This is a genomic window from Negativicoccus succinicivorans (genome assembly GCF_018373335.1).
Lineage (GTDB): Bacteria > Bacillota > Negativicutes > Veillonellales > Negativicoccaceae > Negativicoccus > Negativicoccus succinicivorans_A.
Genome location: NZ_JAHAHH010000001.1, coordinates 1 through 57671 on the forward strand (window position 1 = coordinate 1; position 57671 = coordinate 57671).

Below are 57671 nucleotides of genomic sequence, written 5' to 3' on the forward strand. Positions count from 1 at the left end.
GTAATCGCATCCGCGATCATGTACATCGCATCGTAAGCGAGCGCCGCGTACGCATCCGGTTTCACACCGTAGGCTTTTTCATAGGCCGCCACAAAATCCATCGCCTTTTTATTGTTTTCATCCACGGCATAGTGGTTGCTGAAATACGTATTATTCAGGTTTTGCGCGCCGGCGATTTCCGCCAACTTCGCGCTGTCCCAACCGTCCGAACCCAAAATCGGTTTCGTGTAACCCATTTCACGCGCCTGCTTAATGATCAGGCCGACTTCCTGGTAGTACGCCGGTACAAAAATCGCATCCGGATCGCTGGCGATGATTTTCGTCAGCGTCGCTTTGAAATCGGTATCTTTCTGCAGGAAACCTTCGGTACCGGTAACCGTGCCGCCGGCCGCCGTGAACGCTTCCTCGAAGAATTTGGCCAATCCCTTGGAGTAATCGCTCGAGTTATCGACAAGGATCGCTACTTTTTGTGCGTTCAGCTGTTTCAACGCAAAGCTCGTCATAACTTTGCCCTGGAACGAATCGACAAAGGTGGAGCGGAACATGAAATCGCGCACTTTATTCGCTTTGTCATCCCAGGTCACACGCGGATTCGAACCCGTCGGGCTGATCCCGAGAACTTTCGCGGAGGAATTGATCGCGGACGCCGCAATCGCGTTCGAGCTGGTATCCGGAGCAATCGTGGCGATCGCGCCGTCATCAATCAATTTTTGCATCTGCGTCGTGGCTTCAGCCGCTTCCGAGCGGTTGTCGCCGACTTGCAGACTGACCTGCTTACCCATGAGGCCGCCTTTTTTGTTGATTTCATCTACCGCCAGCTTAATCGCGTTCGCGGAGCTTTGACCGAAGGACGCCTGGTTACCGGTCATTTCCAAGTTCGCGCCGATTTTAATCGTATCGGCCGCCGCTTTTTTGTCACCGCCGCCGCAACCCGCGAGCAATCCGATCGTCGCCATTGCCATCGCCGCTGCCGCTACTTTCTTTTGCCATTGTTTCATGTTCTTACCCCCTTGTTTTTATACTTTTACTATTAACTCAACTGAATACGTTTCAGGAAACGTCGTTCGCCGTTTACCAGCTGAATGACCACACCGCTCGAAACGGTATTGTGATCGGCGTCGATGGAAATCTTACCGCTGATGGCTTTGAAATCCTGCATCTTCGTCAGTTCCTGTTGAATCTTATGCGGATCAGTCGACTGCGCCCGCCGGATGGCTTCGAGCAAGAGTCGTGTCGCATCGTACCCGAGCACCGCGTAGGAATCCGGTTTGTATCCGAAACGACGTTCATACCGTGTGATAAACTGTTGCAACACCGGATCCGTATCATTTGGCGAGTAATGGTTGGTGTAGTAGGTATGGTTCAGATTTTTAGCGCCCGCAATTTCCACGAGTTTATCCGAATCCCAACCGTCACCACCGACGATCGGCACATTCCAGCCAATCTCACGTGCCTGCCGAACAATCATGCCCACTTCCTGGTAGTAGCCCGGCACGAACAAAACGTCCGGGTGTTGTGCTTTCAACTTCGTCAACGTGACTTTAAAATCCACATCTTTTTGCAGGTACGCTTCTTTGGCGATGACCGAGCCGCCGGCGGCCGTAAAGCTCTTGGTAAAGAAATTCGCCAAGCCGATCGCATATTCACTCGCATTATCGACCAGAATTGCCGCTTTTCGCGCTCCCAAGTCGCCGTAAGCGAACTCGGCGGCGATGCGTCCCTGGTAGGAGTCAATGAAAGTCGCTCGGAACACATAATCCCGCACCTTGCCGGTCGCCGGATCGATCGTAACCGCCGGATGCGTCGCCTTCGGACTGATCAGCGGAATTTTATTTTCCGCTACCATCGGCGCCACCGCAATCACGTTCGAACTGGTATCCGGACCGATGATGCCGACCACACCCGCGTCCACCAGCTTAAACATCGCATCACTCGAGCCGGCGACATCGCTGCGGTTATCGAGCGCGATCAGCTGAATTTGCTTGCCGAGAATTCCGTCCGCGCTGTTCACTTCGTCGATCGCCATTTGCATGGCATTGACCGTCGATGTGCCGAAGCTGGCGTTCGAGCCGGTCATTTCCAGATTGCTGCCGATCGTCAGTAAATGAGTATTATTCGGACTGCGATTCGGCTGACAGCCGGTCATACCGACCAACGCAATCGTACCGACGAGCGCGCTGATAATCAGCGCCCGCCACTTTGTTTGCATGGACATCCCCCTACCTTTCCTTATCATGATAAAAAGGTATACTTCTTATGCGATTTATTATATTATCCGTAAATATCTCGGTCAACACCTAATTTACAAGCATTTTGCAGGGTTTCAGTATTTTGTATACACAAAAACAATGCCGCTTTTTGTCGTCTTTTGCAAAACTCCCGCCCGTAGGGAAATCATGACCTCTTCCCCAAAAACGATGTAAAAAAGAAATACAAAAACGACTTGCTCTCATCGCAATATCGTGTATACGATTTTAAAATTAGCATAGCCTATTGGATTTTTCGTGTACGCTTTTTCCGGCATCAATGCCATCTCGAAAAAAACGCTCTCCTTTTTGCCGCCACTTCTTTCAGCGATATACGGTTTCACATCGCTGCCGTAAAATGCGCAAAATTTGTACCAATTTGCCTTTTTTGTCTATTTTGTATCTTCTGCTATTCAATTTTTATTTTCTTTCCTTATTTTGCCTTTCGTTTTTGCAGTCATTTGTCATTTCACGGAAATTTTGAATCGTTCATTTTGCGCGTGCTATAAAATTTTTATTTTTCTCAAAGTCTAACGGCTTTTAATAAAATTTACACGGATACCATTTCAAAAAAATTTTGCCGACCGGAAATAAAAACGGAAAAATTTTCCCACCGTATTTTGAGCAATAAAAAAGACCGCAAAGCGGTCTTTACTTTTTTGTCGGTAAAAACAACATCGGATCAACCGGCACGCCGTTAACACGTACTTCGTAATGAACGTGACTGCCGGTGCTGCGCCCGGTACTTCCCATGAAGGATATGACGGTGCCCGTTTGCACCTTATCGCCGACTTCGGCGATAATCAGCGAGTTATGCCCGTAACGCGTGACGATGCCGCCCGGATGCGTAACTTCCACCATATAACCGTAGCCGCCGGCCCAACCCGCCGCGGTGACGGTCCCGTTCGCGGTGGCCTGTATCGGAGAGCCGTAATCGCCGGCGATATCTACCCCTTCATGAAATCCGATGCCGTCACCGAAGGGATCGTTTCGCCAGCCGAAACTGCTGGAAACATATCCCCGCGCCGGCCAGATCGAGGGCGTATCGCCGGTCGCGCCGTCGTTCAATACGGGCTGATATGCCGGCGTAAGATCAATTCCTTCCGCCAACGATTGCCGCAACAGCACAAGCGAGTTCAGACGTTGGTCGGCGCGCGTGGAAAGCGCGGTGATACGTTCCAACAGCGCTCCCGGCGTTAACGCCTGCACCACTGCCGGCTCGCGCGCTACGGTGCCGCCACCACCTTGCGGCGCGGCTCCCGACTGCGAGCCTTGAATCATCTGCCGCACTTCCGCATCCAGCGCATCCAGACGCTGCATTTTGGTTTGCAGCTCCGTCAGTTTTTGGTTCGCGATTTCCACCTGCCGCTGATGCAACTGATTTTCCTCGCGCAAACGATCCACTTCCCAATGTTGGTAATAGCCCCAACCGATCATCGTTAACGCGGCAAGCAACACAATGATTTCCACTGCTACCAAAGTGTAAAACCATTTTTTGCGCATGGTCAACGTGACGGTGTCGGACGTTTGGAATGACTTCATGCCGTTCCTTTCTCCGGACCGCCGCCCTGTTCAAGCGCACGTGCCAAGCTGTCTTCTTCTTCTCTGCTGGGACGGGATAAATAGCGTCCGGCGCGAACTTCCTTCGCATATACTCGCGTTTCTTCCGAGCCGCTGATCGCGGACACCGTGACCCCGTTACCCCGGCCGTCAAGCATGGTCAGTGAAAAGCTGTCCTGCTGACCGTTGGCGGCAAAAGCATTGTACTGAACAAAACCGATTTGTTGTAATGCGGCATGTTGCACCCGAGAAAGATTTTCCTGCGCCGCGCCCATCGCGCTGATGGATGCGCCCAGTTCACGCAATTCGCGCACTTCGGTCGCAAGTTTACGTTCCAGAGTGTTACCGTCTTCGCCGCGCATGAAAAGATTATATTTTTGTCGTAATTGACGCATTTGCGTATATAAAACGAGTACATAAGCTAATACTATAACGAGCAGAGCAATTAATACGCCGAGCATAATCGTACCCGTCGTCTCCGTCAACCAAGCCATACTTCCTCCTGTTTCACGTGAAACATTATTTCAGTAACGCCAAAAGCCGCTCCAGTTCATCCCAATTCGCATACGGAATGCGAATTTCACCATGCGTCTTGCTGCCGCTGCCCTGCGCGGTAATAGTTACTTTCGTTCCGAGCAATAAGGTCAGCTCCTCACTTTCCGCATGGAGATAAGCCTCGACGTTTGCATCCGATTTTTTCGTTTTTTTCTGCTTCAGCGATTTCCGAGCCGGCGTTTTGGTTTCGGCAAGCAACGCTTCTACCCGGCGCGCACTTAAACCTTCCGCGACAATTTTTTGCGCCCAACGCACCTGCGCATCCGGATCTTCTACCGTCAGTAAAGGTCGCACCTGCCCGACGGTGAGATCGCGACGCGCCAACAGTTCCCGTACAAAATCCGGCAATTGGAGAAGCCGCATCATATTGGTAATATACGGGCGGCTGCGGCCGACTTTAGTCGCAATCTGCGCCTGCGTCAGAGAAAATTCATCACGCAAACGATAGTACGCCGCCGCTTCTTCAATCGGATTTAAGTCTTCCCGTTGCAAGTTTTCGATTAACGCGACCGCGGCCAGCGCGGCATCGTCGTAATCACGAATGACTACCGGCACGGTGCTAAGCTTGGCAATTTTAGCGGCGCGCAAACGCCGTTCCCCCGCGACCAATTGGTAGCCGTCATCGACCTTCATCACAATGAGCGGCTGAATAATGCCGTACTCTTTGATCGACGCGGCCAAGTCATTCAGTTCATTTTCGGCAAACTCCTGCCGAGGCTGCTGCGGATTAGGAGCAATGTCCGTCAGAGGAACTTCCTGCACCGCCGATTCGCTACTAGGAAGCAACGAATCCAGACCGCGGCCCGGATTCATGCCTTTTTTAGCCACGCCGTAACACCTCCTGCGCCAATTCGCGATACACTTCCGCGCCTTTGGATTTATCGTCATAAAGAATAATCGGCTCGCCGTAGCTCGGCGCTTCGCTTAATCGCACATTGCGCGGAATCAGCGTGCGGTAGACTTTTTCGCCGAAATGTTTTTTGACTTCATCGGCCACCTGCAAAGACAAATTAGTGCGGCCGTCAAACATCGTCAACACAACGCCTTCCAAATGCAGGCCCGGGTTCCAGTTGCCCGAAACCGAACGGATCGTCTGCAAAAGCTGCGCCACTCCTTCCAATGCGTAGTATTCGCACTGAACGGGCACCAACACCGATCCCGCCGCGACCAACGCGTTCACCGTTAAAAGGCCCAAGGATGGCGGGCAGTCGATTAAGATATAGTCGAATTTCTTTTTTAATTTACCTAAGGCGTCACGCAATTTTGTTTCACGTGAAACCATGTTGACCAATTCGACTTCCGCACCCGCCAACGCAATCGTCGCGGGCAAAACGGATAAACCCTCCACGGCGGTTTTCACGCATGCTTTTTTGGCGGATGCTCCTTCGATCAGCACTTCATAACCGGAACTCTCGATTCGGTCTTTGTCGATCCCCAGACCGCTGGTCGCATTTCCCTGCGCGTCCATATCCACTAACAGTACGGCTTGACCCGCTTCCGCCAGGCAGGCCGCCAGGTTTACGGCGGTCGTCGTTTTGCCTACGCCGCCTTTCTGATTCATGATGGCAATAATTTTACCCACCGTGGCACCTCCATTTCTATTCGTACTTTATAGTATATCACACTGATCGACAGCGCTTTGTCAAAAGTCGATTTGTTTTTTCTTCCGCCCGCATAAAAAGAGACCGTCCGCAGACGGTCTCTTTTTATCCGAATAAATCTTCCAAGGTCATGTTTTTGTCTTTCGCCAGGACTTTTTGCCAGTGCTCCAAATGTTCCTTTTCCGCTCCGGATAGTGCCGGAAATTGCGGATCCAATTGTTTCAACAGCTGCAAGGTCGCCTGCGCCGCCAAGTAACGCGTGTACCATTTTTTATCCGCCGGCAGTATATACCAGGGAGCGTACTTCGTCGACGTAGCCTGAATCATGTCCGCGTACACATGCTGGTAATTGTTCCAATACTTGCGTTCATTGATATCGGCCATGGAAAACTTCCAGTTCTTTTCCGGTCGTTTGATCCGATCAATCAGCCGCTCCGCCTGCTCGTCTTTAGAAACGTGCAAGAAAAATTTCAGCATAAAGTAGCCGTTTTCATGCAAGTAGCGCTCCCAATCATTGATTTGGCGGAAGCGTTCCTGCCAAAATTCCTTGTCGATTTCGACATCGTTGCCCGGAAAGTTCTGATCTTTCAATAAATTATGCACGCGCGTAACGATGACGTCTTCATAATGAGAGCGGTTGAAAATGCCGATTTCGCCACGCCGCGGCAAGGCCCGATTGACGCGCCAGAGGTAGTCGCGATCCAACTCTTCACTCGACGGTTGCTTAAAGGTGGCGACACGTACGCCTTGCGGATTGAGAACGGTGTAGACATGCTTGATGAGACCGTCTTTACCCGCCGCATCCATCGCTTGCAAAACGACGACAATGCCATGCTTATTTTCGGCATAAAGTCGTTCCTGATAAACCTTCAGCTCTTCCAGAACTTCCGGAAACAATTCTTCTTTCACCGTCTGTTTATCCGCTTCTTTCGGTGGGGCTGTCGGAATATTTTTAAAATCCAACTTGTCTTTGTGATGCACGAGATACCGTTTGGCGTCCATGGGTCTTCCTCCTCACTCTGATCGCAATCATTGTCACTTACATTATAAAGGTTGTTTCACCGCTTTGCCTGGCGCGCGCGGAAAACGCTTCGGCGTCGCCTGCACTTTTTGAATAATGCAGAGCACCCGCTCATCAAACCATTCGCCGCGATGCAATTTGCGCACTTCGCACAACTGACCCCCGAGTTCCCGAATAGCGCGTTGCGCAGCGCTCGCTTCCTCCGCGCCCTTCGGTCCTTTCCAGGCCAGAAAATAACCGCCTCGAGCGACAAAAGGCAACGCCCACTCGCAGAGCACGCGCAAATCGGCTACCGCGCGCGATGTCACCACCGCAAACTGTTCGCGATATTCCTTCGCCTGCCCGGCAAATTCGGCGCGCTCATGGAGAATCTGTACATTCGTAAGGCCGATTGTTTGCGCGGCGTCAGCGACAAAACGTAATTTTTTACCGACGGAGTCGAGCAATGTCCATTCGACATTCGGTGTAAGAATCGCCAGCGGGATACCGGGAAAACCGCCGCCCGTACCGAGATCAAGCGCGCGCGAACGCGCCGGAAAATACGCGGGATCATAGCCCAGCCACGAATCAATATAATGCTTCGCCAAAAATTCCTGCGGCTCGGTGATCGATGTCAAATTCATCACCCGATTTTGCTCGATTACCGCAGTATAATACGCCGCATACGCCTGACTTTGCTCCGGCGTCAATGCGATCCCCAGCGACGTTGCCGCCGCTGTTATTTGTTCCGGGCTGAGCGTTGTCGTTTCAGGCATCATGATCGACTCCCTGTCGCCGTTTTTGCTCCAAATAAATCATCAATACGGTAATATCCGCCGGCGAAACGCCGGAAACGCGCGAGGCCTGACCTAATGTGGCCGGTTTAATCTGCTGCAACTTTTGCCGCGCTTCGATCGAAATGCCGCGCAACGTATCATACGGCAAATCATCCGCGAGTTGCGTTGTTTCCATTTTCTGTTGGCGGCGAATGCGTTCCTGTTGCTTCGTAATATACCCTTCGTACTTGGTCGAAACCGACAATTCTTCCCGCACATCGATGCCCGGATCGTCCCAGCCGAGTAAACGCGCGATATCCATATACGAAAGCTCGGGTCGCCGCAATAGTTGCGCGGCGGTTGTGCCGGTTTTCAACGCGGCGCTTCCCAAGCTCGTGAGATAGGCATTCGTTTCCGGCGTCGGCGTGAGCATCGTCGCCTGCAATTTTTGATGCCCTTCTTCCACCGCGGCGCGTTTCGCTTCATACCGCGCCCAACGCGCGTCACTTACTAAACCGAGTGTACGCCCGAACGGCGTCAAACGCAAATCCGCATTGTCCTGACGCAATAGCAGACGATATTCACTGCGGCTCGTCATCATGCGATACGGTTCATTCGTGCCTTTCGTCACCAAGTCGTCAATCAGCGTGCCGATGTAGGCTTGCGCGCGCGTCAGCGTAAACGGTTCTTTACCGAGCACGTAATGCGCCGCGTTAACGCCGGCGATGAAACCCTGCGCCGCGGCTTCTTCATAACCCGAGGTTCCGTTCGCCTGTCCGGCGGAAAAAAGTCCGTCGCATTTTTTATAACGCAAACCCGCCGTCAGCTGCAACGGGTCCAGACATTCATATTCAATCGCGTACGCCGGACGCATGATTTCGACATGCTCCAAGCCGGGGATCGTGCGCAAAAAAGCATACTGCACGTCCATCGGCAAGGATGTCGACATGCCCTGGACATACATTTCGTTGGTTTCCAAACCTTCCGGCTCGATGAAGAGTTGGTGCCGCTCTTTATCCGCGAAGCGCACCACTTTATCTTCAATCGAAGGACAATAGCGCGCGCCGACGCCGTGCACCAGCCCCGCGTATAAAGGAGCTCGATCTAAGTTGGCGCGAATGATCGCATGCGTTTCCGCGTTGGTATAGGTCAGCCAACAACAAGTCGCGTTGCGGTCTTTGCGTTCGGATAAAAAGGAAAATGTATGGAAATCCTTGTCGCCGTCCTGCCGTTCCATGCGCTCAAGCGACAGCGTGCGCAAATCGACGCGACTCGGTGTGCCCGTTTTGAAACGACGCAGTTCGACGCCATGCGCCCGCAATGAATCGGCAAGCTTCAAACTCGCGCGGTAGCCGTTCGGACCGCCGCTGTACTTATGCGTACCGATCAGAATTTCACCTTGTAAATACGTTCCTGTCGCCAATACAACCGCTTTTGCGCGATACGCTTCATCCAACTCCGTTTTAATGCCGGTTACGCGACCGTCCTCTACCAAAAGATCGGTTACCATCAATTGCTTGACGTCCAGGCGCGGTTCGTTTTCAACGATCTGTTTCATGCGGCGATGGTATGCGTTTTTATCATTTTGCGCGCGCAATGCGTGGACGGCCGGACCTTTGCCGCGATTCAGCATGCGCATCTGAATCGCCGTTTCATCGGCGACAATCCCCATTTGTCCGCCCAACGCGTCCAATTCCCGCACGAGCTGGCTCTTGCCCGGACCGCCGATCGCCGGATTGCACGGCATCATTGCGATATTTTCCAAACTGATCGTGCACAGCAAAGTACGCGCTCCCAGACGCGCCGCGGCGAGTCCCGCCTCACAGCCCGCATGGCCCGCGCCGATCACGATCACATCGTAACTTGCTACTTCGTACATGCTCTTCCCCTTACTTACCGACGCAAAAACGTCGGAAAATCTCATCGGTAATACTTGCCTCGGGATTTCGCCCGACAATCGCGCCCAACGCGTCCCAAGCCGCCCGTAAATCTTCCGTAATCAGATCTTCCATCAAGCCTTCATGCAAACCCTGCTGCGCGGAACGCAATGCGTCGAGCGCTCGACGCGCCAAATCCTCCTGACGTACATTCGTCAAAAGAACGCTGTCCGCGCCGGCTTGCAGCCGGTGTTGCTCGACATAGGTCGCCAACGCGTTGCCAAGTTCGTCCATACCGGTGCCCGTGCGCGCCGCGATCGCTACCTGCGGGATGCCGCCGGTGAGCGTCTCCACCTCGGCAAGATCCGCCTGCAAGGGCAAATCCGTTTTGTTCAACAGTAAAATCGCCGCTTTATTTTGCAAGGTCGCAAGCCACGCGCGCGTTTCCGCCGTCAGTGGCTGCGATGCATCCAGCACGGCGAGAATCAAATCCGCCTGCGCGAGTTCGCGGTGCGTGCGCGCAATTCCCATTTGCTCGATTTGATCGCTCGCTTCACGAATACCCGCGGTGTCCACAAGCACCAGCGGAATACCGTGAATCAGCGCCGATTCCGTAATCGTGTCGCGTGTCGTCCCGGGAATATCCGTTACAATCGCGCGCTCTTCCGCCAGCAATTGATTCAAAAGGCTCGATTTGCCCGCATTGGGCAAGCCCGCGATAACGGTTTTTAAGCCCTCTTTCCAAACTTTTCCCGCCGCCGCGCGGGCGATCATCGTTTCCAATTCGGTAATGATCGCGGTCAGCTTCGTATCGATTTCCGCCGGCGTCAGCTCCGCCAAATCCTCTTCGGGATAATCGATCACCGCTTCCAGTGAGGCCACGAGCTCTGTCACCGCCGCGCCCGTCGCTTCCACCCAGCGGGAAAGCTTACCCGTCAGTTGACCGACCGCCACGCCTAAGCCGACTTCGCTTTTCGCGGTAATAATATCATCCACCGCTTCCGCCTGCGTCAAATCAATACGCCCGTTCAAAAAGGCGCGTTCGGTAAATTCACCGCGCTCCGCCAAGCGCGCGCCCGCTTGGAGACAGAGCTGCAAGCTGCGCTGCAACACCAGCATCCCGCCGTGCAGTTGCAATTCCACGACATCTTCACCCGTATACGAACGCGGCGCGCGCATGACGAGCAAAATGCCTTCGTCCATCGTTTGCCCGTTCGCTACAATGTGACCGTAATGCGCCCGAAACCCGCGCGCCTGACTCCAGTCGAGCGGCGTGTACGGCCGAAAAACGCGCGCGGCGAGCGCGAGCGCATCCGGCCCGCTGATTCGGATAATACCGATTCCGCCCGTGCCGAACGGCGTTGCGATCGCGGCAATGGTATCTTCGTTATACATAATTCTCCTCAGAAAAAGAAAGACCGGGATCGCCCCGGTCTGTAATGCGTTTACTGCTTGTAGTGAATCACCAAGTGGCGATTGTCCAGTTCGCCTTCACTCTTCGTGTAGACGTCCGGATCGTCCTGCAATGTCAGATGAATAATTTTGCGTTCGTACGCATTCATCGGCTCCAACACCAAGGGGCGTTGGCTGCGTTTGACGCGATTCGCCAGGCGGATCGCCAGCGATTCCAGCGTCGCTTGCCGACGTTCGCGGTAATCTTCTACGTCGAGCATGACGAAATACCGACCGCGACCGCTCTGATTGGCCGCTAAATTGGTCAGGTACTGCAACGAGTCCAACGTCTTGCCGTGCTTACCGATCAAAACGCCTAACCCGCGACCGTGTAATTGCAATAAAATGCGTTCCGCAGTCATTCGCTTTTCAATCATCACATCGAGTCCCATCGCATCGGTGACGGATTGCAAAAAGGCTTTAGCGCGCTGCGCCGTTTCCGCCTGTTCTTCCGCCGAAAATGCGCTTTGGGAACGAGTATTCGCCACCGCGTCGTTATCCGCTACATGCGCCGTGGCTGCCGCTTCCGCCTCCGGACGCAGCGTTTCTTCCGCCGCTTGGGTCTCCTGTTCAACAACGGTCGCCGGTGTTTCGATGACCGGCTCTTCGTTTTGCACTTCGATACCGGTGGCGTTTTCAAGACCTGCGGACATTTTGGCCTGGCGCTTCGAAGCTTCCGTCAATTCTTCGCGCGGCACAATATAATCCGCTTTCGCGGTCTCTTCATCGACTTCCGATTCCGTCAGACTACCATACAATTTGGTGACCAGAATCCGCGCATCTTTCGCGCCGATACCGAAGATACCCTTTGACCCTTCCGACAGAACGTCTACATTTACTTCACCGCGCGTGACTTTCAGCTCTGCTAATGCTTTCGCGGTAGCGTCTTCCACGGTTTTGCCCGTAAATTCGATTGGATGGCTCATTTGGCACCTGCTCCCTTCGGCTTTTCACGAAACATGATAAACTGTTGCGCCATCTGGAATAAGTTGGAAACTACCCAATAAATAACCAGACCGCTCGGAAAACTTAAGCTGATGTAGCCGATGAAAAGCGGCATAAAGACCAGCATGATTTTTTGCTGCTGCGCCGCCATAGAACCCGCCGGATTGTTGCTGCTCATCGTTTGCTTTTGCATGATGAACGTCGACAGCGCGGACAAAACAGGTAAAATATAGAACGGATCGGTCGCGCCCAGGCTCGGCAGCCATAAGAAGCTGATATATTCGGGATCGTATTGGTAACTGCGCAACGCGTAGAAAATCGAAATCAGAAACGGCATCTGAATCAGCATCGGCAAGCAGCCCGACAGCGGATTGACACCCATCTCCTGATACATCTTCGTCATTTCCATTTGAATCCGTTGCGGATCCCCTTTATATTTCTTTTGAATCTCCTGAAGGCGCGGCTGCATTTCCTGCATGCTCTTCATCGAGCGGATCTGCTTAATCGCCAGCGGCAAAAGCAACACGCGAATCAGAATCGTCATTACAATAATTGCGATCCCGTAACTCGGGAATCCCGCCATCTGCGTCAATTGGTAGCAAAACGACAAGAAATGCTGCATGATTGACGCTAAAAAATCAATGGCATCACTGAATATACTCACTCGGTTCCTCCTTTAAGGATGCGCGGGCAGGCGGTACAGGATCATAGCCCCCCGAATGCAAGGGATGACACTTCAGCAGGCGTCGCAACGCCAGCCAACTTCCCTGCAGGGGTCCGAAGCGTATAATCGCTTCGCGGGCATAACTGCTGCACGTCGGATAAAAACGACATGTCGGCGGTTTCAACGGTGAAAGAAAGCGACGGTAAAAGTCGATCATACCGATTAAAATACGCGTCAGCATTGCAAAAGTTTCGCCCTTCTGAGCACATATAATAAATCCCGCTCCGCTTCCGCATATGACGCTTGCGCCAACCGCTTACGTCCCACCAGAACCAGGTGATAGCCCGGTTTCAGCTGCGGCCGATGCAGGCGATACGCTTCGCGAAGCAAACGGCGCGCACGATTTCGCGCGACCGCATTTCCTACCTTTTTGCCGGTGACAAAGCCGACCCGTGTGGGTTCGCCCTGTCGCGGCAGCACATACAGTACCAGACGATTGGCAATCACGGCACGACCGTGTTGGTAGACACGCCGGTACTCATGGCCCTGCGTAATTCGATCCCCTTTTTTCAATTCGTGCATGACAACCGTCCCTTATGTACACAAAGAACTTGGCCGAGGCCAAGTTCTTTGTATCGCCTCTCGCTTAGGCGGATAATTTTTTTCTGCCTTTCAATCTTCTTCTTTTCAAGACCATGCGGCCGCCTTTAGTTTTCATGCGTTCCCGAAAACCGTGGGTACGTTTGCGCCAAAGCACACTCGGTTGATACGTCCGTTTCATGTCTGCACCTCCTTCTAGCATTAGGTGAATCAGTTCATACCATAACAAAGTAATTATATTGAAAAAGTTTGTCGCTGTCAATCAAAAGGCTTGTCATTGCGCAAAGAATTATTCGGTACTTAATATATATGAAAAATTTTTGCCAAAATTTTCATTTTTTACTTGAAGTGTTGTCCGCCTGTGCTATAATTAGTGAAATATCTATTAAGGGGTGATGAAAATGCGAGGACAGACCATTTCTCGCTCTGCCTATGTATCCATAGGCCTCATGTTATTTGCATTATTTTTCGGAGCGGGAAACTTGATTTTCCCGGCCTCTCTGGGACAACATGCCGGCTTGAATTTTCCGGAAGCGATTCTGGGCTTTTTAGTCACCGGCGTCGGTCTGCCTTTGTTGGGCGTTATGGCCATCGGCTACTCCGGCAGTCGCGACCTGCAGGATCTCGCATCGCGTGTCCATCCCGTCTTCGGTCTTTTATTTACCATTTTATTGTACCTGACAATCGGACCGTTTTTCGCCATCCCGCGTACGGGAACGGTGTCGTATGAAATCGGCATCAAACCGTTTTTGGGCGCCGGCGCCGGCAACTTGGAGTTATCGATTTTTCTCGCCGTGTTCTTCGGCCTTTCGTGGTGGTTTTCCATTTCGCCGGCCAAGCTCGTTTCGCGTATCGGTAAAGTATTGACGCCGCTCTTACTTTTATTTCTCGGCATACTGATCGTAAAATCCCTTCTCTCACCGATCGGACCGATGCAAGCTCCGACGCCGACATACGCTACTTCCGGTCTGGCGTTTGCGCAGGGCTTCCTGGACGGTTACAACACGATGGATGCGTTGGCGTCCTTGGTCTTCGGCATCATCATCGTCAAATCCGTCAAACAGTACGGCGCGGAATTTGAGCGTGATATCGCGGCGGCTACGTTTAAATCCGGCTTGATTGCCGCGATCTGCCTGGGCGTTGTCTATGTCTTTATCGGCAACATCGGCGCGACCAGCGTCACCGGCATCGGCATGCAGGAAACGGGCGCGCCGGTTCTCTCGCTTTCGACGCAGTTTTACTTTGGCGATCCGGGCGCATTCATTTTGGCCGTCATTGTCGTCCTGGCGTGTTTGACGACAAGCATCGGTTTGATTACCTCCTGCTCCACCTACTTCAACGAATTGGTTCCGGCGCTTTCTTATCGCGCGTGGGTATGCATCTTCTCCTTATTTTCCGCGGTAATCGGCATGTTCGGTTTGTCGACGATCATTTCCGCCGCGATTCCGGTGCTGATGTTCCTGTATCCCTTGACGATGGTGATGATGGCGCTGACGTTTTTGGCACCGCTTTTTGACAATCGCCAGGCGGGTTACCTCATTACGCAACTCTTTACATTGGTTCCCGCGCTCTATGACGGATTGCGCACCGCAGGTTTTGAAATGCCGGCTCTCACGAACTGGATGGCAACGAATTTACCGTTATTCGGTTACGGTTTGGGCTGGGTATCTTTTGCGGTCGTCGGTTTCATTCTGGCGCTCTGCTATGTGAAGCTCGTGAAAAAAACACCGACAACTGTCTAACCGATAAAAAACCGGTCGGAAAATTTCCGTCCGGTTTTTGTTTGCGCTATTCTAAAATTGGTGGATATCTGCTAGAATAAAGACACATTTACACGGAGTTGTCCACTGACTTATCCTCATTGTCCACAGCATTAAACCCTTATTTTGCAATACTTTCACTTTTATTTCCACCATTTTCACGGAGAATTTTATGACCGATATTTTTGATTTTTGGGAAACCGTACTGGCCCGACTGGGCGAACGGATTTCCCCGGAGATGTTGAACTGGCTCATGTCGCATGTCTTGCCGCTGACATTAACGGAAGACACATTGACGGCGCAAGTAAGCAAACCGTTTTTAAAAATTTGGCTCGAAAAAAATCTCTTGAGCGATTTGCAGGCAACTGTCAACGAAGTGGCTGCGCGGCCGCTCACATTGCAAATCACCTTGCCCCAAGCGACGGACGTACCGATACCGCCGTTGCCGTCGACAAACACCACGGAAACTTTTACATTGCCCGAACCCCCGGTGCCGGTACTTCCCAAACCGACACAAACCGTCGTGCAGGAAACCTCGCCGAGCACTCCACCAGCCGCTGCAGTACAAATCCCCGCGGCGCCGGAAAGTGAGTACAACTTCGGCAAACATTCGATTCCCATCGACCCCGCCTGCACCTTTGACAATTTTATTGTTTCCAATTCCAATACGTTGGCGCGCAGCGCGGCATTCGCCGTCGCGCAACAACCGGCGCAGTACCAAAATCCGTTATTCATCTACGGACCTTCAGGACTCGGCAAGACCCACTTGATGCACGCCATTTGCAACTATGTGCGCACCCACACGCCGGAAAAGAAGTTTTTATTTCTCACGAGTGAAGATTTTACCAATGATTTCATTTCCGCGCTGACGCAAAAAGGAGTGGAGCATAACCGCGCCTTTCGGGAAAAATATCGTTCCGTCGATTATCTGCTCATTGATGACGTGCAGTTTTTCGGCAAAAAAGACGGTACGCAATTGGAGTTTTTCCACACGTTTAATGAACTGCTGAACAGTAAGAAACAAATCGTCATGACCTGCGATCGGCTGCCGGAAAATATGGAAAAAGTCGAGCAGCGACTGATCTCGCGTTTCCGCATGGGTCTGGTCGTTGAAATTCAACCGCCGGACTTTGAAATCCGCAGCGCCTATTTACAGAAAAAAGCGGCCGCGGCGGACATTTCGATTCCGACCGAAGTCGTATCCTTTCTCGCGGAAAATTTTACCGAAGACTTTCGGGAACTGGGGGGCGTGTTTAATCGCATCGCCACATTACAGTCATTATCGCCGGAACCGATTACGGTCGAGTGGGCGCAGCAGCAACTGGCCGATATCCTGCCGGCCGAACGCCGCATTATTTTGAATCCGGATATTATCATCAACGAAGTCGCGAGCTTTTATAAAATTCGCCGTGATAAACTCGTCGGCAAAACACGTCCGAAAAATATCGTGTTCCCGCGGCAAATCGCCATGTTCCTCTGCCGTGACATGTTGGATTTATCCTTTAAAGAAATCGCGGCGGCTTTTAACAAAAATGACCATACGACCGTCATGCACGCTTACGACAAAATTTATAAAGAACTGCAAACCAATATCAAGCTGCAGGAAGAGATAAAACAGATCCGGCAATTTTTGACCGGCGGATAACCAGCGGATGAAGAGCGAAAATGACGTGGATAATTTCGGATGTTATCCACTTTATCGGCGGGTATGAGGGATAAGGAGCGCAATTTTATCTTTTATCCACCGACTTATTCACATCAATGCGAATAACATTTACAAGCTTTGCCCGCATTATCCACTTTTCCACCGCGTCTACTACTACTGCTATTTTTTAACTGTAAACAATCAAAAATCGCCATCGTAAGGAGGCCATCATGAAATTATCGTTACCCACCCAAGCTTTACAATCGGCATTGGACCAAGTCAGCCGCGCCGCCGCACCGAAAGTCGGTAATAATGCGTATGCGGGAATTTTATTGAGCGCTGCCGACAATATGTTGGAAATACAGGCGACGGATTACCAGGTCAGTGTACGGGTCCGCACGCCGGCGACCGTCACCGAACCGGGTGAAACAGTCGTATTGGCCGCGTATTTGCCGGAATTGATCAAAAAGCTGCCGGCGGGTACGGTGGAAATCCAAAGTCAGACCGGTGCATCCACATTATTGATTCGCGCGGGACGCAGTGAAAATGAAATGGTAACCGGCGTCGCCGGCGAATTTCCCCGTTTGGATGAATTGGATAATCCCCAACAATTTACGTTGCCTAGCGATCAGCTGCGCGATATGTACAGTCTGACGCAATTCGCTGTCGCGGGCGACAACCAACGTCCGATTTTCAGCGGCATTTTGTTGGAGGCGGGGGAGAAAGCGGCGCGCATGGTCGCTACCGATACGCACCGATTGGCATTGCGTGAAGTAGCGCTGGCGGATGCGTTGGCGCAGCCGGTGCGTTTGGTAATTCCCGAACGCGTGCTCGCCGATGTCGTGCGTCTGTTGCCGATGAATGAACCGGTCGATGTGACGATTTCCTGGCGTCGCGACTATGTCGCGTTCGAATTTGCGGGCGTGTATTTCGTGTCCAATCTGATCGCGGGCGAATTTCCGGATTATGAACGCGTGTTCCCGGCGCGTTTTGATGCGAAGGCGGTTATCGATCGGCGCGAATTTACCGCGGCGTTGGAACGAGCGGCCTTAATTTCGCGCAACATGGCGTATAAAACTGTTACCTTAAAATGGGGTAACGACAGTGTGGAAATCAGCGCGACGAGCGCCGAAGTGGGGAGCACGGAAGAAACATTACCGGTGGCCTATGAGGGGGAAGCATTGGAAATCGTGTTCAACTGCTTCTACTTGCTCGATATTTTAAAACGTTCGACAGGCGATAAAATTACCCTGCACATCCTGCAAAACGGACCGATGCTTGTGGAACAGGAAAACGATCCGGATTACCGGTATGTGGTCACGCCGATGCGAGGACATTAAGATGCGGGAAATTACGATTCATACGCCTTTCATCGCGTTAAATGAACTGCTGAAACTCGCCGGCGTAGTGGGTTCGGGGGCGGAGGCGAAACTATTGATCCGCAGCGGTGAAGTTTGGGTCAACGGCGAACCTTGCACCGTAGTTCGCAAAAAAATTACCGCCAATGATCGCGTCGATGTGCCCGATCAGGGCAGCTTCGCGGTTGTGTCCGAAGCATGAAAATCGCCACCGTTGCGGTGACGGATTTTCGCAGCTATGCGGAATATTCGCTGACGCTTTCCGCTCCGACGACATTGCTTTACGGCCCGAACGGTTGCGGCAAAACGAATCTTTTGGAAGCGATGTATCTCGCTTCCGTGGGAAAATCGCCGCGCACGAGTCATGATCGGCTGATGATTCGTCACAGCGCGGAAAGCGCCGCTGTTCGGGTCGATTTTACGCGCCATGAAGTCGCGCAAAAAATTCAAATCAATTTATATAAAAATAAACGCAAAGAAATGTGGATCAATGCGACGCCGGTTCGCCAAAAAGAATTGGTCGGGACATTGCACACCGTTTATTTCGGGCCGGATGATTTGCAATTGATCAAAGGCAGTCCGCAGGGGCGGCGCCGTTTTTTGGATTTGAGTTTGGCGCGGGCGAACTCGCTATATTATGATGCGTTACTGCGCTACAATCGGATTTTGGCGCAGCGTAACCAACTGCTGAAAGCGCAGCGGGCGGCGGATTTGACACCGTGGGATGAGCAGCTGGCGACGCAGGCCGTCTATATTACCCGCGCGAGATTGCAGGCGTTGGAGGAGTGGAACAGGCTGGTCGGACCGACATCGCAAACCTGGTCAGCCGGAGATCTCAACGTGCATTTGAAATACCTGCGCTCGTATGCCAAAAGTGAAGATATTTCCAAAGAGGAGTATTTACATCTATATAAAGAAACGCTGGAACGTGATTTGAAAAGCGGTTTTACCTCCATCGGACCGCATCGTGCCGATGTGGTGTTTTACCATGAGGATAAAAATTTGGCCGATTACGGATCGCAGGGCGAGCAGCGGCTCGCCATTTTGGCGTTAAAATTATCCGAAACCACGTATTTAAAAGAACATGTCGGCGAATTACCCGTGTTGCTGTTGGACGATGTCCTCAGCGAACTTGATGAGGAACGGCAACAGGAATTGTTACGCTGGACCGCCGATCGGCAGTTGCAATTGATCATGACCGCCGCGTATCGTCCGAACCGGTTGCCGGAACCGGTCGATATGCGTTGCTTGGAGAAATCCCATGGCGCATAATTTAAGTCCTTTACAACAGGCGCTCGCCGTCTGGACGGAGCAATGGAAAGACCAGCCGCAAATGCGGTTGTACCGATTGCAGGAAAGCTGGCCCGAAGTCGTCGGCAAAATACTGGCGAAAAAATCCTTTATCGGTAAGTATGACGGCGCGATGGTCACGGTGCTTGCGGATAATTCCGTCTGGTTGAATGAACTTTTTATTCAGCGGGAAAAAATTATCAAAAAATTGGCCGACCGATTTCCGGAATACACCATCACAGATTTGAAATTTGGCACCGGTCGCCGCGCGCAACAGGCGCCAAAGAAAGCGGCGGAAAAAAGGATACAGGAGCATATTCCCGCATTGACCGCGGCGCAGAAAGAAGAAGTGGCCGCGTTTTTTGCGGCGGTACCGGATCCGACCTTAAAACAATCGTTGATTCATTTGCGCGAACGGCAACTGGCGCTGGAATTGGCGCGACGGGAAGCGGGTTTTGTACCCTGCGGAGTCTGCCACCAGTTGACGGACGCGGTCGACGGTACTTGTGAAATGTGTAAGTTGCGCGCGCAGGCGCAAGAACGTCACGCCGTCACCCGCTATCTGAAAGAGCATCCGGCCGCATCGTATCGGGATATCATAGCGGCTGTGGGCACGAGCGAGAGCATGTATGCGCAGGCGCGGCAATACTTGATCTATCGCACGCTCGATCATATCTATCACCGTGTGGAAACGGCGGCGGAGCAGGTCATGCTCGCGAGTTTACTCACCGGCATCGAACCGCAGGAACTGACGGAGGATCATGTCCGAAATCTCTTGGCGAAGTTCGCGCGTAAAGCGGAAGATAAATAACGTAAAATAAAAAATAAGCGAATTTTATTCGCCTCGACTCTTACCCCATATAAAAATCAAAAAAGGCCCGTAACGGGCTTATTTTGATAAAATAAGTATATTTTTCAAATTATTTATAGTATACTGTATATATTAAGATAAAAATTTTGAAAAGAGGAAACTATGGCGGAAAACACTCGTAAAACCGGCTACGGCGCGCAGGATATTCAGGTCCTGGAAGGCTTGGAAGCCGTTCGTAAACGTCCGGGTATGTACATCGGCGATACTTCGTCGCGCGGTCTGCACCATTTGGTGTATGAAGTGGTGGACAACTCCATTGACGAAGCATTGGCCGGTTTCTGTACTCATATTGAAGTCACGATTCATCAAGATAACAGCGTGACCGTGGTCGATGACGGCCGCGGCATTCCTGTCGATATGCATAAAACCGGTCGTCCCGCGATCGAAGTCGTGTTGACGGTGCTTCACGCCGGCGGTAAATTCGGCGGTGGCGGCTATACGATCTCGGGCGGTTTGCACGGCGTCGGCGTATCCGTCGTCAATGCCTTGTCCGAAAAAATGGACGTACAGGTACAGCGCGGCGGTCAAACGCATGAAATCGCTTTCGCCCGCGGTCATATCAGTGAGCCTTTGCATTCGTACGGCCATGTCGAAACGACCGGCACCAAAGTGACCTTTTTACCGGATAAAGAAATTTTCACGGAAGGCGTGGAATTTTCGTTCGACACGCTCGCGTCGCGTTTCCGCGAACTTGCGTTCTTAAATAAAGGACTGCGCATTACATTAACGGACGAACGCGACGATGAAAAATATTCTGAAAGTTACCATTATGAAGGCGGTCTGAAATCCTTCGTCGAATATTTGAATACGAATAAATCGACCATTCATCCGAATGTCATTGACTTTGAAGGGGATCGCGACGGCATTTTTATCGAAATCGCGATGCAGTACAATGACGGTTTCAGCGAAAATGTGTACTCTTTCGCCAACAATATCAACACCATTGAAGGCGGCACGCATTTATCCGGTTTCCGCGCCGCGTTGACGCGCACGATCAACGACTATGCGCGGCGTTCCGGTCTGATTAAGGAAAATGAGGACAATCTTTCCGGTGACGACGTGCGCGAAGGTTTAACCGCCGTTATCAGCGTGAAAGTTCCCAATCCGCAGTTCGAAGGCCAGACGAAAACGAAACTCGGCAACAGCGAAGTCAAAGGGATTGCCGATACGCTGATTTCGGAAGGCTTGCGCATTTATCTGGAAGAACATCCGGTCGACGGCAAAAAAATTATTGAAAAGGCATTGCTTGCCAGTCGCGCGCGGGAAGCGGCCCGCAAAGCGCGCGAATTGACGCGCCGTAAAAACGCGCTCGAAGTCTCGAGCTTACCCGGCAAACTTGCCGATTGCTCTGAACGCAATCCGGAAATGACGGAAATTTATCTCGTCGAAGGTGACAGCGCGGGCGGCTCCGCGAAATCCGGCCGCGATCGTCGCTTCCAAGCGATTTTGCCCCTGCGCGGTAAAATTTTGAACGTTGAAAAAGCGCGCTTGGATCGCATTTTAAATAATGAAGAAATTCGTTCGATGATTACGGCGTTCGGTACCGGCATCGGACAGGAATTTGATCTCAGTAAATTGCGTTATTATAAAATTATCATCATGACGGATGCCGATGTCGACGGCGCGCATATTCGTACCTTGCTGTTGACATTCTTCTACCGCTACCTCACTCCATTATTGGAAGAGGGGCACATTTATATCGCGCAGCCGCCGCTGTACCAATTGCGCAAAGGGCGCAGCAAATGGTACATGTACAGTGACGAAGAGCTGGCGGAAAAACTCGATGAGGTCGGCCGGGAAAATATCACCGTGCAACGGTACAAAGGTCTCGGCGAAATGGACTCCGAACAACTTTGGGATACGACGATGAATCCGCAGTATCGCACGCTGTTGCAGGTCGGCATGGAAGATGCCATGGCGGCGGATCGGATTTTCACCGTACTGATGGGTGACAAAGTCGAACCGCGGCGGCGTTTCATTCAGGAAAACGCGAAAAATGTTACCAACCTCGATTTATAAAAAACGGCTTCGGCCGTTTTTTTGTGCGAATTTTCCGTCAAATGTACGCGTATGAATGGTATGAATCCATTCACGGATAGTGAAATGTCACATCAAAAATAAAAATCGACTGAAATGATCTTAGTACCATATATGGGAATAAAAAGTAATATACTATTCTTCATCTACTATATACGCAGATTAATTTGTTAAAATAGTGTCAAAATCAATGGAAACCGGAGAAAAAATGATGAAGTAGGGGGAAAAATAATAACAAAAAGGAATTTTTACGAAAAAAAGTATTTTGGCTTGCATTTTCAGACCTTAATGCTATAATTGACCTAATAAAAAAAGGAAAAGAAGGTGATGATAGATGGCGGAACCTCATTTGACAGACGGCTATCTTCCGGGAGAAGAGAATGCTCCGAAATTGAAACGCAGTCTGAAAGCACGTCATATGAACATGATCGCCATTGGCGGCGCCATCGGTACCGGCCTTTTCGTGGCCGGTGGGGAATCGGTTTCCCAAGCGGGCCCGGGCGGTGCGCTGCTCGCATATTCACTCATCGGTATCATGGTGTATTTCTTGATGACGAGCTTGGGGGAAATGGCCACTTACATGCCGGTCTCCGGTTCATTCGGAACGTACGCCGCGCGATTTGTGGATGAGGCATTCGGATTTGCACTCGGTTGGAACTACTGGTTCAATTGGGCCATTACATTGGCGGCGGAACTGGTCGCCAGTGCTCTGATTATGAAGTATTGGTTCCCCGATACACCGTCCATTGTCTGGAGCGCGTTATTTTTTGTTCTGATCTTCGGCTTAAACTATATGTCGACGCGCTTATTCGGTGAAAGTGAATTTATTTTTGCCGGCGTGAAAGTCATGACCGTCATCGTGTTCCTCTTTGTCGGCGCATTGTTGATCCTCGGTATTGGCGCGGAATCGCCCGGATTTACGAACTGGACGGTCGGAGAGGCGCCGTTTGTCGGCGGCTGGGCGGCCGTTCTCGGGATTTTCATGATCGCCGGATTCTCGTTCCAGGGCACGGAAATGATCGGTGTCGCCGCGGGCGAATCGGAAAATCCGAAAGAAAACGTACCGAAAGCGATCAATACGATTTTCTGGCGTATTCTGCTGTTTTATCTCGGTTCCTTTACGGTCATCGGCTTCCTGATTCCGTATACGGATCCCAACCTTTTGAACAGTTCGGTGGAAAATATTTCCATCAGTCCGTTTACGCTCGTTTTTGAACGTTTCGGTTTACCGGCGGCGGCGGGCATTTTAAATGCCGTTATTTTGACGGCGGTACTTTCGGCGGGCAACTCGGGCGTGTATGTATCGACCCGTATGCTGTACGCGTTGGCCGCAGAAGGCAAAGCGCCGAAAGCGTTTCTGAAAGTCAATCAACGCGGTATTCCGACCAATGCGTTATTTGCGACGGCTGCGTTCGGTATTGTCGCATTTCTCACGAGTCTCATTGGGGACGGCGTCACGTACAATTGGCTGATCAACATCAGCGGCATGGCGGGCTTCATTACCTGGGTGGGCATCGCGATTTGTCACTATCGTTTCCGTCGCGCGTATATTCGCCAGGGTTACGATTTGAATGATTTACCGTATAAAGCGTCGCTGTATCCCTTCGGTCCGATCTTCGCGTTGGTCCTGTGTCTGATTGTTATGGCGGGGCAGAACTACACCGCATTTACCGGTCAGGAAATTGACTGGTATGGCGCCAGCGTCGCGTACGTCGGCATTCCGGTATTCCTTGCCGTGCATTTCTGGTACAAACTGAAATACAAAACGAAATTAATTCCGCTGGAAGAAGTCAATTTGGATCCGCATGACGATGAATTGCTCGCGCAAAGCGGCGAAGAAGTCGATGACTGAATCACAATAAAAACGATCCCGAATGGGGTCGTTTTTTATTATACAAAAAGTTAAACAATGCAAGAAAAAGAAATAATAATTCGCCATTTACAAGGCCGATTGCTATAATATATCTAAACAAAAAAATCGCCGTGGCAAAAAGACGATAGATGGAGGCAGCATAATGAAGCATTGGTGGCAATGGTTAATGTTGACGGTATTATGTTTGGCGGTGTGGGGATGCGGCAAAAGTTCGACAGCGGAAGTACCGCCGCCGTTGGTTAAAACGATGACGATCGGCGCGACGGAAACCGCTGCGGAACATTCATTTTCCGGCACGGTGCACGGTCGCACGGAATCTCCTTTAGGATTTCAAATTCCGGGGAAAATCGTGCATAAATTCGTGCAGTCCGGCGATCGTGTCCAAACGGGCGATCCCTTATTCTCGTTAGACGCGAATGATGTGGAAGCGCAAGTCGACGCGGCGCAGGGACAGGTCGACGCCGCCGCCGCACAATTGGAACTCGCGAATAAAACACTCTCGCGTATGGAAACTCTCTATGCGCAAGACGCGATTTCCGCGCTGAAAATTGACGAAGTGCGCAGTAAACAGCAGTTGGCGCAAGCGCAGTACGATCAGGCGCAGGCCGCTTTATACCGGGCGCAAAATCAGGCATCGTTCGCCACCTTGCGGGCGGATCGTGACGGTGTTATCGGCATGATCATGGCGGAAATCGGCCAGGTCGTCGGCGCGGGCATGCCGGTCGTGGCGATCGTCGATAACAGCAGTTTGGATGTGCAAATTTCTCTTACGGAAAAAAATATTTCTGATTATCCGGTGGGCAGCTCCGCCGAAGTGACGTTCTGGGCGTTGCCGGACCAAAAATCGACGGCGGTGATGCGTGAAGTTTCACCGGCGCCGAATCCGAAAACGGGAACCTATGACGCGAAGTTGACGCTCAGCGATCCGCCGGCGCAATTGGCACTCGGCAGTACCGCCGAAGTGCGTTTCACGGGCGCCTCCGGCGAGCAGATACTGGTACCTTTGAGCGCGCTTGCGCCGCAATCCAAAACGCCGGCCGTTTGGGTCGTGCGGGATGAGAAAGTCACTCTTGTTAACGTAACGACAGGGGCGTACCGAGGCGATCAGGTGGAAATTACCTCCGGTCTCAATAAAGGGGATCGGGTCGTCGTTGCCGGTGCGCAAAATCTGACGGAAGGGCAAGCGGTCCGGATATGAAATCATTTAACTTAGCGAGATGGGCGGTCAAACACCGCCCTATCGTTTACTTTTTTATCGTTTCGATATTAATTGCCGGCATCGTGAGTTTCTTTGACTTGGGTCGGCGGGAAGATCCCGACTTTTCGATTCGCTCGATGACGATCGCCGCGGCTTGGCCGGGCGCGACTGCCGAGCAGATGAACGAACAGGTCACCGATAAGATCGAGCAGAAATTGCAGGATACCCCGGGGCTCGATTACATCAAAAGCTTCACCAACGGGGATACCACGGTCATTTACGTTTGGTTGCGCGAAGATCTTCCCAAAGAAAGCGTGCGGCCGACCTGGACCGATGTGCGCAATCTCACCAACGATGTTTGGCGCGAGCTTCCGAAAGGCGTCGTCGGCCCGTTCATGAATGATCGGTTTGATGATGTTTACGGCTCGATTTACGCGCTTACCGGGGATGATTTTTCCTACGAAGAAAAACGGGAATACGCGGAAACTCTACGTCGTGAGCTCTTAAAAATTCCCGAAGTGCAAAAAGTAAAATTGATCGGTGTCCAGGAGCAGACGATTTATATCGAAATGGAAGAAGCGAAACTGGCGCAGCTCGGTATCGATCCGCGCATGGTCTTCCAAATGCTGCAGCAGCAGGGCACATTGCTGCCCGCCGGCTCGGTGCGCACCGGTTCGCATAATGTCGCGTTGCGCATCACGGGGCTTTTGGATTCCGCGGAAGCCATTCAAAACTTGTCCATTCACATGGGCGAACGCTCCATTCGTCTCGGTGATATCGCGACCGTCAAGCAGGCGTACGCCGACCCGCAAAATCCGGTCATGATGTTCAACGGGAAAGAAGCCGTCGGCATTGCGATCTCCATGGCGCCGGGCGGAAACGTTTTGAATCTCGGCGATGAATTGACGGAGGCGATCGCGCAGTATAAAAATGAATTGCCGGTGGGCTTGGAGATCGGTCAGGTCACCAACCAGCCGGAAGTCGTTACCGGCGCGATTAATGAGTTTACACGGGCGCTTGCCGAGGCCATTGTGATTGTGTTGCTGGTCAGCTTCCTCGCGTTGGGGTGGCGCTCCGGCACGGTCGTCGCGCTGTGTATTCCGGTCGTTGTCGCGGCGACCTTCATCATCATGCATTACTTCGCGATCGATTTGCAGGTCGTCTCCTTAGGCGCGCTGATCATTTCTCTCGGCCTTTTGGTCGATGACGCCATCATCGTCGTGGAAATGATGCAACGCAAATTGGAAGAGGGCGTGGATCGGTTGCATGCGGCGACCGCGGCCTATGAAATCACCGCGTTTCCGATGCTTTCCGGCACGCTGATTACCGCCGCCGCGTTTATCCCGATCGGTCTTGCCAAAGGGATTGTCGCCGAATACACGGAGAGTCTTTTTTCCGTCACCGCGATCGCGCTTTTAATTTCCTGGTTCGCATCCGTACTCGTCAGCCCCGTATTGGGCTATAAAATGATTAAGGTGACGCCGCCGGACGAACAAAAGGAAACACGTTGGGGCGCGTTCCAGAAGAAGTTATTGAACGGATTTAAAAATTCGCTGGAAACGGTCTTGCGCTATCGTAAGACGGTTGTGATCGCGACGATTGCCGCGTTTCTGATCGCGGCGATTTCCTATCCGCTGTTGAAAAAAGAATTTTTCCCCGCGTCCGTTCGACCGGAACTGATTGTCGAAACGGAATTGCCGCTCGGCGCGACGCAAGCCGCGACGAAAAAAATGACCAACGAGTTCGTGGCTCATTTTTACGGGGACAAACGTGTTGAGTCCGTTACCAGCTACATCGGCGAAAGCGCGCCGCGCTTTATTTTGCCGTTTGAACCGGTGCCGCCGCGCACCAACTACGCGCAGACGGTCATTGTCGCGACCGACGCTGACGCGCGTCGCTCCCTGCAAACCGATGTGGAGCGAGCGCTGGCGGATGATTTTCCCGATGTCCGCAGCAATATTCGTTTGATTCAAACCGGTCCTCCGGCGCCGTATCCGATCATGTATCGTTTGTCTGGTCCGGATACCGAGCAACTGCAGACGTACGCCAATGAAGTCGTGCAACTGATGCAGCAGGATAAAGAAGTCAGTCTGGTCAATATGGATTGGCCGCAGATGACGCCGTCCGTCGAAGTCAAAATCGATCAGGACCGGATTCGTCAACTCGGCGCGGATAATTACGCCGTCGCCGCCGATCTTTACACCAAACTTTCCGGCTACCAGGTATCGTCGGCCTACCTCGGCGATCAACTCGTACCGGTCAAATTCCGTTTACCGCCGGGTCGTCAGCAATTGGGCGATTTGGCGAACCTTGCCGTGCATGTCGGCGGCGGTCGTTACGTGCCGCTCGGTCAATTCGCGACGCTCACGCCGACCACGGAAAATACGATGATCTGGCGGCGTAACTTAACGCCGACCATTACCATTCGCGCCAATGTCGCCGATGATACACCGGCCGATACCGTTTCGGAGCGGATCTACACGAAAACGCTTGCCGATTTCCGTGAAAATCTGCCGACGGGATATTCTCTCGAATATGACGGCAGTGTCGAACGCAGTCATACGTCCGTGAACTCCATCGTCGTCGTCATGCCGGTCATGATCTTCGTGATTCTCATGATCCTCATGTTCCAGCTCGGCAAAATTCGACTCATGTTCATGGCGGCCGTTACCGCGCCGCTCGGTCTGATCGGCTCCATCGTCGCCTTACAATTGACGCGCAAACCGCTCGGTTTCGTCGCCATTCTCGGCATCATTGCGCTGTCGGGCATGATCATTCGTAACTCGATCATTCTGCTCGATCAGATCGAAACGCACCGCGCGGACGGTGAACCTCTCCATGAGGCTGTCGTCAACGCCGCCATGATGCGTTTCCGGCCGATCCTGCTCACCGCGCTCGCCGCGATTTTGGGCATGATCCCGCTGATGCGTTCTTACTTCTGGGGACCGATGGCTTTCGCCTTCTCCGGCGGTCTGCTCATCGCGACCCTGCTCACGCTTTTCTTCCTGCCCGCTATTTACACATGGGTCTATCGGAAAGAAGAGTAAATAAAAAGTCCATTCCCTGATATCAGGGGATGGACTTTTTTGTAAGCGTACGTACGGGCTGAAAGTCTACATTTCGCGGGCGTGCTGAAGTGCAGTTACATGTTGTCATCTTGTTATACGAATAGGGAAATAAATGAAGTAAAGTTATCAAAATAATCCGAAAAAAATGATATAATATGAAATGAAATAAATTGAATTTATAAATCTTTTTAGTCTGTGGGAGATTTGCTGACCGTATTCTAAAGAGGCGAAAACAATCATACGTCAGATACCTCCTTGGAATGGATAGAATCCAACTCTAAGGAAGTATGAAAGGGAATGAAGTTCTCCCTTGGGTAACCTAAACCGTTTATTAAGCTGATGACTTCTACAATTACTTTTAGTTGCAGAAGTCATCAGCTTTTTGCGTTTAAGGGGGGAATTTTTCATGTTAACATCACTATCGCTCGTTTTTCTTCTTGGTTTAGCCATGGGGGCTATTTGTCAGCAATTCAAACTTCCTAAAATCATCGGCATGTTAATGACCGGTATTGTATTGGGTCCGTTTGTTTTTGATTTTTTAGATCCTACATTACTTTCTATTTCCGCAGATTTGAAAAAAATGGCGTTCATCATCATTTTACTCAGAGCGGGATTATCTTTGGACTTAGCCGATCTGAAGAAAGTGGGGAGACCGGCTGTTTTACTGTCCTTTATACCGGCTACCTTCGAGATTATCGGGTATATTTTGCTGGCGCCTGTCATGCTTGGGATAACAAGAATGGACGCGGCGGTTATGGGTGCCGTTTTAGGCGCTGCTTCTCCGGCGGTTGTCATGCCCCAAATGGTACATTTCATGGAAAATAAATATGGAACAAAAAAAGCAATCCCACAGATGATTATGGCCGGTATTTCTTGTGATGGTATTTTTGTAATTGTATTATTCACCACATTTCTAGGCATGGCGCAAGGTGGGAGCGCCGGCATTACAGACTTTTTCAACGTGCCGATTTCGATCATTCTTGGCGCTGTTTTAGGAGCATTGGTCGGTTATTTGTTGTGTCTGTTTTTTGAAACCGCTTATGCGCATAAGTATTACGTACGAAACAGCATGAAAGTAATTATCGTCCTTGGTTTTTCCTTTTTTCTGATTGCTATTGAAACTTGGTTGGAAGGTATCGTGGCGGTATCAGGCTTATTGGCGGTTGTCAGCATGGCATGTGTTTTGAAAATGAAAAGCACCGTTTTTGTATCGAAACGATTATCTGAAAAATTTGGAAAACTGTGGCTTGCGGCGGAAGTAATGCTGTTTGTTTTAGTTGGCGCAGCAGTAGATATCCGCTATACATTAGAGGCAGGAATTATAGCCGTATTAATGATTCTGACGGCACTGCTTTTTAGATCTTGTGGCGTTTTACTGTGCATGACAAAAACGATGTTGACATGGAAAGAAAGATTATTTTGCGTGATTGCGTATCTTCCGAAGGCTACTGTACAGGCGGCGGTTGGTTCGGTGCCGCTTGCGGCGGGACTTGAATGCGGAAACATTGTTTTGTCGGTAGCGGTGATGGCCATTGTGGTGACGGCTCCATTGGGAGCATGGGGAATGGATTCTACATATAAGAAATTATTAGATAGAGATTCATCTGACTGATATTCTGATAAATTTATTTGTCTGATTAATATGTCAACCGGAATGCGAAAAGAAAATAATGGCAGCGGCGGCCGGCATGCAAAAAAGCGACTCGAGGAGCAAGGCTCCGGTCGGGTCGCTTTTTTATTTACTTCATTTGTAAAGGGGAAGGGTGTACCGCTTGCAGTTATGATTATCCGTGAACGTTATTCTTTATCCGTTTCACCGATTTTTTGCAATCAAAAACCGCCGCTCGGAAAAGGCTGCGTCTTCCTACGATTCGAAATCACTGACCGATAGTCGATTACGTTCCGTACCGAAAAGAATCTTGCTATAGATACGAGCGGCGGTTACTGCCTTTATCTACCGTCATTATAAAACGTGCGGGGAAATTACGCAACTAGCTTTCTTTGATTTCCCCGTCGGGACCTTGCGCCTTTTTGGTGACGAGGATTTTATCGACGCGGTAGTTGTCGTTATCCATGACCTCAAACTGCATGTTGCGATACGAGATGATCTCGGTTTCTTTGGGGAGATACCCGAAGAGATAAATAACGAAACCGCCGAGCGTTTTGTAAAAATCTTCGCCCTCTTTGGGAAGCGCGTCGGTGATTTGAAAATATTCTTTAAATTCTTCGATCGGCAACAGTCCGTCGACGAGCCATGAATTCGGCGTGCGTTTGACGATGCGATTGCGTTCTTCGATGCGTTCGGCGACGCTGCCGGGCATGGCGCCCAAAATTTCTTCCAAAATATCGTGCAGAGTAATCATGCCTTCCGGCGAACCGTATTCGTCCAAAATGATGGCCTCATGCGCGTTTTTCGCGCGGAAGAGATCGAGCGTTTTATTGAGGGTAAGCGTCTCGGGAATATACAGAGGCGTCGTGACGCAATGCGCGATGAGCGCGTGCCAACTCATTTCGGGACGACGCAGGCGCAATAGTAAGAGATCGCGCAATTGGACAATGCCGCGAAAATCATCCAGCGATTCGTAGCCGACGGGCAGGCGCGTGTGCGTGGAGCGCAACAGTTGCGCGCCGAGCTCTTCTTCACTTTTGGCGAGATCGAGCCATTCCAGCTGCGGTCGCGCCGTCATGATGTATTCGGCGGGGATGTCGTTTAAGCGAAAAATACGATCAATGAGTTCGGGCTCGTCGGCGTCAAAGGTGCCGAGACGGGCGCCCTGCCGAATCAGGAAACGAATTTCTTCTTCCGTGACCGGTTGCTCCGCTTTGATTTTAATTCCGAGAAGTTTCAACACGGCCGAGGTGGAAAACGTCAGAAACCAGACTAAAGGCAGGTTGATGCGCGCGAAAAGATTCATCGGGCGCGCGACCCAGCTGGCCACGCTTTCCGGAGAGTTGATGGCGATGCGTTTGGGCACGAGTTCGCCGATCAACAGTGTCAAGAACGTGACGACGGCCATGATCAAAAAGAGGCTGACGGCCTGCGCGTATTGCCCCAGAGCCGGCGTAAGCGCGTCGGCCAAGGGATCCGATAAGGTGGACGCGCCGACCATACCGGTGATGATGCCGATCGCGGTGATGCCGATTTGAATGGTGGAAAATAATTGGTTCGGATCTTGCGCGATTTCAAGCGCCGCTTTCGCGCCGCTGTCACCTTGGCTCGCGCGTTGCGCCAGACGCGGCTTCTTGGCGCTGACGATGGCGAGTTCCGTAGCGGAAAAAACGCCGTTCGCAATGATTAAAATTAACAGTAATGCGATTTGCCATCCGGGATGGTCGCTGTCCATATTCATTCTCCTTGTCGAAAAAATACTATATTTACATATTTATAGTATAGTAGAAGTATAACACAGAGGAAAACGGGAAGTGCAAAAAGGAATCCGCCGACGCGCGACGAATACGTTAGTAAGGCAATGGCCAAAGGAGGCAGCTATGACACAGCGCAGAGATGTAGACACATATCGTTTGACATTGAGTGAATTATTGCACGAAGTGTGTGTCGAACTTTTGGACGGGCAGGATATGCTCGAAGATCTTTCCGCCCAACGTCGCGAGCATCAGGAGATGGATCAGACGGCGGAAGGACCGCACGCACCGGCGGTGTACGAATTCGCCGAAGAGCAGATTCGTTTGCGTCTGAAACGCTATCGGGAGCTCGGCGATCGGATTGATGAAATCATCACTCTGTATAATGAATTGGCCGATGAAGCGCTCGCAGAAGATGATGATGACGAAATCGACGAGACATTTTCCTATACGGGGGACGCGGATTGGTTGGAATGGCAGGAAATCAAGCGCCAATCGGAAGATGACGATGATGAATATGAAGAAGACGATGATGACGACGATGATGACGACGATTATGACGACGACGATGACGACAACAACTATGAAACGGACGATGATCCCGATGAAGAAAGCGACCGCGTCCAGGAATGGTCGTTGAAGAAAAAGAAAAAAGATAAAAAGAAGGATAAAAAAGACAAGAAAGAAAAAAAGCACAAAGACAAAGAGTCTAAAAATAAAAGTGAAGTCGACGCGAAACAACTGAAAAAAGCAGAGGAAGACTCGCAAGCGACGGTCACGACGGTCGTGGAAAGCCGAGCCGCGAAGGAAAAGCCGACGAGAAAAGCGGCAGCGAAACGTTCTGCCGCGACGACAAAAGCAAAGAGGAAAACCGCGGTAAAACCCGCGGCGAAACCGAAGGTCGCGTCGAAAAAATGAGCAAGTAAAAGATTCACCCGTCGAGCGGCGGGTGAATCTTTTTAGAAAGGAGATACGATGCGCAGACGCTGGATTCTGCATGTGGATATGGACGCGTTTTACGCTTCCGTCGAGCAGCGCGATCATCCGCAATGGCGAGGACTGCCCGTAATTGTCGGCGCCTCGGAACGACGCGGCGTGGTCGCGACCGCCTCTTACGAAGCGCGCGCGTACGGCGTGCACTCCGCAATGGCAGGGAGCATTGCGCGCCAACGCTGCCCGCAGGGGATTTTTGTGCGCCCGCGCATGCATGTGTACCGTGAAGTATCCGCGTTGATTCATGAAGTGTTGTATCGATATGCGCCCGAAATCGAGCCGCTGTCGCTCGATGAAGCGTTTTTGGATATCTCCGGCATGGGGACGCAGTTTCCGACGCTTAAAGCGCTCGGCCGCAGCGTGCAACGTGATATTTACGATGCGGTCGGCTTATCTGCGTCGGTCGGCATCGGCGGTAATAAATTTTTAGCGAAACTCGCGAGCGATTTGGAAAAGCCGTACGGCTTGGTCATTATTCCTTACGAACAGGCGCAGAAAATGATCGCACCGTTGCCGGTGCGTCGTCTTTGGGGCGTGGGTCCGAAGTTGGAAGCGGAGCTGGAAACGCTCGGCTATGTCACGATCGCCGATGTGGCGGCGGCCGATCCGGATCAATTGGTGCGGCAGATCGGCCAGCAGGGCAAAACGCTTTGGGAATTGGCGCACGCTCGCGATGATCGTCCGATTGTCGCGCACGCGCCGCGCAAATCGATCGGGGAAGAGGAAACATTCGCGGAGGATCTCCATGCGGATGCGGATATTCGCCGTTACCTTTTGCGGGCGAGTGATACCGTCGCGCGCCGTTTACGCCAAAAAGGACTGGTCGCCCGCACGGTCACGTTGAAATTGCGTTACGGTTCGTACAAGACGCTTACGCGCTCCGTGACGCTCGCCGATCCGATTGATTTACCGCAGGCGTTGTCGGAGGCGGTTTTCTCGTTGTATAATAAACTTAAACTCACAGAAGGTGTACGACTCCTGGGCGTGACCGTATCGGGACTGTTGCCGGCGGGAACGGAGCCGATGTCGCTCTTTGCGGACGGCACGGCGCGCGAGCGCAAGGCGCAGGAAACGATCGACAAGCTCCAGGACAAATATGGCCCGACGGCCATTCGCAGAGGATTTTGGTGGGACAGTGAGACAACCACCGGTGACGAAAGGGGAAAGAAACGATGAATGTTAATAAAGAACGCATGTTGAACGAATTTTACGAATTGATTCGCATCCCTTGCTCGACAGGTGACGAACGGGAAGTTGCCGATTTACTAAAAAAACGCCTGAAAAAACTGGGCGCGCAAGATGTCAAAGAAGATGATGCGGGCAGCAAAATTAACGGCAATGCCGGCAATATTATCGCTACTTTCGGCGCGACGATGGAAGGCTTGCCGACGGTCGCTTTCACGGCGCATATGGATTGCGTCGAACCCTGCGCGGGGATCGAACCGGTCTTGAAAGACGGCGTGATTACGTCAAAAGGCGATACGATTTTGGGCGGCGATGACAAATCCGGTGTGGCCGCGATTTTGGAAGGCTTGCGCCTGATGAAAGAAAACGCTCTGCCGCACGGCAAGATCGTTGTCATCTTCTGCGTGGCGGAAGAAGGCGGCTTACGCGGCTCGCGCAATATCGACACGGAGCTTACCCAAGGCATCGACTTCGGTTACGTTTTGGATTCGTCCGGCGCGCCGGGTAAAATCATTAACCAGGCACCGGGTCAAAACGCGATTCGCGTCACCATGCACGGCAAACGCTCGCACGCGGGTCTGGCGCCGGAAGACGGCGTGAACGCCATCGTCATGATGGGCACGGCACTGGCGCGTCTGCCGTACGGTCGCATTGATGAAGAAACCACCGCGAACGTCGGTTTCATCGACGGCGGCATCGCGACGAACATCGTGGCGGATAAATGCAGCGTCAAAGCCGAAGCGCGCAGCCGCGATTTGGCTAAATTGAAACAGCAGACGGACGCGATGAAAGAAGCGTTCGTGTCCGTGGAAAAAGATTTCCCGGGCGGCAAAGCGGAAGTCGAAGTGGAAGAAATTTATCAGCCGTACCTGGTCGATGAAAACAGCCTTTGCATCGAAGTCGCCAAACGCGCGGCGAAAGAAGCGGGGTTGGAACCGAATGTCGGCGCGACCGGCGGCGGCAGTGACGCTAACAACTTCAATAAACACAGCTTCCCGGCAGCCGTACTTGCGACCGGCATGACCAAAGTTCATACGCCGGAAGAATGCCTGTTGGAAGAACACCTTTACCAGACCGGTGAATGGGTATATCGCATCATTGAACCGCTGCCGCACGCGCATCACTGAGACGTCGATATATCCGTTTAAGCATTGAAAAAAGAGCCCTCGCGGCTCTTTTTTTGTGGAATACTGCGGAATAAAAAGAAATAAATGTATTTTCATCGTCAAAATAAAATTTGTGGAAAGCATGTGGATAAGTGTAGAAAATGTGGTTTATCCACACTATTATCCACATTTATCCACATGTCCATGTCAAAAATACAATAAATTTAATGAGAATTGCGTAAACTCACTGTTTTTGCAAACAATACACTGTCAGTAGACAGAAGTATATGTGGAAAACTTTTTTGTGTTCTTCATAATGATTGTTGACATAAAAATGAAAACGACTGTAATACAACGGTTAAGACGATAATTGGAAAATAAAATACAGTGAAAAAATAGAGTGGATAACTTGGATAGTCAGGTGGATAACTGATTTTCATGCGCGGCGAAAACCCATAAAAAATGAGAAAAACATGTAAAATCGGTATTTGCACATGTTTGGTTTCGGTAAAAATGTATTTTTCAGATTGGTTTTCCACCGTTTGTTGCGTTTCGCGGCGATGTCGTGGACAAGTTGCCAAGTCGGAGCATGATCGCGCAAATTCGCTAGTACGGATTTGCAACACGAAGGAAACGGATTCCGTTTTGCGCTCAAAAATATCCGCCCGCGAGGAATTTACGTTTTTACGGGTAGCATAAACGAACAGCGCATATTTTATTTTGACGCGGCTTATCCGTTTCCGGCGCGCGTGGATGCAAAAGTATTATGAAAACGATTCATCTTGCGTCATGAGATGCTTTCTGTTACCATTAGCTAACTGATTATAAAAAGGAGGAGACGCCAATGAATCACCATTTTCGCCGTGGTTTGGCGAAGGGAGTGCCGATTGCCATCGGTTATATGCCGATCGCGATCGCGTACGGTGTCTTATCCTCCGTGTACGGCATGCCCGCGTGGTTCGTGCTGGCGTCGTCCGCGATTGTTTACGCCGGTTCCGCGCAGTTTATGGCGGCGAACTTGATGATTACCGGCACGGGCGTGTGGGAAATTATTTTAACCACGCTGGTGGTGAATTCCCGCAACCTGCTTTTGGCGGCGGGGCTCGCGCATAATTTGGAAGCGGGGGCGACGAAGTCGGAACGCTTGGCGGTCGGTTCGTTGACGACCGATGAATTATTTTCCGTCGCGCTCCTGGAAAAACATCAGGCGTTGCCGCCGGCGTATGTCATCGGGATCGGTTTGTCAGGATATCTCTCCTGGGTAGTCGGTACGGCGCTCGGCATCGGATTGACCGATTTATTGCCGCCCGCGCTCGCAAGCTCTATGGGCATCGGTTTATACGCGATGTTTCTCGGTCTGCTGGTGCCGGCGCTGCGCGAGCAGCCGCAGGCGCGTTTGGTGACGCTGATCGCGGTCACGATTAATTTGGTGCTGTACGCGTTGGCGAGTCTGTTCGGTATCGGCCACGGTTTGACGATTTTCATCGCGACGGTCAGCGCGGTCGCGTTGGTCACGGCGGCGAAGGAGCGATTGCAATGGTAAATCAAAGCGATGCCTTTTATATTCTTTTGCTGATCGGCATGTGGTTCGTTACCTTGGTGCCGCGCATCGCGCCGCCGTTCTTTTGGCGAGCGGATAAAGTGCCGCCGAAACTTTCCTTTGCGCTCGCCTTAATTCCCTTCGCGGTGTTGGGTGCGTTGATCGTGCCCGGAGTATTTGTCAGCATGGAAGAGACGCCGTTGCTCGCCACGACGGTATCATTGCTGGTCGCGATCGGGCTCGCGTTTTACCGCGCGAATTTAGTCTTGATCGTGCTCGCGAGTATTTTGACGCATTACGGTCTGAGCGTATTGATCGCCGCATAAGCAAATAAAAAGAACGGACAGAAATGTCCGTTCTTTTTGATTACCTGTTTTTTTCCTGAGGATTTTTCAACAGCAGCGGGACGGTTGTCACGATCACGTCAAATCGATTTAAAAGCTGCCAGCGCAGCTGCAAACCCTGCTGGTTATGCAACAGACGCTCCCAACCCGTACCGACCTCAAATTCCGGAATTAATACCGTAATGGACGCGTCAGGATGGCGGTCGCGAAACTCTTTGATGTAATCCAATAGCGGCTCGGTGAAATCCCGATACGGTGACGGCACTACCGCAAAGGAAATAGCGGGCAAAAGTCGGTACCATTTTTGGCGGACGCGTTCACCGGCCTCCGCGTCAATGGCGATATGAAGCGCGTGAATGTGCGCATCGTCGGTAATGGCACGAGCGTAACGCAAGGCGCGCGCGACGGCGCGCGTGGGAGTTGCGACCGGCAACAGCACATGGTGGTCGTTGACCGGCTGCGCCAGAATTTCCGTCAGCTCTTCCGAGGAAAGCGTCAGCGCTTCCCGCACCTTTTCGTAATGCGTGTGAATCGCCTTAAATATACGCATCAAAATCGGCAGGAAGATTAAAATAATCCAGGCGCCGTGAATGAATTTGGTGACTAAAATAATGCCCACGACGGCCGCCGTGACCAGCGCGCCGAAGCCGTTCAGCAAGAGTCGTCCGTACGGGCGCCGTTGCTGGCGAAGCCAGTGGACGCAAAGCCCCGCCTGAGCCAGCGTGAAGGAAAGGAATACGCCCACCGCGTACAGCGAAATCAAATGCTCCACATTGCCGTGGAACGCGACGATCAGGCCGGCGGCGCAAAGCGACAGTAAAATAATACCGTTGGCAAAGGAAAGACGCGAGCCGCGTTGCGCGAGGTAGCGCGGCAAGTAGCCGTCTTGCGCCAAAATGGACATCAGCGGCGGCAAACCGTTGTACGCGGTGTTGGCGGCTAAATATAAAATCACCGTGGTCAGCAGCTGGAAGATGAAATAACCTGTTCCGCGTCCCCATACGGTCTCCGCCAAAAGCGAGAGCAAGGTGCGATCCGCGCTCGGCAGCAAGCCGAAATGCACGATGAGAAAACCCGTGGAGATCAGTAGCGTCGACAGGATAATCGCCATTACAGCAATGGTTTTTTTCGCGTTTTGCGCCACCGGTTCTCGGAACGCGCCCGCGCCGTTAGCGATCGCCTCCACGCCGGTCATCGACGAACAACCGTTGGCGAATGCCAACAACAGTAAAAAGCAAAGGGTGCCGGGCGTGAGCATGGTCGTCGCTTGCGGCAAAATCACCGGCGGTCGACCGAGCACAAAAATTTGGTAGAGGCCCGATCCGGCGAGCATCAGCGCCGTGACCAAAAAAGCATACGTCGGCCACACGAAGGCGTTGGACGCTTCGCGCAAACCGCGTAAATTAATCAGCATCAATATCGCAAACACCGCGAAGAGATCAATGAAAATTTGGTACGGTATGAGCTCCGGCCACGCGGAAACCAGCGCCGCCGTGCCGGATGATACCGATACGGCGACTGTCAGCACGTAGTCCGCGCATAAACTCGCCGCCGCGAGCAGCGCCGGATATTCACCGAGATACTCTTTAGCGATGGAATAGGCACCGCCGCCTTGGGGATGCACTTTGATGACCTGCGCGTAGGAAATCGTAATGAGGAAAAGCAATGCCACGATCGCCGCGATAATCCACGGAAAGTAGTCGTATAAAATCAGCCCCGGCAATACCAAAACCAGCGCGATTTGTTCCGGACCGTAACCGATGGAAGAAAGGGCGTCAGACGAAAAGATCGGCAACGCTTTCCATTTCGGCAGTCGCTCGTGGCTGAGCTCCGTACTCTTGAGCGGACGCCCTAAAAGCAATTGAGAAAATGAAGAAAATGTAAATTTGCGCATGAAAAATAGACCTCCCGGTCCTATGGGACCTTACCTTTTGCCTACGAGGTTAGCTGTCGGGTTAGAAGCATAAGGTCGTCTTCCTCTTTCGATTCACCCCAAGAATTGGTTCCCCCGTTTTCCGTCAGGAAATTCGGCATTTCGTTTTTACCATAATATTATAACGCCGCGGCAATATCTTGTAAATAGGAAAAAAGCGGCCGGTGACGCAACATAAATCCGTCGGCAAAACGGACTTCGTCGCCGCTAAAAAGTTCATAAACACTCTTTTATGACTGTTTTATGGCGTTAAATCGTGCTATACTGAAACTACAGATAGCATTGCGGCAAGGAGGTGTGCTCATGCAAAAAAGAACGCAAGCAACCGAGCAGGAGTTGCGCGTGATGAGGTCTCCGTCCGAGATTCCGGCGAAGAAGCTGAGCGTATTGTACATCTTGACGATACTGCGCCGCTTTTCCGACCCTGAACATCCGCTGTCACAGCAGCAGATTCTGACGCATCTGGAAGAAGAATATGGCATGGTGTTGGATCGCAAAGCGGTCAAACGCAACCTGGTCAATCTTCTGGAAGCGGGCTATCCGCTCGGTTACAAACCGTGGCAGCGCAAGAGCGCGAGCCGCGAAAAAGTGGAAAATGTCTACGGTTCGTGGTATTACGAGCATGAATTCGCGCCGGTGGAACTGACCACGCTCATTGACGGTCTGTTGTTTTCGCATTTACCAGCCCGGCAGGTCGAGGACATGATCCAAAAACTGCTGCGGTTGCAAAGTCGGTATTATACGAATCCCACGTTGGGAGTCCACAACATTCCGAATGAAAACTGGCTCAACTGGCAACAGGAAAGTCCCGCCAACGCGCAGATGTTGTATTCGCTGGAAGTGTTGAATGAGGCGATCGAAGCGCGACAATCGGTCGTGTTCCATTACCTGCAATACGGTCCGGACAAGCAGCAGCGGCCGCGTATTCGTAAGCATCGCAAACGTCCGCATCGCTACCGGGTGAGCCCGTACGCGGTGGTCGCGACGAACGGTCGTTTTTACCTGATTGCCAATACCGAAGGGCATGATGATATTTCGCATTACCGCGTCGATCGGATGCAGGATGTGCGAATCGAAAAAAACCGTGAGCTTCGTCCGCTGCGTGAAGTGACGCAGTCGGGCGATGACGAATTGCATTTGCCGAAGCATCTGGCGGAGCATGTCAACATGTTCGCCGGACCGGCGGTACCGTGTTTGTTCCGATGTGATCGCGAGATTTTGGACGCCGTCATGGATGATTTCGGAACCTCCTGCACCATCAGCGAAGTTACGGATAAGACGGTGGTCGTCGAAGTGACCGTGAACGCGACCGCGCTTTTCCACTGGTCGTTGCAATTCGGTCCGGCCGTGAAAGTGCTGGCGCCGGAATCGCTGGTGCGGGACCTGCAACGAACGGCCATCGCGATGGCGAACGCGTATCGCCATGAAGAACCGTTATATTTTGATCGTGTCGAGATGAGGTGACGTCGATGAAACGAGGCTATATCCAAGTCTATACGGGAGACGGGAAAGGCAAAACCACCGCCGCGATCGGGCTTGCGATTCGCGCCGTCGGCGCCGGTCTGAAAGTCTGGTTGCTGCAGTTTATGAAATCGGAATATTACAGCGAGCAGAAAATTTTGGACGGAATTTCACCGCTTCTCTATCGGGAGTCGCTGGGGAAGCCGTATTTCATCGCGCCGGAAGGAACGCTCACCGAAGAAACTAAAAAAGCGCTCACCGATGTCGTGGTATTTCCGCCGGGAAATCCGCCCGCCGAATACGTCGAAGCGTGCCGCAACGGCGTGGAGATCGCCGCGCGAACGCTGGCGAAAGGCGAGTACGATGTCGTGATTTTGGATGAAATCAATGTCGCGTTGCATTTCGGTTTGGTCACGCGGGAGGATTGCGAAGCGTTGATTGCCGCCAAGCCCGCCGGCACCGAACTTGTTTTTACCGGTCGCAAAGCGCCGCAATGGTTAGTTGACCGTGCGGATCTCGTGACCGAAATGCGCAACGTGAAACATTACTATGACGCGGGTGTCGCGAATCGTCGCGGCATCGAAGACTGAAAGGGTGGGGGACGATGGAGCTGGTGACCTCGATCCTTTGGGCTCTGCTTGCGCTGATTGTCCTCGTTTTTGTCCTGCTGCTGATTCTTTTGTGGCAGCGCGTCGATTATGAATTCGCCGTGCAGAAATATGAGGGCATGGCGGCTCGCGTCAAAATTGATTGGGCGTGGGAACTTTTAGCGGCGCAGGCGCGATATGACAGCGGTGCCGGACTTTTCTGGGAAGTGAAATGGCCGTTCGGCGGCATGAATTCGCACCCGGAATCCAAAGCGGAAGGCATCGAAGCGCGGGCCAAGCAAATGGAAGAACAGGCCAAAGAAGGTAAACAACGGCGCAAAAAAGCAAACGAAGACGCGGAAACGATTCGTCAAAAGGCGGCGAAGCGCGCCGAAGCCGCCAAAGCCGATGCCGATTACTACGCGGAAGAAGAACGGCTGCGTAAAAAAACGGATCCCGATGTCGCCGCCGAATGGGATCGTCTGGAGCGTGAAGCCGAACGCCATCGCGAACGGCAGGAAGCGCGCGATGAGGACGAAAAAACAAAGCCGCAACCGGGCGTAAAAGACTATCTCGGAGTAGTCCGTTACGCCTTGGCGCAAGATATTTTACAACCGCTGGCAACGTATCTTTCCCGTTTATGGGGACGAGCCAAACCGCGTTACGCGGACGGCGAAGCGACGGTCGGGTTGGCGGATCCGTACACGCAAGGACTTTTAATGGGAGCGATATATGCGTCGCTGCCCGCGCTTGCGTCGCGTATCGGATTCGTCTTTAATGAGGAAGTGATCGAAGGTCGCTTTCGTACCGGTGGCGGCATTCGACCGCTGGCTGTTGTTTGGGATTCACTGCGATTTGTCTGTGCGGCACCGGTCCGCAAGACCGCATGGTACTACTGGCGTCACGTCATCAATAAGGAGGAATAACAATGGAAACGAAAAAAACGAACGAACCGACGGCAACCTATACGAGCGATAAAATTGAGGCGCTGTTCCAGAGCTTCAAGCACATGATCTCGGTGGAAACCGTTGTTGGCGAAGCGGTACATATCGGAGACACCACGCTCGTGCCTTTTGTCGACGTGGCATTCGGTTTCGGTACCGGCGGCGCGGGAACGAAAGGCGACGGCGCGGGCGGCGGCGGCAAAATGACACCGACCGCGATTTTGGTCATCAAAGGCGACCGCGTGGAACTCTTTTCCGTGAAAGACGGCAACAAGAGTGGCGCATTTGAAAAATTGCTCAACATGGTGCCGGAAATTATTGACAAAATGCGCAAAGACAAATTTATTTACATTAAGGAAGACGAAGAACTCCATCCTTGAGTTCTTACGCGCCCCTAATTTGCGCGCTGTATCTTGATACGCTACAATATACGCAAGGCATAATGCCAAAAGGAGGCACGAATGAAACAAAAAATGATAGCGCTCGCGCTCACCGGAGTGTTTGCATGCGGCACGATGCTGACCGCGGCGGCGGCCGGTATCGGCTACGTGAATCAGCAAGCTCTGATGCAGGCGCATCCGCGCATGATGAAAGCGCAGTTGACGCTGAAAGCGGAAACGCAAAGACAGCAGCAGAAGTTTGACAAAGAAGTCGTCAAACTGAAAGACGATAACGCGAAACGCGATCTCTACATGAAATTGCAGAGAGAATTGTCGCAAAAAGAACAGGAACTGATAGGACCGATCATGCGGGATGTCCAAAAAGCGATTGAGAAAACCCGTCAGGAAAAAGGCTTGGACGCCATTTTGGATCGTGACGCGGTAGTGGCCGGCGGCCAAGACGTGACCGTGGACGTGCAGAAAAAATTTTAAGTCGTAATATAAAAAACACCTCACATGAGGTGTTTTTTTGTGTCGCGAATGACTTGCGGCAGGCAGTAACCTTTTCGCGGGAACATTACTTTCGATAGATGGCGGAAAAAATTAACGCGCGTGCAGCGCGACGGATACATAAAATTTTCCTAAGCGAGCGGGCGTCATTGTTTGCGCGCGCGACTCGGCGGAAATTGGGAGCCATCATAAGACCGCGACAAAAATTGCGCACGTACGGATTTCGCATCCGACTTTACATAAAAATGATCTGTGCTATACTGAACAACGGAGATAGTATTCGCTTGAAACTATACTCTTTTTGACCCGTAGTTCATGCCCTTCGTAAGTAGTCATGGGCGCTTTTCGAGCGCGCATGATTTTTTTATTGCAAGGGGGGAACCAATGACGATTTCCATGTTACAGGGAAAAATCCACCGGGCCACCGTAACCCAGGCGGAATTGGATTATGTAGGAAGCATTACGGTAGACAGCGCATTATTAGAAGCCGCCGGTATTCAAGAATACCAGGAAGTGCAGATCGTGGACGTGAATAACGGTCAACGTTTCGGCACGTATACCATTGCCGGTGAAGCCGGCAGCGGCGTGATTTGCTTAAACGGCGCAGCCGCCCGCTGCGTCAGTGTCGGAGATAAAGTCATTATCATGGCGTACGCCGATCTCACACCCGAAGAGGCGTCACAGCACCGACCGACCGTCGTATTTGTAGAGGAAGACAACCGTATTCATCGCGTAACCGATTATGAACAGCACGGCAGGTTAAGCGACCAGGCATAGGACTGCGGGGTCAAAAGAGGCTATCTTCCAATCTACTGAAAAGGACGGATATCCATGCAAATTTGTACTACCGTTGCCGAGGTGCGCGCCTTAGTCGACGCCTGGCACAAAGAGGGAAAAACCGTCGGTCTCGTGCCGACGATGGGCTTTCTGCATGAAGGCCATGAAAGTTTGATTCAAAAAGCGGTCGCGGAAAACGATTGCGTAGTCGTTTCCGATTTTGTCAATCCGACGCAGTTCGGACCGCAGGAAGATTTGGAAGCGTATCCGCGCGACTTCGCGCAGGATAAAGCGCGTTGCGAAAAAATCGGCGCCGCGGCGATTTTTCATCCGACGCCGGAAGAGATGTACCACGATCCGGCGACATACGTCAATATCGAGCGATTGTCGTCGACATTGTGCGGCCAGTCGCGCCCGATTCATTTTCGCGGCGTGTGCACGGTCGTCAGTAAATTATTTAATATTGTCCGGCCGGAGCGGGCGTACTTTGGTGAGAAAGACGCCCAGCAATTAGCGATTATTCGCAAGATGGTCACGGATTTGAATTTTCCGGTGACGATTGTCGGTTGCCCGATCGTGCGTGAAGCGGACGGTTTGGCGAAATCGTCCCGCAACACGTATTTGAGCGCGGCGGAACGTCGCGCCGCGTTGTGTCTGTCGCAAGCGGTGAAAAAAGGACAGCAAACGATCGCGCCGAAGATGACGGCCGCCGATGTGTTGCGGCCGATGCGCGAGATTTTGGAAAACGAACCGCTCGCCCGTGTGGATTATTTGGAAATGGTGGACGCGCAAACCATGCAGCCCGCAGATCGCGTTGACAGGGCTGTTTTGGTCGCGATGGCCGTGTATATCGGCAAAACGCGTCTCATTGATAATTTCTCGTTCGATCCGGCAGGTGCGCGATGAAAACTATCGTGAAGATCACCGGCGCGCTCACGCGTTATATCGGCGCCGTCATCATCATTTTCACGGCGTGGGCATTTTTACAACCGGAATTATTCGGTTGGGCGGTGCAGTATACCGCTTGGTTTTTAGGCGCGGCGATGTTCGGCATGGGACTTTCCATTCACGCCGAAGATTTCGCCGTCGTGTTCGCCCGCCCGCGGGAAGTGCTTTTGGGCGTGGCGTTGCAGTACACGGTGATGCCGGTCGCCGCGTGGGCGTTGGCGGCCGGTTTGGGATTGCCGACGGACTTGGCGCTCGGCGTCATTTTAGTCGGTTGCTGCCCGGGCGGCACGGCGAGTAACGTTATCACGTACATCGCCGGCGGCGACGTCGCGCTTTCGGTCGGCATGACGATTGTCTCGACGCTCTTGGCGCCGCTGGCCACGCCGCTCTTAGTGTTCGGTCTCGCCGGCGCGTGGGTCAATGTTTCGCTTTGGGCGATGATTACTTCCGTCGTCAAAGTGGTCTTGATTCCGGTCTTGCTCGGTCTTTTATTGCACACGCTGTTCCGTTCCAAAATCAAACCGGTACAGGATGTTTTCCCGTTGGTTTCGGTCGCGGCGATCGTTTTCATCATCGCCGGTATCGTGGCGGTGAACCGCGAAAAAGTGTTGACGAGCGGTCTGATTGTGATCGGTTTAGTGGCGATTCACAACATGGTCGGTCTCGGCCTCGGCTACTTGGCCGCGCGGCAGGCGAAAGCGTCGTACGCCAAAACAACGGCGATCGCGATCGAAGTCGGCATGCAAAACAGCGGTCTTGCGATTGCGCTCGCGACGGCGAACTTCGCGGCCAACCCGTTGGCGACTTTGCCCGGCGCGATCTTCAGCGTTTGGCACAATATTTCCGGCTCGCTCTTTGCCAGCTATCGTCGTCGGGAAGAACCGGATACAGCAAAGGATTCGGTTGAACAGTTGCCCTGGGAAACAGAGTAAGCATATAAAAAAAGACTCTCCGCGGAGAGTCTTTTTTGTTGCGTCAAATTCAGATAAACATCGGATACACGAAAATTTGAATCAGGCGCGCGATACCGACGTAGATTGCGAACGCGGCGGCAATGTGCAGCACATGAAATTTTTTATTTTGCGGCTGCGGTCGATCCGGCAACCAAATCAGAAAAATCGCGTACGCGAGCGACAGAATCGGCACGAGCATGATGTATACGTATTCCGCCGGCCGACCGACGCGACTGAGACGCATGCCGACGGCGAAGAACAGCAACGCCACGCCGATGTTGCCGATGAGATTTATGGGGAAGGATGTGGGGATAAGATCCATGAGCGTCATCGCGCCGAGCACGACGCTCACGACGAGAGCTCCGACATACGTCGTGCGGCCGAAGCCGTTTTGAGAATCCGATTGGGTAGCCATATATACCTCTTTTCAAAATATCAGCGAGCGTCTTCGCCCACTTTGGTAAAATGCAACGCATGGTAGCCGCACAGCGCGAGCAACAAGCACGCGCCGATAAAATACAACAGCAGCGGCGGCCAGCTTCCGTACATGCCGTACAACGCGCCCACGCCGACCGGTCCGATCGCCGCCAAAAGATACGCAATCGCCTGACCGACGCCGGAAAGGCGTGACGCGATCAGAGGATTCGCGGCGCGCACCGCGAAGGCGAGCATGCACAGACTGAACGTGGCGCCGGCGGCCAGCGCGATCCAAATGATCGCCGACGTCAACCACAGTGACGTTTGCGCAGCAAATACGAAATAAAAACCCGTAAGATACATCAGACCCGCCGCCGCGCCGTAGTGACGACGATAGCGCCCCTGCGCCAAAAGCGGCGTCAAAAGGGAAGCGGGCAAACTGATCAGCTGAAACAGAAACGAATAGTAACCGCCGAGCGCCATATCATACCCTTTCGCGACGACCCAATACGGTAACCACGTGACCAGCGAAAAATAGACCAGCGATTGCAAACCCATAAACAACGCGACCCACCACGCTGCATAGTGGGAAAAGACCGCGCGAATGGAAAGCTCTTTGTGCGCGCGCGCCGTCGGTCGCCGGTTCGGTAACGAAAACCACAGTCCCGCGCCCACCACCGCCGTCGCCGCCCAGGAGGCGCACACGAGTTGCCAGCCGTAATGCGCGGCGAGCGGAATCACAATCGCATTGCTGACGGCATTCATACCGTTCATCGCGACGACAAAAATACCGGTCGCCAGCGCCGTATGTTTGGGATACCAAGCTTTGGTGAGCGTCGGTAAAAGCACATTGCCGATCGCGACGCCCGCCGAAAGCAGCACGGTTCCGGCAAAGAGACCGGTGATGCCCGCGTACGAACGCAGGACGACGCCTAGCGCCAACAACACCATCGCGCCGCCGAACAGTCGCGTCATGCCGCAGCGGGGGATCCAGTTGCCGACAAAAGGCGATACCGCCGCAAATACCAGCAGCGGCAGTGTCGTCAGCATCCCGATCGTCGCGTGCGACAGACCGAAGTGCGCCTGCAACACCGGCAACAACGGCGTCAGCATCAAAAACGAAGCGCGTAAATGCAGCGTGCTCCAACCCAATACCACGCCATGTTGTAAATTCATTTTACACCCCTTAATCGATACCTCTATCGTATAAAAGCGCGGGCATTCTGTCAAACATAGTGGAAGTCTCGCGACACAAGAATAAAAATTTGAATTTACGTGGAATTTTTGCGAAATTTTCACATAGTTAAAAAATAGAAATAAATGCGTTTAATAAAAATATTTTTTCCTCACAAATATGCTATAATTAACATATATTCAATTTTTAGCGAGAAAGGGGTTTATATGGCAACAGAATGGCAACACGGCGCCATCGTACCCGTGGATATTGAAGAACAAATGCGCACCAGCTACATCGATTACGCGATGAGCGTTATCGTGATGCGCGCGTTGCCGGATGTCCGTGACGGCTTGAAGCCGGTGCACCGGCGCATTCTTTACGCGATGCATGAAGGCGGCCTCACCGCCAACAAGCCGTATCGTAAATCCGCGCGTGTCGTCGGTGACGTCTTAGGTAAATACCACCCGCACGGCGACTTGTCCGTTTACGATGCGACCGTGCGTTTGGCGCAGGATTTCTCGACGCGATATCCGCTGGTTGACGGCCACGGCAACTTCGGTTCCGTCGACGGCGACTCGCCGGCGGCGATGCGTTATACGGAAGTCCGCATGGCCAAAATCGCGCAGGAAATGCTCGAAGATTTGGAAAAAAACACCGTCGATTTCATGCCGAACTACGACGAATCCTTGCAGGAACCGGTCGTTTTACCGTCGAAGATTCCGAACCTTTTGGTCAACGGCTCGTACGGTATCGCCGTCGGCATGGCGACGAACATTCCGCCGCACAACTTAGGAGAAGTGGTTGACGGTCTCTGCCTTTTGATCGACGATCCGAATACGCCGATCGAAACCTTGATGAAACACATCAAGGGACCGGACTTTCCGACCGGCGGTCTGATTCAGGGCCGTGAAGGCATCAAGAAAGCGTATACCACCGGCCGCGGCGCGATTAAAGTTCGCGCGCGCGTTGAAATCGAGGAGATGGCGAAAGGAAAAAACCGCATCGTCGTCACCGAAATTCCGTACCAGGTCAATAAGGCGCGCGTCGTCGAAACGATCGCGAAACTCTCGCGCGACAAGATCTTGGACGGCATCACCGCTTTGCGCGATGAATCCGACCGCAACGGCATGCGCATCGTCATTGAACTGCGCAGCGACATCGACCCGCAGATCATGCTGAACAACCTGTACAAGCATACGCAGCTGCAGGAAACATTCGGCGTGATTATGCTCGCTCTGGTCGACGGTCACCCGCGCGTCTTGACTTTGAAACAAATGCTCGAGTACTATCTCCTGCATCAAAAAGAAGTCATCACCCGTCGCAGTCAGTACGAACTCGACCGAGCCCGCGCTCGCGAGCACATCGTCGAAGGCTTGTTGATCGCGCTCGATCATATCGACGCCATCATCAAAACGATCCGCGCGTCCGAAACCGATGAGATCGCGAAAAACGCGTTGATGGAAAACTTCGGACTGTCCGAGAAACAATCGCTTGCGATTCTCGACATGCGCTTGCGTCGTTTGACCGGACTCGAACGCGAAAAACTCGAAGCGGAATACCAGGACTTGAAAGAACGGATTGAATACCTGCTCGGCCTTTTGGGCGACGAAGCCAAAGTCATGCAGGTCGTCAAAGAAGAACTGCTCGACGTCAAACAGCGCTTCACGGACGAACGTCGCAGTGAAATTGTCCGCGATGAATCCGGTTTGGACGATTTGGATCTGATCCCCGATGAACCGATGATCATCACGCTCACGCAGCAGGGATATATTAAACGCATGCATGCGAATACTTACCGCACGCAGCGCAAAGGCGGTGCCGGCATCACGGGCATCAAGACAAAAGATGACGACTTTGTCACCAAAGTGCTCACGACATCGACGCACAACACGCTGCTCTTCTTTACCACCGCCGGTCGCGTCTACAAACTGGTCGCCAACGATATTCCGAAAGCGTCCACGCGTACCGCTCGCGGCACGCACCTTGTCAACTGCATCCCGGCGCTCGAAAAAGATGAACAGGTCACCGAAATTTACGACATCTCGTCGTTCGCGAATTACGAATACCTGCTCATGGTTACCCGCCAAGGTTTCGTCAAAAAGACGCTCCTTTCCGAATACACCAACGTGCGGCAGAGCGGCCTGATCGCCATCAACCTGCGCGAAGGCGACGAACTCATTAAAGTCGTCACCACCACCGGCGATGATCACATCATCATCGGCACCAAGACCGGCATGGCCATTGTCTTCTCCGAAGCCGATGTCAATCCGACCGGCCGCGCTTCGCTCGGCGTCATCGGCGTCCGTTTCAAACAGGGCAGCCAGGATGAAGTCGTCGGCGCCGACGTCTTGACCTCGACTGATGAAGTCCTCACGCTCAGCAGCGACGCTTACGCCAAACGCAACAAAGCCACCGCGTACAGCGTACAGCAACGCGGCGGCCAAGGCGCGCGCAACTTCAAGAAAGGAAGCACCGTTGTCGGTCTTCTGACCGTCAAAGGCAACGAGGAAATGCTCGTCATCACCGAAAGCGGCATCGTCATCCGCGTTCCGGTCGACTCCATCAGTCTGAAAAAAGGCAAGAACACCATCGGCGTCAAAGTCCAACGCTTGGACGAAACCGATCGCATTGCCTCCGTCGCTCTCGCTCCCATGGAAGAAGCGGAAGAAGACTGAAAATAAATACGCAATAGAAAAAGCCCCCGCGGGGGCTTTTTTGTTTTCATAAATTTTATTTCACAAAAAATTTCTCTGAAAATCCGACACGTCTCCGACATAGAAGCCGGCAATGCGCGATGATTTTGCAAGCAGCATTATAAAATGCTAAAATTACAGCATAATAAGATTTTATAATTTTATATTTTCGGCATTTTGTAATTTCAAAATTCCGAAACGGTTGCTCAGTGAAAATACTTCAAAAACGCTTACTTCGCTCGTGTTACTTGGGAGAGCGAAACGGAATATGTTCCAAATGGAGCGCAGCGACAGAAATAACATACCCCGGGACGAATAAAAAGTTTTGAAAAAAGTTGTTTAGGAGGACGATTATGAAAAACAAAAATAAGGCGAACAAAAAAAATACGAGTGCGGTTATCGTCACGGAATCCGTGAAATCGGCGGAGTCTCAATCGGCTTCTTTGAAAAAAGAAGAAGTGCAAAACTTCACGGTTTTTTTGCCGAAAGAATTTCATCGTCGGCTGAAAATATATTCCATTGCCAACGATGAACAAATGGGTAATATTCTTTTGAACATCATTCGGCGCGGCGCGGAGGTCTATAAAAAAGACAACCCGGAATTTCCGGCGTGGGAACAATAGAAAGGTAAAAAGCATTTTCTCTTTGCCGCATTCATATTGGCAAGATACGTTTATCCGATCGGCCCATCAAAGAACGATGATAATATAGGTGCCATAGGGTTTTAGGGGTCGAAAAAGTGAGTGAAAATGAATAGAGAAATTGTACTTCATTCCGCATGGTCTGAAAATGAAGAAATCGGAGCATTATATATAAACCGGGAAGCGGGGAAAGAAAACTATTCTTTTTCGTATTCAGAAAAATGGTTAGAACGCCATTCTTCACTTTTTCTGGATTCTGAAATTCAACCTTTCCCCGGTCGTCAATATCCTGAAAAATCTTTATTTGGATGTTTGACCGATATGCAACCGGATCGTTGGGGCAGGCAACTGATTATTCGCCGGGAACTCAATTCAGCTTTACAAGAAAAGCGACCGGTACGACCTCTTATGGAATCCGATTTTTTACTTGAGGTATCGGACTTTAGCAGGCAGGGCGGTATTCGGCTTGCTTTTGACGGAGAATTTCTTTCCCGATCAGAGTCGGAAGCACCGCCGATGACAAGGTTAAAAGCGTTACAAGATGCCGGTTGCTCTTTTCAAAGTAAAGATGAAAAAACAGACTGGATGAAAGAATTGGTACAGGCGGGCTCATCTTTAGGCGGAGCAAGACCGAAAGCCAATGTTACAGATGAAAACGGTTGCTTATGGATCGCTAAATTTTCTTCACTCCATGATATTTTCCGAGTGGAAAATTGGGAAGCGTTAACTTGTGAATTGGCCGCTTTATGTAACTTAACTGTTCCGGAAATAAAAACTGAAAAAATGGCCGATAACTTGATTTTTCTTACCAAGCGTTTTGATCGGGGAAACGAAAATCGCAAACATTTTATTTCTGCAATGACGGCATTAGGGAAAGCAGATGGCGATTCCGCGAGTTTTTTAGAAATTGCCGATTGGATCCGCCGTCATCAAAAAGACCCTACCGAAGACTTACAGGAATTATGGCGAAGAATCGCTTTTTCCGTTCTTGTTTCTAATACCGACTGCCATTTACGCAATCACGGTTTCCTTTTGGAAAAGGATCAATGGCGTTTGTCGCCGATGTATGATGTAAATCCCAATCCGTTGGGAACATATATGACGTTAGCGATAGACGATAAAAATACCATCAAAGATATCCATACGGTTCTTCAAACGGCGCCTTTTTACGAAATTTCCGATGCGAAAGCGGAAATAGAAAAAATGCAAGCGACAATTCACGATCATTTTCAAAGATTGGCGGATAAATATTCGATTCCGCGTCAAGAAGCGCTTGCGATGCAACCGGCCTTCGGTATTTTTCAGGTGAACTGATCCACTCGTTTTCGGACGGCGACGGTCGTACCGACAGAGACGTAATCGCGCATGCTTGCGTGCAAGAAGGCATCTCGCCGATTGTCATTGCAAAAGAGCAGAGAAACGAATATATTCTCGCCCTATTGGTTTCGAGCGATTAACAGGTCTTCCGTTTTGGCAAATGTGCTCGCCACCAAGTCGCTTGCGCCGATTTTCGCCAGCCAAGGCGTGGCAAGCTCTGTTTCTAAATATCCGGCCAATATGCGTAGGCCTTTATGTTCCATAACGGTTTTTATTTGAAATAATTGCTCATTAGAAAAAAGGTCGGGACGTCGGTTAATGAAAAACGCAAGATCGTAAAAATCGCGGATGTTTTCTTCTTTCGTGAACGCGGCCAGCTTCATGTCGATCAATACCTTCCAATCGTATACCGATACACTTTCTGTCTTGTTTATTTTGAAAACATCGGCCTCGAGCAATTTTTTATTCCGGTCGGAAATTTCCAATATTAACGGACAATCTCCGGCGTCCTTTTGACCTCCGTAATCAATGATGATTTTGACGACAGAATCCGCGCTTTCAAGAACGTGATATTTCCAGCGGTTTTCTTTTGCGATTTTTTGGAGAACTTTTTCTACCTTTGCCAAAGAGCCTTTGGTATCCAGCTCCAGCGCTTCTGAAAATCGATCCAGCTGATGAAAAAGCATGAGCGCGGCGCCGCCTTTTACAACATATTCATCTCCCAAATACGATAAGATTTTTTTCATAACGCGAATTCGCTCTTGTTGCGAATGCGTTACATTGGTTACGTTGCGCGGCGCGTTTCGGTCATTCAAATATTTTTCCGGGTACTCTCGTCGCATGAACCAAGAAATGTCTTTTACGCTTTGAATTTGCTCAAGATACGAATATAATTTTTGATCTTCTTCCTGCGTCGACAAAAAATCTTTTCGGCAATCCAGCATTTGCATGGCGAGTTCCTTGGGTTGCGTCAAAATAAAATCGGCGATCGCTCTGGGAAAATCCGCGATAAAAACCTCTTTTGATCGATCATAAGGAATCATTCGTTTTGAAATACCGTTTTTCCCGAACAAATAAGAATTCGCATACAGAGGAATTGTCGGCTCTTTTTCCGTATATAACCAATAGTTAAGCGGGTGCCAATCGGCGGTGGTAATCCCGTCCGGCGCGACAACATTTAACGCTTCCCACCCCGAGATGTATTTTTCTTCGGTCGTTGCGGGAATAATTTTCCACTTCATAGTTACCTCCGGTAGAAAAGTTTCTCCTGAACCTATTCTCCCATTCATTAAAAAAATCCACAACTTTTAGTGATGCGCGCAATCGAATTGTTTTCAAAGGTTTTTGTGAGTGTAAACGACCCCCCAATTTTTAATCGGATTGACCTTGTTTTTTACAGGCTGGTCAAATCAGCGTGAACGCACTACCATGAAAGCGACAGATACTTTTTAGCGCGTCAGCATAAACTCACCGATTATGATGGCGGAAGGAGCAATATGGAAAATATTATTTTGGATCGTCTGCGCGGCGAAAAGAATTGCGGCATTTCCGGCGGATTGTACGAATACACTAAAGTTTGGCTGACATATACTTCCAATGCGATTGAGGGCAGCACGGTCAGCTTGGAGGATACCCACGCCATTTTAACCACCGGACGATTGAACGGCAAAGACTATCCGAAACTGAATGACGCGATTCAAACGCGTAATCATGGCATGGCATTCGATTACATGCTGGATATCGCGGAGCAAACGCTCACGGAAGAACAAGTAAAGCATTTTCATTACCTGCTGTTTTGGGGAACAGAGGAAGCGATGAAAACTTGGTTCGCCGTCGGCGATTATAAGAAAGAAGCCAATCGGATCGGCCTGCTGACCGAAACCTCATCGCCGGAAGAAACGCCGGAGCATATGAAAACATGGTTGCATGACTGTCAGGGTGAAAAAAATCCGCAACTGAAAGAAATCGCTCTGGCGCATTACGGTTTTGAAACCATTCATCCGTTTCAAGACGGCAACGGTCGTGTCGGTCGCTTGATCATGTTCAAAGAGTGTTTGCATCACAACATTTCGCTGCTTATTATTACCCCGGAAATAAAGCCGTGGTATATGACCGCGCTCAATGAGTGCCGGCAAGGCTTGCAGAATCGTTTGTTTGAAACCTGCGGCAAAGCGCAAGATGACTATCAATTAATTTGCGCGAAATTCATAAGAGAGTAGCCTTTGCAATCTGATTGTTAAACATGATCAGTAAAGAGTTTTTATAACTTTAGGAGGAACATCGCTATGTTAAAAGCATATATCAGAGAAGCCTATCCCATCCCACAAAATTTATCTGGGGAAATAAAAGAATATGTTGATCGGTTAGAAGAATTATATGTCATTCTAAACAATATGAGTGACAAAGTGAGTGACGAAGATCCCGAATACATGTCCTTACTTTGGGAATATGAAGATAAACAGCAATGGCTGGGTATAATGGCGAAAACCAAAGAAGGCATATCGCAAGAGGATTTTGATGCTTTATATTTCAGATACTATATCAGTTAAACGAAACTTTCCCGATATATAACCGGCGGATAAAGAAAGAAATCACCGCAGTGGAGGCCTTTTATACATCAGGCGTTTCAAAAAACTTTTATCGCAGGGTCAGACAATACGAACGAGAGGTGTACCGGCAATGAACACGTTTTTATTAATGCATAAAAATATTGAAGTTTTAGAGATACGAAAAGAACCGGATATGGATTATTTCCGAATAAATTCCATCATCAATGCGGAACATTTGCCGGTGAACATGCTGGGGAAAAATAAATGCAATACCCATGAATTGAATCAGTTTTTGAAACATAGGGTTATTCCTAAAAGTCGACCTAACATTGAGGAAATAAAGAAATATTACCGAGCAAACAGTTCGTATGAGTTGGCCTTACCGTCCTATATGGTCAGTATCGCCGACCATTATTGGCTTTGTCCGGAAGATAAAAAACAAGACTTGAATTGGGAAAAAGTAAATTTCTATGACAATGATTTTTCATCAGACTTATTATTTTTATCATCAGATGAATCAAGCCTTGATGAAAGCGAGCGAATGAATCCAACTCCCAACACAACCAATAACGGTTCATTACCTCAAATGTGGACAAAGAAAGACAGTGATCTGTTTTTTATAAAAAACGGGCAAAGGTCTTTTTATCAACAGCCTTATAACGAAGCCGTAATTTCGGACATAATGAAGGCTATGAATATGCCCGGTGTTACGTATGACTTGTCTTATATAGCGGCGGCGGATGTATCGATATGTCCGTCATTCACAAATTCGCGAATTGAATTTATTCCGGCATGGCAGTTTGATGTTAACCAAAAACTGAACCATGAAAGTTATTACGAATATTATCTGAAAAAAATAACCGAGTGCGGTATGGATCAGGAACGGGCGCGTAAGCAGCTGGAACAAATGATTATACTTGATTTTATTTGTGTGAATGAGGATCGTCATTGGGGAAATTTTGGCGTTTTGCGAGACAGTGATACCTTGGAATATATCGGACTTGCGCCCATTTTTGATAATGGCACCAGTTTAGGATATATGAACTTATCAATACGGAATCATCAGATTTATGAACGCTCCAAATCATTCGGCAATACCCATCAAAACGAATTAAAATTTATTCGTCATATGGACATGGATTCGTTGGACATCTGTGATAAAATACCGGAAATTTTGGACAGAAATTATAAAAAGTTGCGACACCCCGCCTTTGGGGAAGAACGCGTTGAAGAGATAGCCACGTTACTGGTAGAAAGGATTCACGACATGGGAAAAGAAAAGGAAAGCAAAAAATCGGCGATTCGTGTTGCAAAGTCCATCGAGGAAAAGGAAATGGAACCGGAGTTCGATGAAAGAGCCTTGCCGAAAGACCTGCAACAAGATATCCAAAATTGGTTAGATCATCAAGACGATGATTTAAGATGGGATGTTTATCATAATGAGCTTTACGGCACGATTAACATGTATCAACACGCGCATGTAATCAGTGAAGAAGTCGCGGATTATTTACGAAAAAAGTATTTGGGATTTTAGGAGGTAACATGGACATAAAAATTCCTAAGTATCTGCAAGATACACTGGATAAGCAAAAACGATTGGTAGCAGAATATGAAAAAACAAAAGACGCAGAATCAAGTATTGCTGTTTCTTTTGTTTGGGAAGAAGTATATGTTGATATTAATCACGCATTAACAAATGATGCGATTACCGAAGACGAAGCACGCGCTCTGCGAAAAAAGTATTTAGGAATTTAGAAGATTACCACGATTGTACATAAGGAGAAAAAGAATGAACATTGAAAAAATGCGCATTCCCAATTCGTTACAAGAACAAATCAAAAAAATAAAGTTGCTAGAAAGTGAAATAAAAAAAGGTGGTGAAAAAGGTTTGGAGGCAGAATGTATGTTAGGTTTTGAGTTAGGAAATATTCATCCAACTATCAATCGATGCTTAATGGCAGGCGAGATAACACCGGAGGAATCGCATTTTTTACACGAAAAATATTGTGTTGAATTTATAGAAGAGGTGTTACACAATTATGAAATCTATAATAATTGATTTTACGCACTTTGAAAAAATCACTCCCCTTCGATTTGACGGAGCAAGTTATAAATATGCCGTTCAAGGAAACGATTCTCTATATATTTTGAAGTTTGAAGAATATCCCCGGCGCAAAGCTTCCGTTTCACACACGCATCATCACACATCGGAATATATCGGATCCCATATTTATGAGTCGATCGGATTACCGACACAAGAAACTTTTTTAGTAAAACGAGATGACAGAATCGCCGTTGCCTGCAAACATTTTTGCCAAGGAAATACGCGGTTGTATTCGTTCAAAGAATTGGCCACCGATTTTATGCATCCGTCCATTTCAAAAAACAGCGCATCACAAGCGATTACCACTCTTGAGGGCACGCTGGAACTCATTTCAAAGCAAACTGTTTTTCAACCTGAGGTCTTAACCGACAGATATTGGGACATGTTTGTTGTGGATGCGTTTATTGCTAATTCGGATCGTCATAACGGGAACTGGGGATATTTGGTCGACAACCATACATTTGAAGTTTCTTTAGCGCCGATATATGATTGCGGATCCTCTCTTTACCCGCTTTTAACAAATGAAGAGATGCGGATCTGCTTACAAAACGAAAGCATGATGAAACAACTTTCCGCCAATGAACCGTCTTCTACCGTTCGTTATAAGGGAGCTAAAATTAACTTTTTGGATTTTTGTCGGAATTACGAAAATCCTGACTTTCTCGCTGCCGTAAAACGAATCGTGCCGCGAATTGATATGGATGCTATCAAAGCGATTATCACCCATACTCCCGTCATTACAGAGATCAGACAAGAATTTCTGATTCATTTATTGACATTGCGAAAGGAACTGCTTTTAGAGCCGGCCTTAAAGCGCGCCATGAAAGCGGAAAAGATTTCGTTTAATGAATCCGAGTCGATCGACAAAGGTTTGGAACGCTGAGCGTATTCGGCGATGCGCGAGTTTCGACAAGAGAATAACATGCGCATGTAATCCGTGAAGAAGTCGCGATTATTTACGCAGGAAATATTTAGAATGAAACAAATGAAAAGGGAGGTAGAACGATGAGAACGTTAAGTCTATCTGAAATAAAAGAACGAATTATTCCCGTTTGCGAAAAGTACGATATACCGGAAGTACATATTTTCGGATCGTATGCCGACGGAACGGCCCGACCGGACAGTGATGTTGATTTAATTATTGATGATTCAAACATTCCGGGCCTTTTTGAACTCATAGATGTAATTGAAGGGTTTGAAAAAGCATTAAGTAAAAAAGTTGACTTGGTGGGTATTGAAGTACTAAAAAGAAAATCACATACTAGATTCAGTCAAAATGTTTTTAAGGTGGCAAAACCGATTTTCAAAAAGGAAGAAGATTGCGCAGGAAAAGCATTTGACGATGCGCGACATGTTCATGAGCCGGATCGGCC

54 protein-coding genes and 2 riboswitches (1 of these 56 running past the window's edge) are annotated in these 57671 nt (G+C 50.7%); of the genes, 34 read left to right on the forward strand and 20 right to left on the reverse strand.

Features of this window, described 5'->3' with window-relative positions; genetic code table 11:
* The 15 genes from KH813_RS00005 to rpmH form a co-directional block, all read right to left on the reverse strand.
* Positions 1-998 (reverse strand): ABC transporter substrate-binding protein (locus KH813_RS00005; RefSeq protein ID WP_303991626.1); only part of this gene is annotated, 998 nt, incomplete at its 3' end.
* 32 nt (positions 999-1030) lie between these two features.
* Positions 1031-2209: an ABC transporter substrate-binding protein gene (locus KH813_RS00010; protein WP_303991628.1), complete on the reverse strand. Its 1179-nt coding sequence runs from the start codon at positions 2207-2209 to the stop codon at positions 1031-1033.
* Between the two features lie 688 nt (positions 2210-2897).
* Positions 2898-3788 carry a M23 family metallopeptidase gene (locus tag KH813_RS00015; protein ID WP_303991629.1) on the reverse strand — a complete coding sequence of 297 codons (891 nt, stop codon included), beginning with the start codon at positions 3786-3788 and terminating at the stop codon, positions 2898-2900.
* A complete protein-coding gene (locus tag KH813_RS00020) occupies positions 3785-4300 on the reverse strand; it encodes a DUF4446 family protein (RefSeq protein WP_303991630.1) in 516 nt (171 codons plus the stop codon). Before KH813_RS00020 ends, KH813_RS00015 begins: the two co-directional genes overlap by 4 nt.
* 25 nt (positions 4301-4325) lie before the next feature.
* Positions 4326-5189 carry a ParB/RepB/Spo0J family partition protein gene (locus KH813_RS00025; RefSeq protein WP_303991633.1) on the reverse strand — a complete coding sequence of 288 codons (864 nt, stop codon included), beginning with the start codon at positions 5187-5189 and terminating at the stop codon, positions 4326-4328.
* Entirely contained in the window at positions 5182-5943 is a 762-nt protein-coding gene (locus tag KH813_RS00030) for a ParA family protein (RefSeq protein WP_303991636.1), read from the reverse strand. The genes KH813_RS00025 and KH813_RS00030 overlap by 8 nt, the downstream gene beginning before the upstream one ends.
* A 124-nt stretch (positions 5944-6067) precedes the next feature.
* Positions 6068-6964, reverse strand: coding sequence for a PPK2 family polyphosphate kinase (locus KH813_RS00035; protein WP_303991639.1), 897 nt, complete (start codon positions 6962-6964; stop codon positions 6068-6070).
* Positions 6965-7006: 42 nt separating this feature from the next.
* A complete protein-coding gene (rsmG, locus tag KH813_RS00040) occupies positions 7007-7741 on the reverse strand; it encodes a 16S rRNA (guanine(527)-N(7))-methyltransferase RsmG (RefSeq protein WP_303991642.1) in 735 nt (244 codons plus the stop codon).
* Positions 7731-9617, reverse strand: coding sequence for a tRNA uridine-5-carboxymethylaminomethyl(34) synthesis enzyme MnmG (gene mnmG / locus KH813_RS00045; RefSeq protein ID WP_303991645.1), 1887 nt, complete (start codon positions 9615-9617; stop codon positions 7731-7733). Before mnmG ends, rsmG begins: the two co-directional genes overlap by 11 nt.
* A 10-nt stretch (positions 9618-9627) precedes the next feature.
* On the reverse strand, positions 9628-11010 hold the full coding sequence (gene mnmE / locus KH813_RS00050) for a tRNA uridine-5-carboxymethylaminomethyl(34) synthesis GTPase MnmE (protein WP_303991648.1): 1383 nt from the start codon (positions 11008-11010) through the stop codon (positions 9628-9630).
* A 50-nt stretch (positions 11011-11060) separates the two neighbouring features.
* Complete coding sequence (gene jag / locus KH813_RS00055; protein WP_303991651.1) at positions 11061-11993, reverse strand: RNA-binding cell elongation regulator Jag/EloR; 933 nt, start codon at positions 11991-11993, stop codon at positions 11061-11063.
* Positions 11990-12634 carry a YidC/Oxa1 family membrane protein insertase gene (locus KH813_RS00060; RefSeq protein ID WP_303991766.1) on the reverse strand — a complete coding sequence of 215 codons (645 nt, stop codon included), beginning with the start codon at positions 12632-12634 and terminating at the stop codon, positions 11990-11992. Before KH813_RS00060 ends, jag begins: the two co-directional genes overlap by 4 nt.
* Before the next feature lie 25 nt (positions 12635-12659).
* Positions 12660-12917 (reverse strand): membrane protein insertion efficiency factor YidD, encoded by a 258-nt coding sequence (gene yidD / locus KH813_RS00065; RefSeq protein ID WP_075939272.1) that lies wholly within the window; start codon positions 12915-12917, stop codon positions 12660-12662.
* The gene (rnpA, locus tag KH813_RS00070) at positions 12911-13258 is read right to left on the reverse strand and encodes a ribonuclease P protein component (protein WP_075939273.1); all 348 of its coding nucleotides are present in this window, start codon (positions 13256-13258) and stop codon (positions 12911-12913) included. The genes yidD and rnpA overlap by 7 nt, the downstream gene beginning before the upstream one ends.
* 64 nt (positions 13259-13322) lie before the next feature.
* Positions 13323-13457 (reverse strand): 50S ribosomal protein L34, encoded by a 135-nt coding sequence (gene rpmH / locus KH813_RS00075; RefSeq protein ID WP_075939274.1) that lies wholly within the window; start codon positions 13455-13457, stop codon positions 13323-13325.
* 220 nt (positions 13458-13677) lie between these two features.
* Here rpmH and brnQ point away from each other — a divergent pair, with 220 nt between their 5' ends.
* From brnQ to KH813_RS00130, 11 genes are all read left to right on the forward strand, one after another.
* Positions 13678-15018 carry a branched-chain amino acid transport system II carrier protein gene (gene brnQ / locus KH813_RS00080; protein ID WP_303991655.1) on the forward strand — a complete coding sequence of 447 codons (1341 nt, stop codon included), beginning with the start codon at positions 13678-13680 and terminating at the stop codon, positions 15016-15018.
* A gap of 190 nt (positions 15019-15208) precedes the next feature.
* Positions 15209-16681, forward strand: a complete 1473-nt coding sequence (gene dnaA, locus KH813_RS00085; protein ID WP_303991658.1) for a chromosomal replication initiator protein DnaA — start codon at positions 15209-15211, stop codon at positions 16679-16681.
* A 230-nt stretch (positions 16682-16911) separates the two neighbouring features.
* A complete protein-coding gene (gene dnaN, locus KH813_RS00090; protein WP_303991661.1) occupies positions 16912-18021 on the forward strand; it encodes a DNA polymerase III subunit beta in 1110 nt (369 codons plus the stop codon).
* Position 18022: 1 nt separating this feature from the next.
* Positions 18023-18241, forward strand: coding sequence for an RNA-binding S4 domain-containing protein (locus KH813_RS00095; protein ID WP_303991664.1), 219 nt, complete (start codon positions 18023-18025; stop codon positions 18239-18241).
* Positions 18238-19311, forward strand: coding sequence for a DNA replication/repair protein RecF (gene recF / locus KH813_RS00100; protein ID WP_303991667.1), 1074 nt, complete (start codon positions 18238-18240; stop codon positions 19309-19311). The genes KH813_RS00095 and recF overlap by 4 nt, the downstream gene beginning before the upstream one ends.
* Entirely contained in the window at positions 19301-20140 is an 840-nt protein-coding gene (locus KH813_RS00105; RefSeq protein WP_303991670.1) for a DUF721 domain-containing protein, read from the forward strand. The genes recF and KH813_RS00105 overlap by 11 nt, the downstream gene beginning before the upstream one ends.
* Before the next feature lie 162 nt (positions 20141-20302).
* A complete protein-coding gene (gyrB, locus tag KH813_RS00110) occupies positions 20303-22219 on the forward strand; it encodes a DNA topoisomerase (ATP-hydrolyzing) subunit B (RefSeq protein WP_303991672.1) in 1917 nt (638 codons plus the stop codon).
* A 352-nt stretch (positions 22220-22571) separates the two neighbouring features.
* Positions 22572-24089 (forward strand): amino acid permease, encoded by a 1518-nt coding sequence (locus KH813_RS00115; RefSeq protein ID WP_303991675.1) that lies wholly within the window; start codon positions 22572-22574, stop codon positions 24087-24089.
* Between the two features lie 163 nt (positions 24090-24252).
* Complete coding sequence (locus KH813_RS00120) at positions 24253-25308, forward strand: efflux RND transporter periplasmic adaptor subunit (protein ID WP_303991677.1); 1056 nt, start codon at positions 24253-24255, stop codon at positions 25306-25308.
* On the forward strand, positions 25305-28355 hold the full coding sequence (locus KH813_RS00125) for an efflux RND transporter permease subunit (RefSeq protein ID WP_303991680.1): 3051 nt from the start codon (positions 25305-25307) through the stop codon (positions 28353-28355). Before KH813_RS00120 ends, KH813_RS00125 begins: the two co-directional genes overlap by 4 nt.
* Positions 28356-28660: 305 nt before the next feature.
* A riboswitch (Fluoride riboswitch) is annotated at positions 28661-28732 on the forward strand.
* Positions 28733-28782: 50 nt separating this feature from the next.
* Positions 28783-29988, forward strand: coding sequence for a sodium:proton antiporter (locus KH813_RS00130; RefSeq protein WP_303991682.1), 1206 nt, complete (start codon positions 28783-28785; stop codon positions 29986-29988).
* Positions 29989-30367: 379 nt separating this feature from the next.
* Here the strand turns inward: KH813_RS00130 and KH813_RS00135 are convergent, their stop codons facing one another.
* Entirely contained in the window at positions 30368-31720 is a 1353-nt protein-coding gene (locus KH813_RS00135; protein ID WP_303991684.1) for a hemolysin family protein, read from the reverse strand.
* Between the two features lie 145 nt (positions 31721-31865).
* On the opposite strand from KH813_RS00135, the gene KH813_RS00140 reads away from it, so the two are divergent.
* From KH813_RS00140 to KH813_RS00160, 5 genes are all read left to right on the forward strand, one after another.
* Positions 31866-32657, forward strand: a complete 792-nt coding sequence (locus KH813_RS00140) for a hypothetical protein (protein ID WP_303991686.1) — start codon at positions 31866-31868, stop codon at positions 32655-32657.
* A gap of 57 nt (positions 32658-32714) precedes the next feature.
* Positions 32715-33908, forward strand: coding sequence for a DNA polymerase IV (locus KH813_RS00145; protein WP_303991689.1), 1194 nt, complete (start codon positions 32715-32717; stop codon positions 33906-33908).
* Positions 33905-35044, forward strand: coding sequence for a M20/M25/M40 family metallo-hydrolase (locus KH813_RS00150; protein ID WP_303991692.1), 1140 nt, complete (start codon positions 33905-33907; stop codon positions 35042-35044). The genes KH813_RS00145 and KH813_RS00150 overlap by 4 nt, the downstream gene beginning before the upstream one ends.
* A gap of 823 nt (positions 35045-35867) precedes the next feature.
* Positions 35868-36566, forward strand: coding sequence for an AzlC family ABC transporter permease (locus KH813_RS00155; protein WP_303991695.1), 699 nt, complete (start codon positions 35868-35870; stop codon positions 36564-36566).
* Complete coding sequence (locus tag KH813_RS00160; protein ID WP_303991698.1) at positions 36560-36889, forward strand: AzlD domain-containing protein; 330 nt, start codon at positions 36560-36562, stop codon at positions 36887-36889. The genes KH813_RS00155 and KH813_RS00160 overlap by 7 nt, the downstream gene beginning before the upstream one ends.
* A 40-nt stretch (positions 36890-36929) precedes the next feature.
* On the opposite strand, the gene KH813_RS00165 is transcribed toward KH813_RS00160, so the two are convergent.
* Positions 36930-38801 (reverse strand): APC family permease, encoded by a 1872-nt coding sequence (locus KH813_RS00165; RefSeq protein WP_303991700.1) that lies wholly within the window; start codon positions 38799-38801, stop codon positions 36930-36932.
* 24 nt (positions 38802-38825) lie between these two features.
* Positions 38826-38950: riboswitch (cyclic di-AMP (ydaO/yuaA leader) on the reverse strand.
* 193 nt (positions 38951-39143) lie between these two features.
* Between KH813_RS00165 and KH813_RS00170 the strand changes: the two genes are divergently transcribed.
* The 8 genes from KH813_RS00170 (at position 39144) to KH813_RS00205 (ending at position 45379) form a co-directional block, all read left to right on the forward strand.
* Positions 39144-40304 carry a YafY family protein gene (locus KH813_RS00170; protein ID WP_303991702.1) on the forward strand — a complete coding sequence of 387 codons (1161 nt, stop codon included), beginning with the start codon at positions 39144-39146 and terminating at the stop codon, positions 40302-40304.
* A 5-nt stretch (positions 40305-40309) separates the two neighbouring features.
* The gene (locus KH813_RS00175; protein WP_303988923.1) at positions 40310-40891 is read left to right on the forward strand and encodes a cob(I)yrinic acid a,c-diamide adenosyltransferase; all 582 of its coding nucleotides are present in this window, start codon (positions 40310-40312) and stop codon (positions 40889-40891) included.
* Positions 40892-40905: 14 nt separating this feature from the next.
* On the forward strand, positions 40906-41814 hold the full coding sequence (locus KH813_RS00180; RefSeq protein ID WP_303991705.1) for a hypothetical protein: 909 nt from the start codon (positions 40906-40908) through the stop codon (positions 41812-41814).
* A 2-nt stretch (positions 41815-41816) separates the two neighbouring features.
* Positions 41817-42212: a GerW family sporulation protein gene (locus KH813_RS00185; RefSeq protein WP_303991708.1), complete on the forward strand. Its 396-nt coding sequence runs from the start codon at positions 41817-41819 to the stop codon at positions 42210-42212.
* Between the two features lie 81 nt (positions 42213-42293).
* Entirely contained in the window at positions 42294-42704 is a 411-nt protein-coding gene (locus KH813_RS00190; RefSeq protein ID WP_303991711.1) for an OmpH family outer membrane protein, read from the forward strand.
* 402 nt (positions 42705-43106) lie between these two features.
* Complete coding sequence (gene panD / locus KH813_RS00195) at positions 43107-43499, forward strand: aspartate 1-decarboxylase (RefSeq protein WP_303991715.1); 393 nt, start codon at positions 43107-43109, stop codon at positions 43497-43499.
* Between the two features lie 54 nt (positions 43500-43553).
* Positions 43554-44405, forward strand: a complete 852-nt coding sequence (gene panC, locus KH813_RS00200) for a pantoate--beta-alanine ligase (protein WP_303991717.1) — start codon at positions 43554-43556, stop codon at positions 44403-44405.
* Entirely contained in the window at positions 44402-45379 is a 978-nt protein-coding gene (locus tag KH813_RS00205) for a bile acid:sodium symporter family protein (RefSeq protein WP_303991720.1), read from the forward strand. The genes panC and KH813_RS00205 overlap by 4 nt, the downstream gene beginning before the upstream one ends.
* A gap of 49 nt (positions 45380-45428) precedes the next feature.
* Here KH813_RS00205 and KH813_RS00210 read toward each other — a convergent pair whose 3' ends face one another.
* Positions 45429-45815, reverse strand: coding sequence for a hypothetical protein (locus tag KH813_RS00210; protein ID WP_303991723.1), 387 nt, complete (start codon positions 45813-45815; stop codon positions 45429-45431).
* Between the two features lie 20 nt (positions 45816-45835).
* Positions 45836-46993 carry an MFS transporter gene (locus KH813_RS00215; protein WP_303991726.1) on the reverse strand — a complete coding sequence of 386 codons (1158 nt, stop codon included), beginning with the start codon at positions 46991-46993 and terminating at the stop codon, positions 45836-45838.
* Between the two features lie 225 nt (positions 46994-47218).
* Between KH813_RS00215 and gyrA the strand changes: the two genes are divergently transcribed.
* From gyrA to KH813_RS00230, 3 genes are all read left to right on the forward strand, one after another.
* On the forward strand, positions 47219-49669 hold the full coding sequence (gyrA, locus tag KH813_RS00220) for a DNA gyrase subunit A (protein WP_303991728.1): 2451 nt from the start codon (positions 47219-47221) through the stop codon (positions 49667-49669).
* Positions 49670-50040: 371 nt separating this feature from the next.
* A complete protein-coding gene (locus KH813_RS00225) occupies positions 50041-50310 on the forward strand; it encodes a hypothetical protein (protein WP_303991730.1) in 270 nt (89 codons plus the stop codon).
* Between the two features lie 126 nt (positions 50311-50436).
* Positions 50437-51642, forward strand: coding sequence for a type II toxin-antitoxin system HipA family toxin (locus KH813_RS00230; protein ID WP_303991732.1), 1206 nt, complete (start codon positions 50437-50439; stop codon positions 51640-51642).
* 122 nt (positions 51643-51764) lie between these two features.
* Here KH813_RS00230 and KH813_RS00235 read toward each other — a convergent pair whose 3' ends face one another.
* The gene (locus tag KH813_RS00235; protein WP_303991735.1) at positions 51765-52886 is read right to left on the reverse strand and encodes a nucleotidyl transferase AbiEii/AbiGii toxin family protein; all 1122 of its coding nucleotides are present in this window, start codon (positions 52884-52886) and stop codon (positions 51765-51767) included.
* A gap of 255 nt (positions 52887-53141) precedes the next feature.
* On the opposite strand from KH813_RS00235, the gene KH813_RS00240 reads away from it, so the two are divergent.
* The 7 genes from KH813_RS00240 to KH813_RS00270 form a co-directional block, all read left to right on the forward strand.
* A complete protein-coding gene (locus KH813_RS00240; RefSeq protein WP_303991738.1) occupies positions 53142-53864 on the forward strand; it encodes a Fic family protein in 723 nt (240 codons plus the stop codon).
* Between the two features lie 66 nt (positions 53865-53930).
* Positions 53931-54194: a hypothetical protein gene (locus KH813_RS00245; protein WP_303991741.1), complete on the forward strand. Its 264-nt coding sequence runs from the start codon at positions 53931-53933 to the stop codon at positions 54192-54194.
* A 130-nt stretch (positions 54195-54324) separates the two neighbouring features.
* The gene (locus KH813_RS00250; RefSeq protein WP_303991744.1) at positions 54325-55728 is read left to right on the forward strand and encodes a HipA domain-containing protein; all 1404 of its coding nucleotides are present in this window, start codon (positions 54325-54327) and stop codon (positions 55726-55728) included.
* 8 nt (positions 55729-55736) lie between these two features.
* Positions 55737-55949, forward strand: a complete 213-nt coding sequence (locus KH813_RS00255) for a hypothetical protein (RefSeq protein WP_303991747.1) — start codon at positions 55737-55739, stop codon at positions 55947-55949.
* Between the two features lie 34 nt (positions 55950-55983).
* Positions 55984-56253, forward strand: a complete 270-nt coding sequence (locus tag KH813_RS00260) for a hypothetical protein (protein WP_303991750.1) — start codon at positions 55984-55986, stop codon at positions 56251-56253.
* On the forward strand, positions 56234-57181 hold the full coding sequence (locus tag KH813_RS00265; RefSeq protein WP_303991753.1) for a HipA domain-containing protein: 948 nt from the start codon (positions 56234-56236) through the stop codon (positions 57179-57181). Before KH813_RS00260 ends, KH813_RS00265 begins: the two co-directional genes overlap by 20 nt.
* Before the next feature lie 122 nt (positions 57182-57303).
* A protein-coding gene (locus KH813_RS00270; RefSeq protein ID WP_303991756.1) for a nucleotidyltransferase family protein crosses the window boundary here: on the forward strand, positions 57304-57671 show its 5' portion. The gene runs 4 nt beyond the window's last position; the window shows 368 of its 372 coding nt (coding positions 1-368); it begins with the start codon at positions 57304-57306; the stop codon falls past the right edge of the window.

Excerpts from the sequence above, each read along its gene's own strand:
- KH813_RS00010 (WP_303991628.1), bottom strand. The coding sequence starts at position 2,209 with ATGCAAACAAAGTGGCGGGCGCTGATTATCAGCGCGCTCGTCGGTACG.
- KH813_RS00015 (WP_303991629.1), bottom strand. The coding sequence starts at position 3,788 with ATGAAGTCATTCCAAACGTCCGACACCGTCACGTTGACCATGCGCAAA.
- KH813_RS00020 (WP_303991630.1), bottom strand. The coding sequence starts at position 4,300 with ATGGCTTGGTTGACGGAGACGACGGGTACGATTATGCTCGGCGTATTA.
- KH813_RS00035 (WP_303991639.1), bottom strand. The coding sequence starts at position 6,964 with ATGGACGCCAAACGGTATCTCGTGCATCACAAAGACAAGTTGGATTTT.
- rsmG (WP_303991642.1), bottom strand. The coding sequence starts at position 7,741 with ATGATGCCTGAAACGACAACGCTCAGCCCGGAACAAATAACAGCGGCG.
- mnmG (WP_303991645.1), bottom strand. The coding sequence starts at position 9,617 with ATGTACGAAGTAGCAAGTTACGATGTGATCGTGATCGGCGCGGGCCAT.
- mnmE (WP_303991648.1), bottom strand. The coding sequence starts at position 11,010 with ATGTATAACGAAGATACCATTGCCGCGATCGCAACGCCGTTCGGCACG.
- jag (WP_303991651.1), bottom strand. The coding sequence starts at position 11,993 with ATGAGCCATCCAATCGAATTTACGGGCAAAACCGTGGAAGACGCTACC.
- KH813_RS00060 (WP_303991766.1), bottom strand. The coding sequence starts at position 12,634 with ATGCAGCATTTCTTGTCGTTTTGCTACCAATTGACGCAGATGGCGGGA.
- yidD (WP_075939272.1), bottom strand. The coding sequence starts at position 12,917 with ATGCTGACGCGTATTTTAATCGGTATGATCGACTTTTACCGTCGCTTT.
- rnpA (WP_075939273.1), bottom strand. The coding sequence starts at position 13,258 with ATGCACGAATTGAAAAAAGGGGATCGAATTACGCAGGGCCATGAGTAC.
- rpmH (WP_075939274.1), bottom strand. The coding sequence starts at position 13,457 with ATGAAACGGACGTATCAACCGAGTGTGCTTTGGCGCAAACGTACCCAC.
- brnQ (WP_303991655.1), top strand. The coding sequence starts at position 13,678 with ATGCGAGGACAGACCATTTCTCGCTCTGCCTATGTATCCATAGGCCTC.
- dnaA (WP_303991658.1), top strand. The coding sequence starts at position 15,209 with ATGACCGATATTTTTGATTTTTGGGAAACCGTACTGGCCCGACTGGGC.
- dnaN (WP_303991661.1), top strand. The coding sequence starts at position 16,912 with ATGAAATTATCGTTACCCACCCAAGCTTTACAATCGGCATTGGACCAA.
- KH813_RS00095 (WP_303991664.1), top strand. The coding sequence starts at position 18,023 with ATGCGGGAAATTACGATTCATACGCCTTTCATCGCGTTAAATGAACTG.
- recF (WP_303991667.1), top strand. The coding sequence starts at position 18,238 with ATGAAAATCGCCACCGTTGCGGTGACGGATTTTCGCAGCTATGCGGAA.
- KH813_RS00105 (WP_303991670.1), top strand. The coding sequence starts at position 19,301 with ATGGCGCATAATTTAAGTCCTTTACAACAGGCGCTCGCCGTCTGGACG.
- gyrB (WP_303991672.1), top strand. The coding sequence starts at position 20,303 with ATGGCGGAAAACACTCGTAAAACCGGCTACGGCGCGCAGGATATTCAG.
- KH813_RS00115 (WP_303991675.1), top strand. The coding sequence starts at position 22,572 with ATGGCGGAACCTCATTTGACAGACGGCTATCTTCCGGGAGAAGAGAAT.
- KH813_RS00120 (WP_303991677.1), top strand. The coding sequence starts at position 24,253 with ATGAAGCATTGGTGGCAATGGTTAATGTTGACGGTATTATGTTTGGCG.
- KH813_RS00125 (WP_303991680.1), top strand. The coding sequence starts at position 25,305 with ATGAAATCATTTAACTTAGCGAGATGGGCGGTCAAACACCGCCCTATC.
- KH813_RS00130 (WP_303991682.1), top strand. The coding sequence starts at position 28,783 with ATGTTAACATCACTATCGCTCGTTTTTCTTCTTGGTTTAGCCATGGGG.
- KH813_RS00135 (WP_303991684.1), bottom strand. The coding sequence starts at position 31,720 with ATGGACAGCGACCATCCCGGATGGCAAATCGCATTACTGTTAATTTTA.
- KH813_RS00140 (WP_303991686.1), top strand. The coding sequence starts at position 31,866 with ATGACACAGCGCAGAGATGTAGACACATATCGTTTGACATTGAGTGAA.
- KH813_RS00145 (WP_303991689.1), top strand. The coding sequence starts at position 32,715 with ATGCGCAGACGCTGGATTCTGCATGTGGATATGGACGCGTTTTACGCT.
- KH813_RS00150 (WP_303991692.1), top strand. The coding sequence starts at position 33,905 with ATGAATGTTAATAAAGAACGCATGTTGAACGAATTTTACGAATTGATT.
- KH813_RS00155 (WP_303991695.1), top strand. The coding sequence starts at position 35,868 with ATGAATCACCATTTTCGCCGTGGTTTGGCGAAGGGAGTGCCGATTGCC.
- KH813_RS00160 (WP_303991698.1), top strand. The coding sequence starts at position 36,560 with ATGGTAAATCAAAGCGATGCCTTTTATATTCTTTTGCTGATCGGCATG.
- KH813_RS00165 (WP_303991700.1), bottom strand. The coding sequence starts at position 38,801 with ATGCGCAAATTTACATTTTCTTCATTTTCTCAATTGCTTTTAGGGCGT.
- KH813_RS00170 (WP_303991702.1), top strand. The coding sequence starts at position 39,144 with ATGCAAAAAAGAACGCAAGCAACCGAGCAGGAGTTGCGCGTGATGAGG.
- KH813_RS00175 (WP_303988923.1), top strand. The coding sequence starts at position 40,310 with ATGAAACGAGGCTATATCCAAGTCTATACGGGAGACGGGAAAGGCAAA.
- KH813_RS00180 (WP_303991705.1), top strand. The coding sequence starts at position 40,906 with ATGGAGCTGGTGACCTCGATCCTTTGGGCTCTGCTTGCGCTGATTGTC.
- KH813_RS00185 (WP_303991708.1), top strand. The coding sequence starts at position 41,817 with ATGGAAACGAAAAAAACGAACGAACCGACGGCAACCTATACGAGCGAT.
- KH813_RS00190 (WP_303991711.1), top strand. The coding sequence starts at position 42,294 with ATGAAACAAAAAATGATAGCGCTCGCGCTCACCGGAGTGTTTGCATGC.
- panD (WP_303991715.1), top strand. The coding sequence starts at position 43,107 with ATGACGATTTCCATGTTACAGGGAAAAATCCACCGGGCCACCGTAACC.
- panC (WP_303991717.1), top strand. The coding sequence starts at position 43,554 with ATGCAAATTTGTACTACCGTTGCCGAGGTGCGCGCCTTAGTCGACGCC.
- KH813_RS00205 (WP_303991720.1), top strand. The coding sequence starts at position 44,402 with ATGAAAACTATCGTGAAGATCACCGGCGCGCTCACGCGTTATATCGGC.
- KH813_RS00210 (WP_303991723.1), bottom strand. The coding sequence starts at position 45,815 with ATGGCTACCCAATCGGATTCTCAAAACGGCTTCGGCCGCACGACGTAT.
- KH813_RS00215 (WP_303991726.1), bottom strand. The coding sequence starts at position 46,993 with ATGAATTTACAACATGGCGTGGTATTGGGTTGGAGCACGCTGCATTTA.
- gyrA (WP_303991728.1), top strand. The coding sequence starts at position 47,219 with ATGGCAACAGAATGGCAACACGGCGCCATCGTACCCGTGGATATTGAA.
- KH813_RS00225 (WP_303991730.1), top strand. The coding sequence starts at position 50,041 with ATGAAAAACAAAAATAAGGCGAACAAAAAAAATACGAGTGCGGTTATC.
- KH813_RS00230 (WP_303991732.1), top strand. The coding sequence starts at position 50,437 with ATGAATAGAGAAATTGTACTTCATTCCGCATGGTCTGAAAATGAAGAA.
- KH813_RS00235 (WP_303991735.1), bottom strand. The coding sequence starts at position 52,886 with ATGAAGTGGAAAATTATTCCCGCAACGACCGAAGAAAAATACATCTCG.
- KH813_RS00240 (WP_303991738.1), top strand. The coding sequence starts at position 53,142 with ATGGAAAATATTATTTTGGATCGTCTGCGCGGCGAAAAGAATTGCGGC.
- KH813_RS00245 (WP_303991741.1), top strand. The coding sequence starts at position 53,931 with ATGTTAAAAGCATATATCAGAGAAGCCTATCCCATCCCACAAAATTTA.
- KH813_RS00250 (WP_303991744.1), top strand. The coding sequence starts at position 54,325 with ATGAACACGTTTTTATTAATGCATAAAAATATTGAAGTTTTAGAGATA.
- KH813_RS00255 (WP_303991747.1), top strand. The coding sequence starts at position 55,737 with ATGGACATAAAAATTCCTAAGTATCTGCAAGATACACTGGATAAGCAA.
- KH813_RS00260 (WP_303991750.1), top strand. The coding sequence starts at position 55,984 with ATGAACATTGAAAAAATGCGCATTCCCAATTCGTTACAAGAACAAATC.
- KH813_RS00265 (WP_303991753.1), top strand. The coding sequence starts at position 56,234 with ATGAAATCTATAATAATTGATTTTACGCACTTTGAAAAAATCACTCCC.